Here is a 57,671-nt window from a genome sequence, read left to right as displayed (position 1 = left end):
GACCTGGGTGCGGGCGCGGTGGGCGCGGTGGTGCGTGCGGAGGACGATGCGGGCCGCGTGCTGTGGGGGGGGTGGACGGCGGATGTCGGCCCGGGCGACCTGGAGCCCGTGCTCGGCCCGGCGGGGTCGTACATCGCGCGGGTGGCGTCGGGGGTGGCGCCGGCGGATGTCTCCGGCGTGCGGATCGGCGGCCCGTCGGGCGCGTGGACGCTGTCGGTCGAGCGGACGGTGGACGGCTGGCGCGAGTCGAGCGGCGCGGCGCTGGGCGGGGCCGACGCGGCGCAGGTGCGGGCGCTGGTGACGCTGCTGTGCGAGACGCAGGCCGGGGCAGCGACGCTGGACGCGGTGGACGCGGCGGCGTTCGCGCGGGGCGCGGTGGTGGTCGGCGGCGTGGAGGCCGAGGAGTTCGAGTTCGCGCGAGGCCGGCTGGCGCTGGAGTCGGGCGTGTCGGAGGTGCTGGTGGTGCGGGCCGGCGCGGTGAGCCGCGTGTACCCGTGGGGCGTGCACGCGGGGCTTGGCGGCTGGCTGGGGAATCGGGGGAAGTAGGGCGCTGTACGATCGGCGCGTGCGTGAACGACCGACACAAGAACCCCGGGCGCGGGTGCGCGAGTTGCGGGCGCTGCTGGCGCGGGCGAACCGCGCGTACTACGTCGACGCGGCGCCGATCATGTCGGACGCGGAGTTCGACCGGCTGCTGGCTGAACTCGGCGAGATCGAGCGGGCGCACCCGGAGCTGGATGATCCCGACAGCCCGACGCACCGCGTGGGGGGCGAGCCGATCGCGGGGTTCCGCCAGGTCGAGCACGCCGTGCCAATGCTGTCGATCGACAACACGTACGACGAGGCGGGCGTGCGCGAATGGGCGGCGCGGGTGGCGCGGCTGCTGGACGAGGCGGGGGCGGGCGAGCCCCGGTTCTTGTGCGATCCCAAGATCGACGGGGTGGCGATCTCGCTGCGGTACGAGCGCGGGCGACTGGCGTACGCCGTGACGCGCGGGGACGGGCGCGCGGGCGACGACGTGACGAGCGCGGCCCGGGTGATCCGGGCGATCCCGCTGGTGCTTGAAGACCCCACACGGAGTGTGGGGGTACCCGGGCGTGATGAAGACCCCACACGGAGTGTGGGGGTACCCGGGCGTGATGAAGACCCCACACGGAGTGTGGGGGTACCCGGGAGTGTGGGGGTACCCGTACTCGAAGTACCCGGCGTGCTGGAGGTGCGGGGCGAGGTGTACATGCCGCTGCGGGAGTTCGCGCGGATCAACCGCGAGCTGGAGGCGGCGGGGGAGGACACGCTCGCGAACGCGCGCAACGCGACGGCGGGGACGCTCAAGAACCTGGACCCCAACCTCATCGCGTCGCGACGGCTGGGATTCGTGGCGCACGGGCGCGGCGAGGTGTCGGAGGGCTTTGCGGCGTCGCACACGGCGTTCGTCGCGGGTATCCGCGCGCTGGGCGTGCCGGTGAGCGCGATGACGACGCAGCACGCGGACGTGGAGGGCGTGCTGCGGGCGATCCGCGCGTTCGACCAGGCGCGGCGCGGGCTGGACGTGCAGACCGACGGCATGGTCGTGCGCGTGGATTCGTTCGCGCAGCAGGCGGCCCTGGGGACGACGAGCAAGAGCCCGCGCTGGGTGACGGCGTTCAAGTACCCGCCCGACCGGACGATGACGCGGCTGGTGGACGTGCTGCACCAGGTGGGGAAGACGGGGAAGATCACGCCGCGGGCGGTGATGGAGCCGGTGGCGCTCGCGGGGTCGACGGTGCGTCACGCGACGCTGCACAACTACGGGCAGGTGCGGCAGAAGGACATCCGCCTCGGCGACACGGTGGAGATCGAGAAGGCGGGCGAGGTGATCCCGTACGTGGTGGGGGTGGTGTTTGATCGCAGGCCGCCGGACGCGAGGGAGATCGAGGCGCCGCGCGTGTGCCCGGAGTGCGGGGGGCCGGTGGAGGTGGAGCCGCCGGGCGCGGGGTTGGGCGCGATGGACGAGACGGGGCGGCGGTGCGTGAACCCGGAGTGCCCGGCGCAGGTGTACGAGAAACTGGTGTGGTTCTGCGGGCGCAAGCAGATGGACATCGACGGGCTGGGCGAGAAGACGATCGCGCAGGTGCGCGAGGCGAAGGCGGCCCCGCTGGAGCGGTTCGCGGACATCTTTCACCTGAAGGACCATCGCGACGCGCTGCTGGCGCTGGAGCGGATGGGCGAGAAGAAGGTCGACAACCTGCTGGCGGGCGTGGAGGCGGCGAAGGGGCGCGGGCTGGCGCGCGTGCTGGCGGGCATGGGCATCCGGCATGTCGGCGACGCGACGGCGAAGGCGCTCGCAAAGAACTTCCGCGATCTGGACGACCTGCTCGCGGCGCCGGTGTGGCGGCTGATGCCCATGGCCGTCAACCGCATGAGCCCGAAGAAGCGCAAGGAGCAGTTCGGGCTCGAGGGCGAGGTGGAGCCGGCGTACGAGACGGGGCTGGGCGAGGACACCGGGCCGGTGGTGTACGAGTACCTGCACAGCAAGGCGGCGCGGCGGACGTTCGAGGAGTTGGCGCGGGCGGGGGTCGATCTCACGTCGAAGGGGTATCGGGATCCCACACGGCGTGTGGGGGTGTCGGGAGATCTCCCCACACGGAGTGTGGGGGTACCCGGGAGTGATGAAGACCCCACACGGCGTGTGGGGGTACACAACCGGTTCGCGGGCAAGACGATCGTGCTGACGGGGACGCTCGGGTCGTACGAGCGAGAGGCGTTGAAGGAAGTGCTGGAAGGGCTGGGGGCGAAGGTGAGCGGGAGCGTGTCGGGCAAGACGAGCCTGGTGATCGCGGGGGAGAGCGCGGGGAGCAAACTGGAAAAGGCGCGGGAGTTGGGGGTCGAGGTGTGGGACGAGGAGCGCCTGCTGGCGGCGCTGCGCGAGGCGGGCGTGACGCCGCCGGAGCGCCGGGAGTAGCGGGTGCGGAACATCGAGTTCAAGGCGGAGTTGCGGGACGGGGCGTTGGCGCGGACGATCCTGCGCGCGATCCAGGCGGCGTACATCCTGACATTCGGGCAGACGGACACGTACTACCGGGTGACGAGCGGGCGGCTGAAGCGCCGGGAGACGGACGACGAGCCGGCGGAGTGGATCTCGTACGACCGGGCGAACGTGGCGGGGCCTCGGGCCAGCGAGTTCACGATTCTGACCGACGAGCAGGCGCTGGAGCGGTACGGGCGCGAGGCGCTGCCGGTGTGGGTGGTGGTGCGCAAGCGGCGCGAGGTGTGGATGCTCGGCGGCGTGCGGGTGCACCTGGACGAGGTCGACGGGCTGGGCTCGTTCCTCGAGCTGGAGGCGCTCGTGACGCGCGACCACACCGAGGCGCGGGCGCGGGCGGCGGTGGAGGAACTGCGCCGACAGCTCGGGCCAGCGCTGGGAGAGTTGATCGACCGGTCGTACAGCGACATGGCGGCGGACGAGCGCGAGCGGGCGGCGCGGTAGGTGGGGGCGGGACGGCGTGCGGGCGGGCCGGTATCCTGAGCGGATGCAAGAAGCCCGGATGACGTTGCGTGGCGCGGCATTGGCCGCGGGTGCGCTGGTGCTGAGCGCGGTGCTGGCGGGGCAGGGGCAGAAGCCCGCGTCGCAGCCGGCCCCGACGCCAACCCCGACGCCAACCCCCACGCCGACCCCTACACCCCCGCCGCAGCCCCCTGCGCCGACGCCGGCGGAGCCGGAGAAGAAGCCGGCGGACGGTGCGGAGAAGAAGGAGCCGAAGCTGAACGCGGGGCTGCTGGCGGGCATGCCGCTGCGGTCGATCGGGCCGGCGCTGTTCTCGGGGCGGATCGCCGACTTCGCGATGCACCCGGCCAGGCCGCACGAGTTCTACGTGGCGGTGGCGTCGGGCAACGTGTGGAAGACGACCAACGGGGGCGTGACGTTGACGCCGGTGTTCGACTCGTACGGGTCGTACTCGATCGGCGTGGTCACGATGGACCCGAGCAACCCGAGCGTGGTGTGGGTGGGCACGGGGGAGAACAACTCGCAGCGCTCGGTGGGGTGGGGCGACGGCGTGTACGTCTCTCGCGACGCGGGTAAGTCGTTCACGAACGTCGGGCTGAAGGAATCGGAGCACATCGGCGAGATCGTCGTCGACCCGCGCGACTCGAACGTGGTGTACGTCGCGGCGCAGGGCCCGCTCTGGCGGAGCGGGGGCGACCGCGGGCTCTACAAGACGACCGACGGCGGGCAGACGTGGGCGCGCGTGCTGCACATCTCCGACGACACGGGCGTCAACGAGGTGCACCTGGACCCCCGCAACCCCGACGTGCTGTACGCGAGCGCCTACCAGCGCCGGCGCCACGTGTGGACGCTCATCAACGGCGGGCCCGAGTCGGCGATCTACAAGAGCACCGACGCGGGCGCGACCTGGCGGAAGATCGAGAAGGGCCTCCCGAGCGTCGACAAGGGACGCATCGGGATGGCGGTGAGCCCCGCGAACCCGGACATCGTGTACGCGATCGTCGAGGCGGCCCAGGGCGAGGGGGGCGTGTTCCGGTCGACCGATCGGGGCGAGAGTTGGGAGAAGCGCAGCTCGTACATGACGAGCAGCCCCCAGTACTACAACGAGCTCGTGCCCGACCCGCACAACGCGGACCGGTTCTACACGATGGACACGTTCATGCACGTGACCGACGACGGCGGGGCGACGCTCACGCGCGTGCCGATCGCCGACACGCACGTCGACTTCCATGCGCTGTGGATCGACCCCAAGAACACCGACCACCTGATCGCCGGGAACGACGGGGGCATCTACGAGACCTTCGACCGTGCCAACTGGCGACACGTCCCGAACCTGCCCGTGATGCAGTTCTACCGCGTGGCGGTCGACAACGCGAAGCCCTTCTACAACGTGTACGGCGGGACGCAGGACAACAACACGCTCGGCGGCCCCAGCCGCACGATCGACCGCATCGGCATCCCCAGCGAGTCGTGGTTCGTCACGGTGGGGGGCGACGGGTTCGAGCCGGCGGTGGACCCCGACGATCCGAACATCGTGTACAGCCAGTGGCAGCACGCGGGGCTGATCCGGTTCGACCGGCGGACGGGGGAGATCGTTGACATCAAGCCGCGCGAGAAGGCGGGCGAAGCGCCCTTCGTGTGGAACTGGGATTCGGCGCTCACCATCAGCCCGCACAACGGGAAGCGCCTGTACTTCGGCTCGCGCGTGCTGCACCGCTCGGACGACCGGGGCGACACGTGGACAACGGTGAGCCCGGACCTGACCCGGGGCGTTGATCGCAACCGGCTCACGGTGATGGGCGTGGTGCAGAAGCCCGACGCCGTGGCGAAGCACATGTCGACCTCGATCTACGGGAACATCGTGTCGCTGAGCGAATCACCGATGGTGGAGGGGCTGCTGTACGTCGGCACCGACGACGGGCTGATCCAGGTGACCGAGGACGCGGGGAAGACCTGGCGGAAGATCGACAAGGTGCCCGGCGTGCCCGAGATGACGTACGTGAGCGACCTGGAGGCGTCGCGCCACGACCCGGACCGGGTGTACGCGACGTTCGACCACCACAAGAACGGGGATTTCACGCCTTACGTGCTGCGGAGCGACGACCGCGGGCGGACGTGGACGCCCATCGCGGGCGACCTGCCGGCGAAGGACACGGTGCTGTCGATCGTGGAGGACCACGTGCGGCCCGAGCTGCTGTTCGTGGGCACCGAGTTCGGCGTGTACACGTCGCTGGACGCGGGGCAGACGTGGCTCAAACTCGGGGGCGTGCCGACGATCGCGGTGCGCGACCTGGAGATCCAGCGGCGCGAGAGCGACCTGGTGATCGCGACGTTCGGGCGCGGGTTCTACGTGCTCGACGACTACTCGCCCCTGCGGAGTTTGAACGAGGACGCGCTGCAGCAGGACGCGCTGCTGCTGACGCCCCGCCCGGCGCTGAGCTACATCGAGACCTCGCGCCTGGGGGGCACGTTCGGACGCGGGTGGGTGGGGGCCGATCACTACGCGGCCAAGAACCCGCCCTTCGGCGCGGTGTTTACGTACTACCTCAAGGACAAGGTGATGTCGCGCAAGGAGCGCCGTGCCGAGGCCGAGAAGAAGGACGGGTGGACGTACCCGAGCGTGGACGACTTCCGCGCGGAGGACCGCGAGCCCGAGCCCAAGGTGCTGCTGGTGATCCGCGACGGATCGGGCGAGGTGATCCGGCGGCTGGAAGTGCCGCGGGAGGCGGGGCTGCACCGCGTGGCGTGGAACCTGCGGTACGCGTCGAGCTCGCCCGTCTCGCTGGGCACGCGCGGGCTGGACCCCTGGGACGTGGAGACGGACGGCACGCTCGTGCCGCCGGGCACGTACGGGGCCCAACTGGCGACGCTGGTGGACGGCGTGGAAACGCCGCTGGGCGAGCGTGTGGAGGTGACGGTGGTCGACGCGAACCTGTCGCCCCTTTCGGTGCGCGACGAGGCGCGCGACGACAAGTTCGACTTCGAGCGCAAGCTCGCGAACCTGCAGCGTGCGGTCGAGGGCGCGTCGTCGGTGGCGGGCGAGGTGCAGGGACGCCTGGAGCACCTGCTGAAGGGCGCGAAGATGACGCCCGGGCTCGACGGCGCGGTGCTCGCGCGCATCGAGGCGGTGCGACGGCGCGTGGCCGACGTGCAGGCGTCGCTGCGGGGCGATCCGACGCTGTCGCGCCGTGCCGAGCCCGAGCCGCCGTCGATCTCGTCGCGCGTGTCGGAGGCGGTCTCGTCGCTGCTGTTCACGACGCAGGCGCCGACGACGACGCAGCGCGAGCAGTACGCGCTCGCGTGCGACGAGTTCGAGCGGACGCTCGCGGACCTGCGCCGGCTGATCACCGAAGACCTGGCGGCGCTGGAGCGAGACATGGAGGCGGCGGGCGCGCCGTGGACGCCCGGGCGACTGCCGGAGTGGACGCGCTAGGCGGGGTCTCGCTGGCGGGGCAGCACGACGTCGAGCGAGATGAGCACGAGCATGAGGGCGGTGAGCGCGTTGAACACGCCGCCCCCGACGATGATGAGCCAGAAGGCGCCGGCGATCTCGCGCGCGCCGATCTGGCCGACGAAGTCCAGCAGCAGGCCCAGACCGGCCAGCGCGGTCAGGCCCCCGACGAGCCCGCGCGGCCAGCGGGTGAGGCAGAGCAGCGCGCCCACGCCGATGGCGATGATGCCCAGGCTCAGGGCGTGCGCGTGGATGGAGATCGCCAGGACCTTGGGGTCGACGGGCTTCACGTCGCGCGAGGTGGCCAGGGCCCGCACGTCGTCCCAGTAGTCGAGGGGGATGGTCTTCGCGATGGGGTGCTGCTCGGCGACGGAGCGGGCGTGGCACGAGAGGCAGTCGGCGCGGATGATCTCGGCGGGGGCCATGTCGCCCAGGTCGAGGTTGTCGTACTCGGTGCTGAGGCGCGGGTTGCCGCCGGCGGGGCGCTGGCCGTTGGCGTCCTTCTTGCCGAGCAGCCAGTCGAGCAGGGCGTCACGCCGCGCCGCGGGCTGGGTCTCGGGGTGGTTGCGTTCCAGTGCCTCGACGAGCGGCGCGCGGGTGCGCAGCCCGTGGTACGCGCCCTGGATGTCGTCGGGCGAGAGGCCCGGGCGTTCGTCGCGCTTCTCGTAGTGCCACTTGATATGGAGCGCCGAGGCGCCCAGGCCGATGGCCAGCACGAGGCAGGCGAAGACGACGCCCAGACGCGCGCCGGTGGGGAGACGACGGAGAACCGAGACGGGCATCTGGCTAGACCTCCCTCAGCAGCGCGGGGTCGATGTCGACGCGCGTGCCTTCCTTGACGGCGCGGGCGGCGTGGATGGCGACGATCGTGGCGCGGGCGCCCTCGCTGGCCGAGCAGCGCACCTCGGCCTTGTCGATGATCGACGCGAGGAAGTCGTTGAGGGCGTAGTAGTGGGGCGGGTAGGGAAGGCCGACGCCCTCCTTGAGTTTGCCCTGCTCGGCGAGCTTGGTGGCGCCGGCGATGAGCGTGATGCCCTCGTCGTTGTGGAACTGCTGACGGTTCGCGTAGACCTCCCAGCCCTGCGTGGGCGCGTCGGCCTCCTTGAACATCCAGGCATGCGACCACGCGAGCTTGATGGCGGCGTTGACGCCCGTGAAGGTCTCGTGCCGCCCGCCGAAGGAGTTCGCGCACGTCGCGTCGTAGTGGGCCTCGCGATCATCGTCCCACCGGAAGGTGCAGCGGATGGCGTCGTGGACCTCGCGCCCGTCCTGGTGCAGGCGGATCGACCCGTGCCCGCTGACGCTCGCGGGGTACGAGCCCCGGTACCAGTGCAGCACGTCGAACTGCTGCACGCCCCACTCGCCCGCGAGCCCAAGCGAGACCGAGGGATCGAGCCACCAGTCGCCCGGGCGCCCCCAGGGCGTCTTGTAGTGGTTCTGCGCGTACATCGACACCAGGTCTCGCACCGCGTCGGACCGGAAGAACGTCCGCGCGAGCTGGTACACCGGGTTCGAACGCCCCTCGCACCCGACGGCGAAGACCTTGCCCGAGCCCCGGGCGGCCTTGGCGATCGCCACGCAGTCCTCCACCGTGTGGGCGATCGGCGCCTCGCAGTACACGTGCTTGCCGGCGGCGATGCACGCCAACGCGATGTCCTTGTGCAGGTGCGTGGGCGTCGCGATGATCACCGCCTCGACCTCGGGGGCGTCGCGCAGCATCGCCGCGTGATCGGCGAAGACCCTGGCCCCCCGCGCGCGGCTGGCCTGGCTCTCGGCGTTGCGCTCCACCGTGTCGCACAGCGCCACGACCTTCGCGCCCGCGCCCAGGCGCTCCACCAGTTCGAGCAGCAGCCGGCGCCCCTGGCGCCCGCACCCGACGATGCCCACCCCGAGCGGCGCGCCGTGGGCGCGGACGGCGGCGGGGAGCGAGCCGGGCGTCAGGGCGACGAGTGCCGCCCCGGCGGCGGTGGCGAGGAACGTTCGGCGGTCGAACTGGCTCATGTGGAACCTCCGAGAGGCGGGGGAGTGGTGTGCGAATCGGCGGGCGCGTCCACGTCTATGCACCCGCGCGGGTCGTCGATGGTCCAGGCGCCGCGCGCGAGCACGGCGCTCGTCGTGGTGCTCGTCGTGGGGCCCGTCGCGGGCCCGTCGGACGCCGCGTCGAGGGTAGTCGGCCGCCGGGCGAGGACCAGCAGCGCCGTCGACCACGCGTCGGCGAGCGCGCCGCTTCGGGCGACGACGAGGGCGGCCCCGGCGGATTCGACGGGTACGCCCGATCGCGGGTCGATGACGTGTCCGACATCGCGACTCCCCACGTGCGCGACCCGCCCGCCCGGCTCGCTGACACCCAGGCACGCATCGCGCAGGCGCACGCCCAGGGTCGGCCCGGGCGCCCGCGGGCGCACGCGGACGTGCCAGGCCTGCAGCCCCGGGGGCGCCCCGATGGCGCCGACGGAACTGGTGCCGGCGTGGATGAGGGCCGCGGGAACGCCGGCGTCGCGGAGGATCGCCAGCGCGACGTCGATGGCGTGCCCCTTGGCGATCGCGCCCAGGTCGAGCTGCATGCCGGGTCGGGCGAGTCGTACGGAGCAGGACGCGGCGTCGAGATCGACGTGCGCAAAGCCGACGCGAGCGCGGGCCGCGTCGAGGGCGGCGTGGTCGGGGGGACAGTTCGGGGATTCGCCCCGCAGGCCCCAGAGGCGCATGAGCGGGCCGATGGTGGGATCGAACGCGCCGGCGCTCTCGGCCCAGACCCGGTGCGCCAGGGCGAGCAGGTCGAAGAGATCACCCGCGACGGCGATGGGCGCCGTGTGCGCCTCGCGGTTGATGCGCGAGAGGGTGCTGACGGGGTCGAACGCGGAGAGGCGGTCGTGGAGGGAGGCGATCTCGTCGAGCGCGCGGTCGCCGGCGGCGCGCAGCGTGGGCGCGTCGGTCCCGGCGAGGACGAGCTCGAAGCGGCAACCCATGGCGTACGCCGCGAGGCGCACGAGGTCGGGCGTGCTCAGGCGCGGGTGGCCTTCATGGTCTTGGGATCGAACGACCAGGACCCGCCCTCCCACATCGCGCGGGTGGCGAGGTCCACGCAGACCATGACCTTGGTGCCCTGCTCGATGTCGCTGAACGGCTGCTGGCGGGTGCGCATGCACGAGAGCCAGTTGACGCGGTGCTGGTCCTGCTCGTCGCCGACGTCGGGGCAGTTGATCGTGCGTTCCTCGACCTCGGCCTGCCAGGCGCGCTCGGGGCGGACGACGCAGTGCCGGCTGTTGAGGAAGATGTTGCCCTTCTGGCAGCGGATCATCTTCTCGAGCCCGGCCTCGTTGTTCGTGTTGCCCGCGACAATCATGGTGTGCCCGTTCTCGAACTGCACGGTCAGGTTCACCTGGTCGTGGTTCTCCATCTCCTTGTCGACATGGTGGGCGCCCATGGCGCTGACCCGAACCGGCCAGCCGCAGTTGTTCATCGCGGCGAAGAGCGGGGTCATCTCGTGCACGAGGAGGTCGCCCACGATGCCCGTCGAGCACTCGCGGTAGCGCCGCCAGCGGATGTAGACCTTGGGGTCCCAGGCGCGCTTGCCGATCGGGCGGCACCACTGCTCCCAGTCGAGGTTCACGCCCGGCTGCCACTTGTCGTCGATCCCGTAGTAGTTCCACTCGCCCTTGGGCGTGTTGCGGCAGTAGGAGCACTGGCTCCACAGGGCCGGCCCGAGCTCGCCGCTCTCGATGAGCTTCTTGGCCTCGAGGTACTTGGGCTGGGCGGCGTACTGCGTGCCGACCTGCATGATGAGCTCGGGGTTGGCCCGCACGACCTTGCGCAGGCGCAGCGCGTCGGCGAGGTTGAGCGTCATCGGCTTCTCGAGGTAGACGTCCTTGCCGGCGAGGAGCGCGTCGATGGCGTGGTCGGCGTGCCAGTGCTCGGGGCTGGCGATGAGCACGCCGTGGATGTCCTGGCGTGCCAAGAGCTGGCGGTAGTCGCGATAGGTCTCGACGCTGACGTCGGGGTATTCCTTCTGGCAGTGCGCCTGGGCTTTCTGCACGAAGAGGTCGTTGACGTCGGCGAGGGCGACGACGTGGACCTTCTCGCGGTTCTTCTTCATGATGTTGCAGAAGGCGTGCACGTGCCCGGTGCCCATGCCGCCGGTGCCGATGACGCCGATGCGGATCGTCTCGCCCTCGCTCAGCGGGACGCGGGGCTTGGCGGTGGGGGCGGGGGAGGTGGCGCCCGCGCTGGCGACGGGCTTGCCCTTGGTGGCGCACGCCGCGAGGGCGCCCGCGCCGGCGATGAGCGCCGCGGTGGAGAGGAACGAGCGCCGGGACTGCCCGTGCTCGGCGTGCGGGGCGGGTTCGTGCGTCATGGAGTGCGCTCCTGGAGGTCGTGCGAGGCGGAACGATCGGGGAAGGAACGCGCGAAGGACGCGCGCCCCGCGCAGGCTACCGGGTCGGGCCGGGCGGTTCAAGCCCTGTCTGCGGGGCCGCGCTCGCGGCACGCTCGCGGAACAGCGCGATGAAGACGAGCATGATGACGCCGGCGAAGACGCACGGCCACAGCCAGATGTCCTTCCAGGCCAGGACGGTCGCGCCGTCGGGCCCGTCGGTCGTGAAGTGCCCGACGAGGCGTCCGAACGCCTGCGCCCCGATGAACATGCCCAGGCCCTGCGTCACGAGCACGAGGAACCCCTGAGCCTGGCTGCGGATCCGGGGGTTGGCGGCCTTGTCCACGTAGATCATGCCGGTCACGAAGAAGAAGTCGTAGCAGATGCCGTGCAGCAGGATGCCGCCCAGGATCATCCACTCCACCCGCCCGTCCCACGCCCCGGCGAAGAGCCCGTAGCGCACGACCCAGGCGAGCATGCCGATCGCGAGCATCCACTTCACGCCCAGGCGCGCGAAGCACAGCGGCATCACCAGCATGAACAGGATCTCGGACATCTGCCCGAACGACATCGTGAACACCGCCGAGTCGTTCACGACCGCCCCGGCCGCCTCAACATAGTTCCGCGCGAAGGCGTAGTACCCCGCCAGCGGGATGCACAGCAGGAACGAGCACACCATGAAGACCGCGTAGTTGGGCTTGGCCAGGAGCGCGATCGAGTCGAGCCCAAGGATCTCGCGGACGCTGGGCTTGCTGCCCCGCGCGGGCGGGGGCGTGTGGGGCAGCGTGAACGAGTACAGCCCCAGCGCGATCGCCGCGACGCCGGCCAGGTAGAACTGCTCGGCGGCCTGGTCCTTTCCGGGCAGGAAGCTCACGGCGATGTTGCCGGCGATCCAGCCGATCGTGCCCCAGACACGCACGAGCGGGAACTGCTTCTCGCGGTTGGGCAGGTTGTGGAACGAGAGGCTGCTCGTCAGCCCCAGGGTGGGCATGAAGCACAGCATGTGTCCCAGCAGCACGAGCGTGTAGGGGTGGAAGAAGGCCGAGCCGTCGGTCTCGGGGTTGTACGCCTCGGCGACCGCCGGGGCGGCGAAGAGGATGCCCCCGCCCAGCAGCATCATCACGGCGAGCACGCGCTCGGTGGGGAAGTAGCGATCGGCGATGAGCCCGAGGAAGAACGGCGAGAGGATCGCGGCGATCGGGCCCACGGAGTACGCCGCCGGGATCAGCCCGCCCATGTCGGTGCGGTTCATGAACCCGGTCATCGAGACGTACCAGGCGCCCCAGACGAAGAACTGCAGGAACATCATGACGCTGAGGCGGGCGACGACGCCGACGCCGCCGGCGGCGTTCGGATTGCCCGTGTTCGAGTGATCCATCGAGGAGTCCCCCGTGCTGTCGAGCGCGGACGGGCGAATGCCGTCCGACGCGCGGCGTGGAAGCGGGCCAGTCTACAGACTTGCCCGCCCGAGGGGAAAGCGCGTCGCGCGGGCCTCGGGGCATCGCGCTGGCGCCGGGGACGTCGCCGGGCCCGCGCGCGGGGCGGGGGTACCATCCGCCCGTGATCACCCGCCGGCACGCGTTCTCGCTCATCGAACTGCTGGTCGTGATCGCGGTGATCGCCGTGCTCATCGGCATCCTGCTGCCCGCCCTCGGGCAGGCGCGCATGACCGCCCGGGCCACCGTGTGCGGGGCGCGGCTCCAGCAGATCGGCGTGGGGCTGACGGCCTACCTGAACGACTTCCCCGAGCGCCTGCCGCAGATGAAGGGGCCGCTGCCCGAAGGGGGAGAAAGCGTCATCGGCGCGCTCTTCGCGGGCAAGAAGGGGCAGTTGCCGTTCTACGCCATCGACGAGATCGGGGCGGCGCGGCGCCCGCTGAACGGGTATCTGTCCGAGCAGGCGTACGAGGACGAAAAGACGCCAGGCTCGGTGGACCTCGCGTGGGCACGGTCGCCGAGCGACAAGGGAGCGTCGAGCACGGGCGTGCCGATCCCCGGGTTCGAGCGGACGGACTCGATGTACGACCTGATCGGATGCTCGTACACGCTGAACGACCACACACTGGCGGGCGAGGAGCAGGCGACGCTGGTGCCGCTCGGGGGCGGGCGCATGCCGCCGGTGACCAACACGTCCAAGACGTGGGTGATCGGGACGCACTCGATTTACAACTATCAACAAGGGGGCGACCGCGGGATGCGCTGGTTCCATCCGAACCGGGTCGAAGCGGGGCTGCTGTTCGTCGACATGCACGTGCGGACGCGCGTGCCCGTGCCACCGGGCGTCGAGAACACGACGGCGGAGTACACGTTCCTGCCTTAGCTTGAGCCCAGTTTTCGGGCGCGGTCGGGGTCGCCGCTGAATGGCAGGGCCCCGCGAAGGCGGGGAACGCGCAAGTACACTGTCGAGAATCGGAAAGCGGTTCGGCTCTTCCGCAGATTCGGCAACGGTCGCTCGACTTCGCCTTGGAATCTCCGCTCCTGGGGAACGCAGCGTGCGCAGTGTCGCCCTGCGCGACGCTCACCCACCCCCCAGCGGGTTGTTGAAGTGGGCGCTCTGGATCGGCACCACGGCCTCCAGGATCTGCGTGAGCACCTCGGCCGGTGAGCCCATCGCGTCGACCTCGCTGATGAGGTCGGGGTCGTAGAACTCGAGCATCGGGCGCGTTTCGGCCTCGTACACCTCGAAACGCCGGCGGATGACATCGTCCTGGGCGTCGTCAACCCGGTTCTGCTTGAGGGCCCGCTTCTTCATGCGCTCGAAGAGCGCCTCGCGGTCTTTCGCGACGAGGTTGATGATGCGCAGGACGTTGATGTACTTGTAGAGCAGTTTCGCCTGGTTGACGGTGCGGGGCAGGCCGTCGAGCACGAGCAGGTCCTGGCTGGGCTTGAAGGTGCCGAGGATGACGTGGGCGTAGAGGTTCTGGCTCCAGATGCGGATGGTGACGTCGTCGGGGACGAGCTCGCCCCGCGAGGAGTATTGGTAGAACAGCTTGCCGATGTCGCTGGACATGTCGAGCGAGCGGAAGATCGCGCCGGTGGAGCAGTGAAAGAAGCCGGGGATCTTCGCGAGGATCTCGCCCTGGGTGCCCTTGCCCGAGCCGGGCGGGCCGAACAGCAGGATGGTCTGGTACGGTCCGGACACGGCGTTCCCCCGATCGGCGACGGTGGCGGGCGAAGGGCGTGAGTGTACCCAGACGCCGGTCAAAACGCAGCGCCGAACCGACGCGCGCGGATGGTCGCCGGGTTCTCGGGCGGGCGGGCGGCGGTGGCGGGCGGGTTAGGTGCGTCCGCGGGCCGCGGCACGGGCGCCGCGACGGGTGCCGGTGCTCGGTGCGCGCGTGCGGGCGGGCGGGGGCCCCTCGACGCGGACAGTCGAGGGCGGGGCGGGGTGCACGCCGTTGGGGGGCGCCGGGTCGGCGATCTTCTCACCGGTGATGGGGTTGTTGAAGTGTGCTTCCTGGATGGGCACGACCCACTCGAGGATGTGCTCGAGCACGCGGGCCGGAGATCCGGTGGCGTCGACCTCGCGGACGAGATCGGCGCGGTAGTACTCGAGGACGGGGAACGTTTCCTTCTCGTAGATCTGCCAACGCTTGCGGATGACGTCTTCCTTGGCGTCGTCGAAGCGGTTTTCCTTGAGGGCGCGCCGGTGGAGGCGCTGGACCATTTCCTCCTTGTTGGGGCAGACGAGGTGGATGACCTGGAGCACGTTGATGTGCTTCTCGAGGAGGCGCGCCTGGTTGACGTTGCGGGGGATGCCGTCGAGCACGAGCAGGTCGACGTTGGGCTTGTAGTCGCTGAGCACGGTGCGGGCGTGCATGTTCTGGTGCCACATCTTGACGGTGACGTCGTCGGGCACGAGAAGGCCCTTGGAGGAGTGCTGGACGAAGGTGCGGCCAAGGTCGCTGTTGATGTCGAGCGTGCGGAAGACCTCGCCGCAGGAGAGGTGGTAGAAGCCGGGGATCTGGCCGAGGATCTTGCCCTGCGTGCCCTTGCCCGCGCCGGGCGCCCCGAAGAGAAGAATGGACTGAAAGCGCGCCATGGGTGGACTCCGCGCGGCGATCGGTAGGCGAAAGGGGGCGAGCGATCGCGGCGAGGACTTTACGCCGCCTTCCGGTGCTGCTGCGTCGGCTCGGCGGGTTTGGCGGCGGGGGGCGCGGCCTTGGGGAGGGTTCGCCCGGCGCTGTCCGCGAGTTTGCGGAGGCGGTCGAACTGCTCCTGGCGGAGGCGGTTCACCTGCACGCGCAGGTCGTGCAGGTAGATGTCGTTGCGGGCAGCCGCGGCGACGCTGTGCAGGATGCCCACGACCGCCGCAAAGGCGATGATCGCGAGCACCACCCAGGCCGGACCCGAGAACTCCTCCATGCGGAAGTCATCGATCGGTGAACCCTGCGGCTTGAGTCCCGGTAGAATCGCCCGTGCATCGCGCGGAACCACGGATCATCGGGGCGGGCTGGGCAGGCTGGATCGCCTGCCTGTCGTGGCTTCTCGGACTCGCGGTCGCGGCGGCGCCGGCCCGTGGGCAGGACGGCGTGCCCACCGGCGCGGACCCGGGCGGCACCAACGCGCCCGCGCCGAGCGTCTTCGGAGACATCTCGATCGACCTCGCCGAGTTCGGCGTGGGGAACCTCTCGCGCCGGGGCGACTGGGCGGGCGTGCGCCTGCGGATCCGGGACAACGGATCCACGCAGCGCCAGGTGCTCATCCGCGTGGCCCTGACCGACCCCGACGGCGATTCGCCTTCGTACGAGATCGAGCGGACGCTGAACCCGGGCGTCGAGCAGTTGGAATGGGTGTACGTGCGGCTGCCGTTCCGCGAGGGCGTGTCGGAGGCGTTCGTCGTGACGGTGCACGAGGCCGAGGAGGACCTCGCCACGAAGGGATTCCGCGCCGGCACGCTGCTGGCGCGAACGGTGCTGCAGCCGGGCGTGAGCGGCAAGCCTGTGCTCGACCCGCGCGTGGGCGTCATGGGGCTGGTGGGTTCGAACCCGCTGGGCCTGGGCGTGTACAACGCGGAGGCGGACCAGGGTTCGGCGTACCACCCCCGCGGGCACGAGCGGATCGAACTGGCGCTGGTCGATTCCCCGTCGCGCCTGCCCGATCGCTGGATGGGGTTCGCCAGCCTGGACGCGCTCGTGTGGGGCAAGGGCGACCCGGCTGAGGTCCGGGGCGAACGCGCCCGCGCGGTGCGCGACTGGGTGACGCGGGGCGGGCACCTGGTGATCGTGCTCCCGCAGGTCGGCCAGACATGGACCAACGCGCAGAGCAACGACCTGCACGACATCATGCCGCTGGTGGCGGTGCAGCGCAACGAGAACGTCGATCTCGCGCCGTACCGCCCGCTGGTCAACGTGCGGCTGAACACGGGCGTGAACTGGCCCCGGTCGGGCGTGGTGCACACGTTCCGCCGGCTCGAGGACGCGCGCCTGAACGACGCGATGGAGATTCTCAACGGGCCCGACGGGCGGTGCGTGGCGGTGCGCCGGCTGGTGGGCGCGGGGGCCGTCACGCTGGTCGGGCTTGATCTCAACCAGACGTCGCTGTCGCAGGGCGGGCTGATCGACGCGGAGGTGTTCTGGCATCGGATTCTGGGCAAGCGCGGACGCCTGAAGGAAGAACTGCGCGATACCACGACGAGCGGCCCGGCGCCGCTGGCGCTGTCTCGCCAGCCCTGGGCGTACGACCAGGACATCGAGCGGCTCATCGCGCTGCGCGGGCGGGCGGCGGTGGGCGTGCTGGCGGGGTTCGTGGTGTTCGTGACGTACTGGCTCGTCGCGGGCCCGCTGGGCTTCGCCGCGCTGCGGGCCCGCGGGCACCAGCGTCACGCGTGGCTCGCGTTCCTCGGGGTCGGGCTGGCGTTCACGGGCCTGGCGTGGGGCGGGGCGACGCTGCTGCGGCCGGGGCGCGTGGAAGGGCGCCACGTGACGCTGCTGGACCACGTCTACGGGCAGCCGGTGCAGCGCGCGCGGATGTGGGCCAGCGTGCTCGTGCCCTGGTACGGGCAGGCGACCTTCGCCGTGCCCGGCGGGGTCGATGACGGGCGCAGCCTGACGGCGATTGCGCCGTGGGACGGGCCCGGCGACGAGACGTCATGGTCGGGGTTCACGGATCTTCGGTCGTACGTCATCCGCACGCGCAAGATGGACGAGGTGACGGTCCCGTCGCGTTCGACCTCGAAGCAGGTGCAGGTCGATTGGGCGGGCGGGCCGCGCTGGGAGATGCCGATCCCGGTGAGCGCCGACGGCGGGCCGGGGGTGCTCACGCTCGTGCCGGGCAGCGGGCCCGGGAGCGATCGCCCGGTGCTCGACGGGACGCTGGTGCACAAGTTGCCGGGCCCGTTGACGGACGTCACGCTGATCGTGGTGCGCGGGCAGGTGACGCTCCCGCGTCCCGTGTCGGGCAGCGGCGCGGTGCAGTCGGCCGTGCTGGCCTCGGCGTACGCGTACTCGGTGCGCGACTGGCCCGCGAACACGCCGCTGGACGTCGGGCTGCTCACCACGCCCCGCCAACGCCGCGAGGACGGCGGGAGCGAGGGGGCGCTGCTCGAGTCGTACCTCCGCGGGCTGCGGCCCTCCTTCTACGGGCAGCAGAGCTTCACCATGGTGCAGGAACGAGCGACGGACGTGGCGCGGGCGCCCGAACGCCTGACGGCGCTGGCGCTCTTCCCGCTGCTCCCGCCCCCGGAACTCGACAGCAACATGGCCCAGGACTACATCGCCGAGCGGCGCGCCACGCACGGCTGGGACCTGGCCCGCTGGTTCACGCAGCCCTGTGTCATCGTCATCGGGCACCTGGGTGGGGACGGAGACGGCCTCGCGCCGCCGGTGCCCCTGACCGTCAACGGGGAAGAAGCCCCGGTGCTGGGGCGGACGGTCGTCCGCTGGGTGTATCCTCTGCCTCCCTCGCCTCCGGGGTTTGCGGGGTCGGTGGAGGACGCGCCGGACGCAGGGCCGACGGCCCCACCCGTGGAATCGCCCGCCGACCCGCGCTGAGGCGTGCGGCCGGGCCGGAGACCTTGATCGTGCCGATGATCGAGACGATCAACCTGACGAAGCGATACGCGGAGCTTGTCGCGCTCAACAACCTCAACCTGACGATCAACGAGGGCGATTGCTTCGGGTTCATCGGCCCCAACGGGGCCGGCAAGACGACGACGATCAAGATCCTCGCGACGCTCCTCAAGCCCAGCAGCGGGCAGGCGAGCATCGCCGGGCTCACCATCGGCTATCAGAACCGCCAGATCCGCCCGCTCATCGGCTACGTGCCCGACTTCATGGGCGCGTACGAGGACATGGTCGTCACCGAGTACCTCGAGTTCTTCGCGGCGGCGTACGGCATCCACGGGCAGCAGCGGCGCAAGGTCGTCGCGGACGTCCTCGAACTGACCGACCTCACGTACAAGGCCACGGCCGAGGTGAACTCGCTCTCGCGCGGCATGCAGCAGCGCCTGAGCGTCGCGCGTGTGCTCCTGCACGACCCCAAGGTGCTGCTCATGGACGAGCCGGCCAGCGGGCTGGACCCCCGCGCCCGCATCGAGATGCGCGAGCTGCTCAAGGAACTGCGCCGGATGGGCAAGACCATCCTCATCTCGAGCCACATCCTGCCGGAGCTGGCCGAGCTGTGCAACGTCGTGGGCATCATCGAGCGCGGGCAGTTGCTCTTCAACGGCACGGTCGACGAGATCCTCCGGCGCGCCAAGCTCGGGCACGTGCTGCACGTGGGCGTCACCGAGCGCGTCGAGCAGGCGGCCCAGTTGCTCGCCAAGATCCAGGGCGTCAAGAAGGTCACCGTCGCGCCCGACGATCCGACCACCGTCAACGGGCGGGGCGGACGCGTCCTGCACCTGCAGTTCGACGACTCGCCCGGGCACGCCTTCAGCGACATCCCCAGCGTGCTGGTCAACAACGGCTTCCGCGTCACCAAGTTCGCCGAGGAGCCGGTCAACCTCGAGACGGCGTTCATGCGCCTGACCAAGGGGCTGGTGCAGTAAGGCGATGAGAATCCTGCCGGCAGATCGCCGCACGACGCTGAGCTCACGAGGAGCGCGTGAGACGTCGCACGTGGTGATCGCAACACCGATGACCGTCGTTCCCGCGCGGGTGGCTCTTCGGTTCGGACCGCGCGAGGCGTGAAGGTGCGAAGCGCCGCACGGCCAGGGTGTCGGGAAGTGCTCGGGGGAGTCCGGGCCCGATAATCGCCTCGACGGCGCGCGACTGCCGGCCTCGCGGGACGCGCGCACCCTGGGCGCGCGTCGGCGTGTTCTCGGGCCCGGCATTGTTCGCCGAGCGCGAAGAAGCGGTCGAGCGGGACCGGCGGACATTGCCATGCCGACGCCCTTCGGTAGACTCCTCCCTTCGTGCGAGGTCGCAGGCCGAGGGAGTGAGCAATGAACATGTGGTCTACCGCGTCCGTCGTCTTCGTCGTCGGTCTGGCCGGGCATGCCTCGGCTTCGATCACCCCCATCAACTGGTGGACGTTCGACGAGGTCGGGTCGTCCGTGGCGCTGGACAGCGCCGGCACCGCCCCGGGCGCCCTCGCTGGCGCGAGCGCGATGATCGCTGGCGGCGTCGCGGGTGGCGCTCTGGACGTGCGTTCCGGAGGCTGGGCAAACATGGGAGACGTGCTGCCGCTGACGGGCACGAACTTCAGCATGTCGGTCTGGATTCAGACGACCGTGGCAGACGGCACGTCGACGGCCATCGTCACTCGCCACAACACCGGCACGTTCAACGGGCACATGATGCGTCTCAACCAGGACGGCGCCGGCTACGGCCTGCCGGGGCGGGCGAGCTATTATCAGTCGAACTCGCCCGCGCAGACCGCGGTCGGAACCTCGACCGTGACCGACGGCGCCTGGCATCACCTGCTCGCCACGTACGACATCAGCGGCAACCTCTCTCTCTACGTGGACGGCCTTCTCGAGGCCAGCATCGGCTCCACGCCGATCCTCGGCAACGATGCGCCGTTTGTCGTCGGCGGCGCGTTCTTCACACCGAGCGGTGCGATCGTCAACACCTTCAACGGCCTTGTCGACGATCTCCAGGTCTATGACCGCGTGCTCGCGGCAGACGAGATCGTGTTCCTTGCGCAGAACCCGGGCAGCGCCGTCCCGGCCCCGGGCATCACCGGGACCGTGCTCGTCGCGGGGCTTCTGGCGTCGCGCCGTCGGCGCTCCTGAGCCGCGCCGACGCAGCACGCGTCCGTTCGCGTCGCCCGCCCGCGGAATGACAGCTTTGACCCTCCGGGCCCGCCTTGGCCAAAAGGCCTTGGCGGTGTGGTCGCTGCGCCGGCGCGAGGGAAGCAGACGGGTCCCCCGGGTGCCCCAGGGCTGCTCCTGCGCAGAACTCCGATCCTGCGGATAAAGTCATCGCAACCTGGAGATCCGTTTCATGAACACGCAGTCGGGTGTGTCGGTGACCGTGCCGGTGGGTGTCCTTTCGATGGTTGTGTTCTCGATCTTCGCCGGGTGCGCCGCGCAGCGAGCCAGCGGCCCGGTGACGATCGCCCCCGGCGCGGTCGGCGAGCCCCCGCCCCCGACGCGGGTCGAGCCCGTGACGGACACGGTGCACGGCGTGCAGCTCACCGACAACTTCCGCTGGCTCGAGGGGAACAACTCCAACCCCGCCGCCATGGGCACGATGACCGACGAGGTCGCGGCGTGGACCGACGCGCAGAACGCCTACACGCGGGCCTTCCTCGACGGGCTGCCCGGGCGCGAGGCGATCGAGGCGGAACTTCGCCCGCTGATGGAAGTGGGGTCGGTCTCGGCCCCCGGCATGCGCGGCAACCGCTACTTCTACGCCAAGCGCGAGGGGAATCAGAACCAGCCGGTGTTCTACTGGCGCGAGGGGTACAAGGGCGAGCCGCGCGTGCTCGTGGATCCCGCGCAGCTCGACGCGACCGGCCTCACCACCGTGACGTACGTCATCCCGAGCCACGACGGGCGTCTGGCGGCCGTGGGGACCTACCGCTCGGGCGATGAGAACACGACGGTCTCGCTGATGGACGTGGACACCGGGCGGATGCTCGGGGACGTCATCCCGGGCAAGGTGTCGGGCGTCGATTGGCTGCCGGACGGCTCGGGGTTTGTCTACCGCAACCTCAAGGACATCGCGAATCCGTACTCCGGGCAGATCATGTTCCACCAGGTCGGCTCGCCGGTGTCGAGCGATCGCCTGATCTTCCGGCAGTACCTGCCGGAAGAGGACCAGAAGCTGGCGACGACGTACGGGCCGTACTCGTCGCTGAGCGACGACGGTCGCTGGCTGTCGATCAGCTACGCCACGGACACGCGGAACAACGACCTGTGGGTGGTGGATTTCCCGCGCTGGATGCGGACGGGCGAGCTGTTCGCCGAGTTCCTGAGCGTGGGTGATCAGGCGCAGAGCAACGGCGTGGCGGTGGGCGACACGTACTACATGTTCACGACGATCGACGCGCCCAACGGGCGGATCGTGAAGGTCGACCTGAACAACTCCGATCGCGCGAACTGGCGCACGCTGGTGCCGACGCGCGACGACGCGGTGATCCAGGGCTTCGACGTCGCGGGCAACGTGCTGGCGGTGACGTACCTCAAGAACGCGTCGAGCACGATCGAGCTGTTCGATCTCGACGGCGGGTCGAAGGGCAGCCTGCGTCTGCCGGGCATCGGCTCGGCGGGGCTCTCGACCCACCTCGACCGCACCGAGGCGTTCCTGTCGTTCACGAGCTTCAACTACCCGAGCACGGTCTTCCGCGTCGACCTGGCCAGCCCGAACGCCGCCCCGGAGCTGTGGGAGCGCCCCGCCGTGCCGGTGGACCCGGAGTCGGTGCGCGTGGAGCAGGTGTGGTACCCGTCGAAGGACGGGACCAAGGTCAGCATGTTCATCATCTCGAAGAAGGGGACGAAGCGCAACGCCGACAACCCGACGATCCTGTACGGCTACGGCGGGTTCAACGTGTCGATCACGCCGTCGTTCTCGGCCAGCCTGTTCCAGTGGCTGAACGCGGGCGGGGTGTACGCCGTCGCCAACCTGCGGGGCGGGGGCGAGTACGGCGAGAAGTGGCACCACGCCGGGCGCCTGGAGAACAAGCAGAACGTGTTCGACGACTTCGCGTCCGCCGCGGAGTACCTGATCCGCGAGAACTACACGCGCCCCGAGCGCCTGGCGATCCGCGGGGGCTCCAACGGCGGGCTGCTGACCGGCACGCTCGTCACGCAGCGTCCCGAGCTGTTCGCCGCGGCCCTGGTGTACGTGCCCCTGCTCGACATGATCCGGTTCCAGGACTTCCTGATGGCGAAGTACTGGGTGCCCGAGTACGGGAGCGCGGCGGACCCGACGCAGTTCGAGTACATCCTGAAGTACTCGCCCTACCAGAACATCCGCCCGGGGATCAAGTACCCGGCGGTGCTGGTGACGGCGGGCGAGAACGACGCGCGCGTGCACCCGATGCACGCGCGCAAGTACGCCGCCGCGCTGCGGGCGGCGACCGCCAGCGACCCGATCGAGCGTCCCGTGCTGCTGTGGGTCGACCGCGAGGCCGGGCACGGGCAGGGCAAGCCGCTGAACCTGCGGATCCGCGAGGTCGCGGACGAGCGCATCTTCCTGATGCGTCAGTTGGGGATGCTCACGGGGAACGGACGCTGAGCGCCTAGCCCAGCAGCGAGAGGGCGCTCTGCGGCGCCTGGTTCGCCAGCGAGAGGACGTTGATCGTCGAACTCACGAGGATCTGCGATCGCGTGAGCGTGGCGGTCTCGGTGGCGAAATCGGCGTCGCGGATGACGGACTGCGCGGCGGCGGTGTTCTCGGACACCGAGTTCAGGCTGCGCACCGTCGCGCCCAGCACGTTGCGCTGGAAGTTGCCCAGGCGCCCGCGGAGGTCGGAGACCTGGCGGATCGACGTCGAGATGACCTTCTGCGCCGCGACCAGGTCGCCGTCGACGCCGTTGCGCGGGGCGCCGGAGGCCAGCGAGTTCAGGTAGCCGACCGACGAGTTGCCCAGCGAGTTGACGCCGACATCGGGGATCGAGATCGACACGCGCCCGCCGATGTCGACGCGGCTGGCGATCTGGAACTGCGCGCCCCCGCCCGCGATGGTGAACGATGGGCCGCTCCCCCCGACCGAGCCCAGCGCCTGCGCCGTCGAGGCGTTGAGCTCGACGTCGAGGTCGAGCGTGTCGGACCGGACGGAGACGCTCTTGCCACGGGCCGTCGCCTGGATCCCGTTGACGGTGGCGCGGATGTCCTGGCCGGCGTCGCGGACGGCGTTGGTGGCGTTGGTGAAGGTGCTGGCGATGGTGGTGTTGTTCGAGTTGAACGCCGACGCGAGGCGGTTGTAGATGCCGCGCGCGGGCGTGCCCGAGTCGCCGTTGCTGGTGCTGTTGATGCCCCCGGCGTTCACGACGCGGACCGAGACGAACTCGTTCGACCCGTACTCCTTGGACCGCAGCAGCACCCCCGTGCCCGAGACGACGGCCTCGACGCCCGTGACGTCGGTGAACGTGTTGATCGTGTCGCGGATGCGTGCCAGGCTGGTGCCCGAACTGAACGAGAGTTCGCGCGAGCCCAGGCTGCCGGCGACGTCGAGCACGAGCGCGCTGCCCGCGCTCAGGTCCAGCCCCGATCCGCCGGCGGATAGGAAGAGGCCCCCCTGCTGCGCGGACGCCGTCACCAGCATGTTCACGTCGAGGCTCGCCCCGTCGTAGCGGGCCCCGCCCACGCGCACGTCGGCGATCCCGCCGGCGATCGAGGTGAGCTGGAAGTCGAAGTTGCCGTTCAGGAGCTTGATGCCCTGGAAGTTCGTGCTCGACGCGAGGCGGTCGATCGTCTGGAGGATCGAATCGATCTGGAGCTGCCCGGCGTTGCGTTCCTCGTCGGACAGCCCGGCCCGCGAGGCCAGCGACGCCACGACCCCCTGCACCTCGATCAGCAGCGACGAAATCTCCTGCAGCCCGCCCTCGGCGATGTTCACCATCTGGTCAGCGCGGTCGATGTTCCGGATCGCCTCGTTGATCCCGCGCTGCTCGACGCGCAGGCTCTCGGACGCGATCAGCCCGGCGGGATCGTCCACGCCGCGGTTGATCCGCAGCCCGGTGCTCAGCCGCTCGAGCGACGTGTTCAGCGCCCGGTTGTTCGTCCCGAGCACACGCTGCGCCAGCAGCGACTGCACGTTCGTGTTGATGCGTCCCATATCGGCCTCACGACTTCGGGGAGGATTCGGTCACCCGGCCCGACTATCGGGGCTCCACGTCTGACGGTTGACACGGCGGTGCGGCGCAGACCAGTCATTCCGGCCAGGCCGATCGTCCTGCGCCGGGTGCGCCGCGTGTGCGGGCAGGGGCGAGAACTACACTCTCCCCGGTTCAGGAGGTCCGCGCGCATGCCTCTGTACGAGTACGTCCACACCGAGCCCGGCAAGCCGCCCGTCGTCATCGAGCTGCTCCGCAGCGTCGCCCAGGCCGACGATCCGGTCCCCGATCCCGAGGGGCGCGGACGCGTGTTCACGCGTCGGCTGTCCGTGTTCGCCGCGGCCGGGGGCTCGCACGTCCACACCTCGTCGTGCGCGTGCGGGAAGGCGCCCGGCTCGTGCGGGCGCGGGTGAGCGAACGAGTCGCTGCTCAGCCCTTTGACGCGATCACCGCGCGGCGAGACATGTCGGAGACCCAGGTCCCGCCGGGCGCCTCGATCGTGACGGCGAACGCCGCCGCCCCTTGCACGGCGATGCCCGGCGTGATCGGCACGACCTGCGGCCCGCCCGCGCCGTCGAAGACCCCGCCGCTGATGCGTTGTCCCATGCCGCGGGAATCGACGATCCAGAGCTGGTACTGCGCGCCCGGAAGCGGGGGTAGGCGGTCGAAGATCATGTAGCCGCGCTGGAGCGACTCGCTCCAAACGACCCGCCCCGTGGCGGCGGGGCATTCGGAAGTCACCTCGCCGTCGGACCAGGGGCTCCAGGGCAGCGTGATGGCGTCGGACGCGCTCGCGAGCTGCGCCACGATGTCGGGCGAGGGTGCCGCGGGGGTCATCGCGGGCCGCGTAAGCCACGCCACGGATGCGATGACGATCGCCGCCGCCGCGACCCACGGGAACAACTTGAGCGTGCGGGCGGTGTCGGGCGCCCGCGCGGGCGTGGGGAACGGGATGGGACCCGGGCGCACCGCGGCGCAGTACGCGTCGCCCTTGGCGATCAGGCGTGCCAGCACGTCCGGCGGCATGCCGACCATGTCGTCGCGCCGCAGGTACGCCAGTTCGAGCGACGCCGCGGCGAGGTCGAGGTCGTCGGGCGGGGGGCGCAGCCCGAGCCGGCGGCAGTGCCCATCCAGCTCGGCCTGTTCGGCTGGCGAGAGGCCCGCCCCGGCGCGCTCGGCGAGGAGGTCTTGCACGCGCTCATCGGATGGAATCCGCGAGGCGTTCATGCGCTCGCCCCCCCGGGCGGCGGCTCCACGCCCAACATCTCGCGAAGGCGCATCAGCCCGCGCCGGGCGTGCGTCTTCACCGTGCCCAGCGGGAGCCCGGTCGTGCGCGAGATCAACTCGTGCGAGAGCCCTTCGTACACAGATAGACGAAGCACGCGTTGCTGCTCCGGGCTCAGGCTCTCGAGCGCCCGGGCGGCGGTGGCGGCCTCTTCCCCCAGTTCGGGCAGCGGCGCGGGGCGTGCTTCGATCGACGGTTCATCGCCGATCGCCTGCGTCGCCGGACGCCTTCCGGCGCGCCGGCGCCGGTCGATGAGGCGGCGACGCGCGATCGTGGCGATGAACGCCGTCTCCGACGCGATGGTCGGGTCGTACCGAGAACCACTCCGCCAGATCTCGGCGAAGATCTCCTGGACGGCCTCTTCGATGTCAGACTCGGGGATGCCCGCGCGACGCGCGAGCGTCCACACGAGCCCGCCGTACCGCGAGATGCACTCGCGGACGGCCTGGTTATCGCCCTCGCACACTCGATGGAGAAGAAGGTCCGGCACGGGTGATGCCCGGCGCGGCGCGGCGCGGTTCATGCGCGGCGCCGTGGGGCGGACCGGATGATACTCCCCGATTCCCCACCTCGTCGCACGCGTGTCGCGCATTGTCGCTTCCGCAGTGCCCACCCGCCCTCCACACCCGGCGTCCGCCGGGGCTCGACCCCCGCAAAGACACCCGGTGCGCGGCAGCGCACCGGGTGCGGATGAACGCTGTTTACTTCGGCAGGAGCACCGTGTCGATGACGTGGATCACCCCGTTCGAGGCGTCGATGTCCGTCGCGGTGACGGTCGCGCCGCTCACAGTGACCTTGCCGCCCGCCGACTTGCTGACCAGCTCGGGGCCCGCCAGCGTCGAGCCGGTCCAGCCCTTGGCGACCTCGGGCGAGAAGACGCGGCCCTGCACAACGTGGTACGTCAGGATCTTCTTGAGCGTCTCGGCGCTCTCCGGCTTGGCCAGCTCAGCGAGCTTGGCCGGGCCGAGCTTGGCGAAGGCCTCGTCCGTGGGGGCGAAGACCGTGAAGGGCCCGGCGCCGTTCAGGGCGCCCACCAGCCCGGTCTTCTCCAGCAGCGACGCGAGCGTCTTGAAGTTGCCGTTCTTGACCGCCGTCTGCACGACCGTGTCGGTCGAGGGCATGATCACCGTGTCGATCACGTGGATGACGCCGTTGGTCGCGCCCACGTCGGCGGCGGTGACCGTCGCCCCGTCGACGGTGACCTTCCCGTCCTTGGCCACCAGGTCCACGCGCTGCCCGTTCACCGTGCCGGCGGCGCCGGTCTTGACGTCCTTGGCCATGACCTTGCCCGGCACCACGTGGTACGTGAGGATCGAGGTCAGCAGCGCTTTGTTCTCCGGCTTCAGCAGCGACTCACGCGTCGCGGCGGGGATCTTCGCGAACGCCTCGTCGGTCGGGGCGAACACGGTGAACGGGCCCGGGCCCTTCAGCGTGTCGACCAGGCCCGCCGCCTTCACGAGGGCCACGAGCGTGTTGAACTTCCCGGCGCCGACCGCCGTGTCCACGATGTCCCCCGCCTGCTCGTGCGAGGCCATCACGATGTTCGCCCCGGGGGCCTCCGCCGTCGAACCCCCGCACTGCGCGAACGCCAGCGAGGGAAGGGCGACGAGAGAAAACGCGATTCCGCACACGTTCACACGGTTCATGCTGCACCTTTCCGGATAGGCGGGGCATCCGGGCGCGGACGCCTCCCGCCGTGGTCTTCGGGGTTTCGTCGCGGCGACGCGCCGCGGCCCCCGACGCCGAGCATTTCGAGCACCCCTCCCGCCCGGATTCAATCGGCGACGTCACCGCCAAATACAACACCCCGGGCGTCAGAGCCCCGGGGTGCTGAATGAACCGTGTCGTATCCGCCGGCGATTGGTCGTTCCGACGGTGATTACCGCAGGATCACGACCTCGACGCGCCGGCTGGCGGCCTTGGTCGCCTTCGGGCTCGCCGAGCCCATGCCCACCGACGAGATCCGCGAACTCGACACGCCCTTGCGGATCAGGTAATCCCGCACCGCGTCGGCCCGCGCCTGGCTCAGCGCCTCGTTCGAACCCCACTTGCTCTTGCGGATCGGGTCGGTGTCCGTGTACCCCTCGACGCGAACATCCGCATCCCCGTACTGACGCTGGATGTCCGCCGCGATCCGGTCCAGCTGGCTCCGCGCCGACGACTTGATCGTCACCTGCCCGGAATCAAACAGCACGTCGCCGCTGATCGTCGCGCGTCCGCTGCGGTCGAACGACCCGCCCCCGTCGCTCGTGCGCGACGAGCGCCCCGACGCGGGGCGTTCCCACCCCGTGTCGACCGGCGGCGGCGCCGCCGTCGCGGCGGCCAGGCGACCCTCCAGGTCCGCGATCCGCGTGTTGCGCTCGCCGAGCTGCGCTTCCAGGGCCGCGTTCTTCTCCCGGAGTTCCGCGGCCTCCTGCTGCGCAAGCTCGATCTGCTTGCCCGACTTGTTGCACCCACCGAGCAGCACGGCGCCACCCAGCAGCAGCAGCGACGTCACGATCCCTCCGCGCCGAATCATGTTCGATCCTTCCATTTTCTGGTGGCCCCGCCGCGCCTCCGGCTCCCGCGCCGGCCGCCGCGTGCGACTTCGTCCGGGCGAACCCCGCCGCCTCGGACGCGCGAAGGGTATCGACGATCCGTGCGCGCCCGGCGTAAAAACGGCGCGCAATTGACAACGTTCCGCCCGCTCACTCGCCACGCCTCCCCGCTACGGGATCGTCAGCGCCGGCCTTGCCGGCGACAGCAGCGCCACCGCCTGGCTGACCCACGGCTTCGCGAACCAGATCAGCACGGTCGCGATGGCCAGGTACGGCCCGAACGGCATGTGCCGCTGGAACACGCCGGAGAACACCCGCCCCAGGATCGCCCACGCCAGCCCGACGAACGCCGCCCCGAACAGCCCCAGCACCGAGTCGATCCACCCGACGCACGCGCCGACCGCCGCCATCAGGTGCACGTCGCCCAGCCCCATCGCCTCTTTCCCGAACGCCAGGCTGCCGAACAGGCGCATCGCCCACACCGCCCCGCCCCCGACGAGGTACCCCAGGCACACCCCGGCGAGCACCGTCACCCACAGCGGCGCCTGCACGCTCGGACGCTCCACGAACTCCACCGGGTCGAACGCCCAGGGGCCCGCCAGCCGGTACGCCAGCAGCGACCCGGCCAACGCCAGCGCGACGATCGGTCCCAGGAAGACCAACTCGCGGATCATCTCACGGCGCGCGTGCGGGTAGCGGGTCCACATCTCCGGGCTGTCGGCCGGCACGGGCTCGCCGCCGGTCGGCGCCCCATCCGGGCCCGGCGCCGGCACGCCGGCGTCCGGTGTCGCCCCGGCGCCCTCCGCCGCCGCCGCCTTGCCCTCGGCCTCGGCGGCTTTCACCCAGTCGTCGTAGTCCGCGAACGACCGCTTGATCACGCCCGTAGCGAGCAGCACGTTCGACACCACGACCCCGATCGCCCCGCCGAACGCCGCCCCGATCAGCCGCCAGCTCTCGGCGGACGGCGTGGGGATCGTCCATGTCCAGCCGGGCGAGGTTCGCGGGAGCGTGCCCCGCCCGCCGTACTCGATCCACAGCGCGTGCCCGCCATGGGCCAGCAATCCCAGCACCACGGGAAACACCATGAGCGACATGGGGATGTGAAAGGTCCGGGCGTCGATCAGCGTCACCGCGATCAGGCACGAGAACAGCCCGACGACGACGACGAAACTCGGCCACGTCGCGACGAACCCCGAATCGCCCCATGTCGGCCCCAGCACCCCGACCGGCACGCCCAGGAACCGCCCCTGCTCGGCGTACAACGCCAGGAACACGAGCATCCACAGGCACGCCGTGAACGTCTCGACGATCGGGTACTCGGGCGAGATGGGCGAGCGGCAGAAGCGGCACTTCCCGCGCAGCATCAGCCAGCCGAAGATCGGGATGTTCTCGCGCCACGTCAGCTTGGTCTCGCAGTTGGGGCAGCGGGACGTCGGAGCGACCACGTCGAGCCCCAGCGGCAGGCGGTACACCAGCACGTTGACGAGCGACCCCACGCAGGCCCCGAACGCGCCCACCCACAACGCCGTCACGATCGGCGCCACCCACAAGATCCACTCCGAAGCCCCCAGCGTCGCGTGGGTCATGCCCCGCCCTCGGCGCCCGGCGCGGGCGGGCTGTCGAGGCCGGCCGCCTCGCGCGACACCTGCTCGACCCGCTGCTCGGCCCGCGCCAGGATCTCGCGGCATCGCTGCCCCAGCGCCACGCCCTCCTCGTACAGGCGGATGGACTCTTCCAGCCCGGCCTCGCCGGATTCGATACGGCGCACGATGTCCTCCAGGCGAGCGATCGCCTGTTCGTACGTGGGCGCGGGGGCGCCGCTGCCCTCGGGCTCTGACGCCGCGCCCGGACCGGATTTCTTCGGGGGTGCCACGACGCGCCCAGCGTAGCGCCCGCCTACGGCGCGGGATCGGACAGGGGGGCGCTCTCGAACAGCCCGGGGCCGTCTGTCGGAGACGCCTTTCGCCCGCGACGCGAACGCCGGGGCGCGGCGGGCGCCGGCGCCATCGGCGGCGGGGCCGACGCGTCCAGCACCACCGACCGCACCACGCCCTGCGCCACCCGGGTGAGCAGCGGGGCGCCCATCTGCACGTCCGACGGCGCCCGCACCACGCGCCCGTCGCCGGTCATGGTCACGGAGTACCCGCGCTCCAGCACGCGGAGCGGGCCGACGCCCTCCAGGTGCCGGCTCGTGCGGTCGAGCGTGTCGGCGGCGCGCTCGAGCCGGCGGTCGATCGCGTCCTCGAGCAGGCCCAGCGTGCGCTCGCAGTTCGCCCGGGCGAGCGCCTCGCGGGCGGCCCCGCCGAGCGCACGCAGGGCGGCGTCGACGCGGGCGAGCGCCCGGGCCTGGGTCGCCGCGGGGGAACGGCGGGCGAGGCGGGCGCCCAGATCATCGAGGCGCGCCGCCCGGCGCAGCAGCCCCGCGCGGGCTCCGGTGCCGAGCGACTGCGCCGCGTGGCGCACGCGCGTCCGCTCGTTGGAGAGCACGCGCCCCGCGAGCAGCGTCAGGCGCGAAGAGATCGCCCGCACCTCGCGCCCGAGCGCCCCCGCGTCGGGCGTCAGGCGCATCGCCGCCTGCGTGGGCGTGGCGGCGCGCTCGTCGGCGACGAGTTCGGCGAGCGTCGTGTCGGTCTCGTGCCCGATCGCCGCGACAACCGGGATCGGGCACTTCACGATCGCGTCCGCGACCACGCGCTCGTTGAACGCCCAGAGGTCATCCGGCGAGCCCCCGCCCCGCGTCACCAGCAGGGCATCGAGCCCGAGTCGCACCGCCTCGCGTCCGAGGTAATCGATCGCGCGGGCCGCCTCTGGCGCCGCCCGCTCGCCCTGCACCCGGATGTCGAGCACCAGCACCTCGACGCCCGCGCACCGCCGGCGCATGGTGACGAGCACGTCCTGCAAGGCGGCCCCGGTCGCGCTGGTCACGATGCCCACCCGCCGCGGCATGATCGGCAGCGCGCGCTTGCGGGATGGGTCGAGCCAGCCCAGCGCGCGGGCCTCGTCCACGAGCGCCCGGAAGGCCACCTCGCGGGCGCCCGCGCCGACGGGCTCCAACTTCTCGACCAGCAGCGTGACCTTGCCCGCGGGGGCGTAGAAGTCCACCCGGCCTGTCGCGACCACTTGCGTTCCGGTCGCGGGCGTGAAGCCCGCCCGGCGAGACGCCGACGCGAACATCACGCAGTTGATGAGCCCCTCGGCGTCCTTGAGCGCGAAGTACCAGTGCGTGCGATCCGAGAACCCGCTGACCTCGCCCGCGACGCGCACCGAGGCCGGGAAACCGGCGTCGAGCGCGCCCTTCACGCGCGCGCACAACTGCGAGACGGTGAGCGGCGGAGACACGCCCGCCGGCGCCGGCGCGGGCTGCGGCGCGGGCGTTGCGGGCCCCTGCATCTTCGCGGGATCGAACGGCAGTCGGGACACCGCCCGATGCTAGGGCGAGGCTACCGCGCGTCGGCCACGCCGCCCGTGCGCACCACGGTCGTCGCGACGCGCATCGCGCCCAGACGGTGCAGGGCCTTGCGCACCTGCTCGGCGTTCACTTCCATCCGCGAGCGGAAGCGGACCGCGTCTTCCGGCACGGGGATGATGAAGTGCGGGCGGATCTCGCGCGGCTGCGTCACGTGACCCTCGGCGTGCGACAGGTCGTTCACGAACGTCCGCACGCCCCCGGTGTAGCCCTGCTCCTTCAGCCACTGCTGACGGGCGGCCTCGTGCATCGGGAACGACTCGTCGTTCCAGCGCTGCCACGGGCTGATGCCGATCGTCAGTTCGCCGACCCGGGCGTACACCGTCTGGCCGTCGTCGTGCGCGCCGTACGCGGCGGCCCCGGGCGTCTCGCACGTGTCGTGCCCGGCGTGATCGCTCTCCCACACGCGCCCGTTGATCTCCGGCACGATCGGGCACCCGGCGATGTTCCGCGTGCCCTGGTAGCGGTTCAGGTACCCGGGCTGCACGGGCTGCATGGCGTGGACGGCGGCGGCGATGGCGAGCACTTCGAGCATGGCGTTCCCCCGGAGGTGGAGGGGCCCCGACACGCAGCGGCGGCCCCGTACCACCATGACACGCCCTCCACGCGGTGCAAGCCGCACACACGGAATAACCCGCCCCGCGCCGCGCAACTCGCGCGCGGGCGCGGAGTATGGGACGTGCACGCGGACGCGCGGGCGCGGGGGGCGCCAAGCGGGCGGCGCACGGGCTAGCATGAGGGACGCACGAATACCGAACATTTTCCGGATACCACCGCGCATGACCACCGCCAAGATTGAGTTGCCTCCCATCCAGTTGCCCGAGTTCGGCGAGTTGCCGCCGCGCGAGGGCGATCGCGTGATCCAGTTCCGCGAAGCGCTGCGCGAGGCGCTGAGCGAGGAGATGCGGCGTGACCCGCGCATGTTCCTGATGGGCGAAGAGGTCGCGCAGTACAACGGCGCGTACAAGGTGAGCCAGGGGATGCTCGACGAGTTCGGGCCCCTGCGGATCATCGATGCGCCCATCAGCGAGAACGGCTTCGCGGGGCTGGCGGTGGGGGCCGCCATGTACGGGCTCAAGCCCGTGATCGAGTTCATGTCGTGGTCGTTCTCGCTCGTCGCGGCGGACCAGATCCTGAACAACGTGCCGAAGATGCTGTACATGAGCGGCGGGCAGTGGGGCTGCCCGGTCGTCTTCCGCGGGAACGACGGCGCGGGCGGGCAGTTGGGCTCCACGCACTCCTGGTGCGTCGAGGGGCTCTACAGCAACGTGCCGGGCGTCAAGATCGTCATCCCCAGCAACCCCTACGACGCCAAGGGCCTGCTCAAGACCGCCCTGCGCGAGATGGACCCGGTCTTCTTCCTCGAGAGCGAGCGCATGCTCGGCGACAAGGCCCACGTCCCCGCCGAGGAGTACTACATCCCCTTCGGCCAGGCGCGCCTGGCGCGCGAGGGCGAGCACTGCACCCTGGTCTCGTTCGGGCGCCCGGTGCACTTCTGCATGGAGGCCGCCGAGGAACTCGCGAAGGACGGCATCGAAGCCGACGTTCTCGACATGCGCACCATCCGGCCGCTCGACATCGACTCGATCATCGCCAGCGTCAAGAAGACCGGGCGCATCGTCGTCGTTGATCAGTCGTGGCCCTTCGCCAGCGTCGCCAGCGAGGTCGTGACCCAGGTCTGCGAACGCTGCTTCGACTGGCTCGACCACCCGCCCGTCCGCGTCAACACCGAGGACGTGCCCACGCCCTACGCCAAGAACCTCGAATACGCCTACCTGCCGAACAAGGACAAGATCATGGCGGCGGTGCGCCGCGTGGTCGGGTGATCGGCCCGGGGGCTTGACGAGGCGTGTATCCTCTGTGCCGGCAGAGACTTTCGCAGCCAGGGAGACCTTCCGCCATGCGCCGAGCGTTCCTGTTCGCCACCGTTGTGTGCTCCGCGAGCGCCGCGGCGCAAGGCCCCCACGCGATCGAAGCGCCCAGTTGGGGCGCCGAACGGCGCACCATCCTCGTGACCGGCTACTGGCCCCCGACCAACGAGATGCTGCGCCCCTTCAGCCCGAACCCCGCGCAGAACCCCGGCTCGTGGATCGGCTCGAACTGGGAAGGACGCGGGTACGACATCAAGGCGTACTTCCCCGAGTTCCCGGGCGGCACGGGCACCAACCCGCGCGGCACCGGTGACTTCGAGGTCGACTACCAGGACACCGCCGCGGACCTCGCCCGCCTGATCGACGAGCTCAGGCCCGTCGCGGTGGTGTCCTTCAGCCGCGCCAACACGACGATCGGCTGGGAGATGGAGCCGGCGTACCAGCGGTTCCGTCTGCCGGGCGAGGCGCAAGTGCCCGGGCGCACGATCCCCACCTACACGCAGGACTACTTCGGCAACCGGTACCCCACCGAGGCGCTGGCGGGCATCCCCATCGGCGACGTGCGGGTGTCGACCCTGCCGATGACCGCGATCCGCGACGCCGTCGCCGCGGCCCTTCCCGCGAGCCAGATCAACCCGTTCATCCCGGCGTACAACCCGGCGACCCCCGACACGTTCGACTACGGCGGGGCGTTCCTGTCCGGCTACCTGCCGTACCTGGCCGCCCGGCACCGCGACGCGCACAACGACCCGAGCGATCCGTTCCGGATGGTGATGTCCGGGCACGTGCACGTCGGCAGCCAGCTCAACGTCGGGGTGGGCACGCAGGCGACGATGATCACGCTCCGCGAGGTGACGCGCTCGCTGGATCAGTTCATCGGTGTCGTGCCCGCGCCCGGCCCGGCGGCGATGCTGGGCCTCGCGCTCCTGCACGCGGCGCGCCGCCGGCGCTGATCCCCACGCATCCGCCGGCCCCGCGGCGTGCGGCCCTGTGCCGTCGTCGTCGCGATGCGCCCGCGTATCATCGACCGCACCCGACGGAGCCCGCGAATGCCGATCACCGTGACCATGCCTCGCCTGTCCGACACCATGCAGCAGGGCACCATCGTCAAGTGGAACGTGAAGGAAGGGCAGCAGGTCAAGTCCGGTGATGTCATCGCCGACATCGAGACCGACAAGGCGACCATGGAGCTCCAGACGTTCGACGACGGCACCGTCGCGTCGCTCGCCGTCGCCGCAGGGCAGCAGGTGCCCGTCGGCACGCTCATCATGGTGCTCGCGTCGAAGGGCGAGGACGTGAACACGGTGAAGGCCGGAGCCGGCAAGGGCGCCGCCGCGGCCCCCGCACAGAACGACGCGCCCGCGCAGGCCCCGAGCGACGCACCGTCCCACGGCGCTCCCGCCGCGCCTTCCAACGGCCAGCACGCGCCGCACGACACGCCGCGCGAGCGGATCTTCGCCTCGCCCCTCGCGCGCAAGGTCGCGGCGGAGAGCGGGGTCGACCTTGCCCGCGTGCGTGGCAGCGGCCCGGGAGGCCGCATCGTCCGCAAGGACGTCGAGGACGCCATCGGGCAGGGCGCGAGCGCCCCCGCCCGTGCCGACGACCGCGCGGCGCCGCCGCCGGCCACCGGCGCGAAGAGCGCACCGGCGACCGCGCCCCAGGGCCCGCCGACGGCGCCCGGCGCGGGGCTCTCGGGCGAACTGGTCCCGCTGTCGAACATGCGCCGGGTGATCGCCGAGCGCCTCGTGGAGAGCAAGACCACCATCCCGCACTACCAGGTGACGGTCGAGGTGGACATGGACGCGCTGCTCACGCTTCGCGCACAGCTCAACGAGCAGCTCGAGAGCCAGGGCGTGAAGCTGAGCGTGAACGATTTCCTGGTGCGTGCGTGTGCGCTGGCGATGCACCAGCACCCGTTCGTGAACAGCCGCTGGGTGATGCAGAACGGGCAGGCGGCCATCCAGAAGTTGGCCGACGTCAACGTCGGCATCGCGATCGCCCTGCCGATGGAGCGCGGGGGCGGGCTGGTCGTGGGCACGGTGCGGAAGGCCGATTCCATCGGGCTTCGCCAGATCTCGGGCGAGAGCAAGCGCCTGAGCGAGAAGGCCCGCACCAAGGGCCTGGCGCCCGACGAGATGAGCGACACCACGTTCACGATCTCGAACCTCGGCATGTTCGGCGTCTCGCACTTCACCGCGATCATCAACCCGCCCAACGTCGCGATCCTCGCGGTGGGCGCGGCGATGGAACGCCCGGTGGTGCGCAAGGGTCAGGTCGTCGTCGGGCACGTCATGAGCATGACGATGAGCAGCGACCACCGCGTGGTCGACGGGGCGATGGCCGCCCAGTACCTCGCGACGGTCAGGGAACTGCTCGAGAAGCCCGCGACGCTGCTGGTGTAGAGAGCGACGTTTCCGATCACTCGTCGCGCGGCACGTCCACACGGTCCAGCCGGATCGTGACCGAGCACTTCACCCGCTCACGCTTCGGCGTGTACCACAGAACCGTGCTTTGCCCGAGTTCTTCATCGAAGGTGAGATAGGCGCTCGTTTGATCGCTGGAGATGCCCCGGACGCGAACTTTCTGACCTTTGTTCGAGCGCGCCCACATGTTGCAGCTGTCGCCGAGAACATCCCAGACCGTCGACGACGGCCTGACCTCAATCGCGGCGCGCCCGCCGTCCATCGTGACCCGCGAGACCGGTGTCATTCCGGGCGGGGTGTTCTGGAACAGCGGGGTCCAATCAGCCCTGACAAACGAAAACTCTTCCGACGACTCCGCTTAGGCGATGCAACTTACGGACGTGTCGAACGACACCCACCGCACATCCTTCGGCAGTCCTTCGATGATCAGGCTGATGTCGGTGGCGTCCCGTGAGAACTCCGCCACACACTCGATCTTCCGGCCGTTGTCCGTCCGTGCGGTCACAACGACCGGGTCTCCTACGAGCAACACCGCTGCCGGCCGCAAGACGCTCAGGCCGACGACGAGCCGTCGCTCGCGGGGCCCCGGATCAACCGCGCTCCGGCGAGCGACGCGCAGTTCAGCAAACCGGAACGACGCGTCGAGGTCGGTCGCCATTCCCTCGGCGGGATCGACAATCATTGACCACGGCGGGCACGCGGGGGCCGCGGCCGGATTCTTCTCCAGCGCCGAGGACGCACTCATCGCCAATATGAGCACGGAAAACCCGAGCATCATCGCTTTCTTCGCCGTCCTCCGGAGGTGCTGCAGATGATATCACTAGATCTATAGGTTCCACCAGTCAGTTCGCGGACTACCGCTCGTTCTGCACGATCACGCCCTCGTGGGCACGGGCACGCAGCACGAACAGGGCGGTCTCGAGCTGCAGGTCCAGCCCCTTGGCGAGCAGGTCGTTGGGGTCCGGGGCGGGCTCGGCCCGCTGGGCGGCGCCCTTCTCATCGAGCGGCACGATGTCGGCGTTCCGGCGCAGCAGAATGGCGTCGCTCGTCTGCTTGGGCAGCATCTCCACCGAGAGGTTCGGCTCGATGCCCCAGGCTTCCGCGCCCGGGCGGCGGTGGATGATCCGCCGGTCGGGCAGCATGTAGTACGCCGTCGTGAGCTTCAGGATGGCCGACGAGGTGAGGGGCCAGACGTTCTGGACGCTGCCCTTGCCGTAGCTGCGGGCGCCGAGCACGATCGCGTCGGCCTTTCCCTGCGAGGCGTACGTGGAGATGGCGCCCGAGACGATCTCGCTGGCGCTCGCCGAGCCCTCGTTCACGAGCACGACCAGCGGGACGCCCGCCATCGTGGCGCGCGACGGGGACGTGTACTCGGGCGATTCGATGCGCCCGGAGGCGCCCTGCGTCATGACGATGTAGCCGTTCTCGATGTCGAGGAACCGCTGCGAGACGGTGACGGCCTGCTCGAGCAGCCCGCCGGGGTTGAAGCGCAGGTCGAGGATCACCCCGCGGACCCCGCCCCGCTTCAGGTCGCCGATCGCGCGGTCGAGCTCGGCGGTGGTGGAGTCGGAGAACTGCGAGAGGCGGATGTACCCGATGCGGGCGTCGCGGTCGATGAACCAGTCCCAGGCGTCTTCCTGCACGCCGTCGCGCGTCCAGCCCTTCACCGTCGGCACGCTGATGATGCTGCGGCGCAGGGTGAACTCGAGCGTGGACTTGGGCTTCTCGCCGGTCTCGTCGGGCTCCTCGGCGGTGCGCTCGATGGTGAGCTTGACGTTGGTGTTGACGGGCCCGGTGATGACGTCGACCGCCTGGTCGAGCGAGAGCCCGAAGATCACACGGTCGTCGACCTTGGTGATGATGTCGCCCGGGTGCACGCCCGCGCGCTGGGCGGGGGTGCCCTCCAGGGGCGTCACCACGCGGATGTTCTGGATCTCGTCGTACTCGATCTGGATGCCCACGCCGACGAAGCGTCCCTCCGTGCTCTTCTTGAAGCGCCGGACCTCGTCGGGCCAGATGATCTGCGAGAACTCGTCGAGGCGCGCCATCGCGCCGTTGCCGAACTCGTGCAGCAGCGCCCGCCGATCGACGCGCACGCTCGCGTCGTTCTCGTCGATCAGGCGGTCGACCACCAGGTCGATCTCGTTCGCGCCCGCGCCCGCCTTCAGCGACAGCCGCTTCGCCTCGGCGTCGAGGTACGCCAGCATCCGCGCCCGGGCCGGCGCGTCGTTGATGCCCGGGAAGACCTCCGACAGGTCGTCGGTGGTGATCATCGTCCGCACGGCCTCGAGCCCCGCGGCGAGCAGTTCCGTCACCGGGCGGCGTTCGATGTGACGCTGCGTGTACGCCAGCGCCCGCTCCACCGTCACCGTGTCCACCTGGTCGAGCTTCACCTTCCAGTCGTCGCCGAACGGGTTGTAGGGCGGGATGGGCTTGCCGCCGTCGGCCTTGCTGCGCGCCTCGCGCAGGTCGTACATGCGCTTGGGCAGGTACAGGCGGAGCATCTCCTGACGCTGGGCGACGCGCCGCACGTCGGCCTTGTAGGTGCCGGAAGTTTCGTTCAGCAGGTCGAGCAGCACGAACAGCTCGCCCGCGACGAGCACGTCCCCGCGCGACTCGGCCGCTCGCCCCGCCGAGGCCGCTCGCGTGACGAGCGTCTGCACGCGCGGCTCGGCGAGCACGCTCGCCTTGGCGTCATCGGGCGTGAGCGTGTGCCACTCGATCGCGGCGCGCAGGGCCTTGGCGAGGGACAGGTCCTCGCCCCCTTCGTCCAGGGCCTTGGCGAACTCCTCGCGGACTTCGCCCAGGCGCACCGCGCGGGTGGACTCGCGGTCGGCGTAGTGCTCGACCAGCGTGGACGCGTGGCGCGGGAGGCCTTCCTGGGGCATCTCGGCGAGGCGCTCGAGGAGGTCGGAGAAGCCTGCTTCGTCGCCGACCGACGCCAGCCGCCAGATCTCGCGGGACTCAACCGGCGGGGCCGCCCGGAAGGACTGGTTGGCCTGCGCCAGGCACGTCGAACCGAAGGAGGGGAGGAGCGAACCGACCGCAAGCACGCCCACAGCGACCAAACGACCGGCGACTCGCGTCATACGTTCTCTCCAGGCGTCGGCGCGGCCGACGTTCGCGGGGCGGTCATCGGCCGACACGCCCGCATCATGCAGATGCGCGCCGGAGAGACTTCCGTCCAGCATGATATAGGACCGTTCCAGGCGTGCGGTTCGGTCAAAGCCGTTCCCGCGGCGCGGGAGGCCCTGTTTCTACCGTTCCGAGCGCCCCGAGACGCGGGCCACGTGCCTGGCGACCACGCCCGCGGTGGCGAGGGCGAGCACGAACACCGCGCCCATGACCAGCGCCTCGCCCTGCCCGACCCGCAGAAGCCCGTGCTCCTCGGCCAGCAGGGCGGCCAGGCCGAACGCCGGGCCGATGGTGTACCCCACGCCGATGAGCGCCTCGTGCGTGCCCCCGGCGTTCACCTCGGCCTGACCCACTTCCATGGCGTAGTAGATCGCCGCGGTGTAAATGACGCCCAGCGCGACCCCGAAGCCCAGGAGCCCGGCGAGGAGCACCGCCGCGTCTATGCCCGGCGCGAACCACGCCGAGCCGAGGGTGAGCGCGAACGACCCCACCAGCAGGCACCCGCCCGCGATCGGCAGGTACCACCGCCCGTGCCACCTCTCCCAGCGGCGCATGACCTCGAACGTGAGGACGCGCGGCAGCAGCCACGCGATGGGGATGAATGCCTGCCACGCCCCGGGGATCTCGACGCGTTCGGCCGCCCGGGGCAGGTAGGGCCCCAACGCCGCCATCACGACGTAGCTCATGGGCAGCAGCAGTCGGAAGGTGAACAGCAGGTGGGCGTACACCGGCGGGTGAGGCTCGTGGGCGCCGTCGAGGTGGGGCGCGGGCTCGGGGGCGAACCTGGGCAGCAGCACGAGAGCGCCGGCGTGCATGAGGCTGACCAGCGCGATCGCCAGAGCCGGGGCCGTCTCCACCATCGGGGCGACGACAATCGTCGACACCACGCCCGCGGCGGACCAGACGACATTCCAGAACCCCATCGCGCGGCGGAGATCGCCGGCGCTCTTCCCGCCCGAGATGTAGCTCTCGACCACCGGCCAGAGCATGCCGGAGAGCGAGCTGTACAGCAGCACGAGCGTCCAGATGGGCCAGGTGGAGGGCGGGTCGGCGTCGCCGCCGATGAACTTGGCGACTACGGGCAGCAGGCACGCCCCGCCCATGAGCACCATGAGCGAGCCGAGCATCGCGCGGGGCGTAAAGCCGCCGAGGGCGCCCGCCAGCGCCGGGCGCACGCGCGCCGCCCCGAGCGCGCCGAAGATGTACGTGATGCCCAGCACGACGCCCAGGAGCGAGTTGCCCTGGTCGGTGAAGCCGTAGCCGTTCTTCGTGAGGAAGTAGAGCCCGCTGCTGGTGACGACGTACGTGCCCAGGCTGTTGACGAACGTGAAGGTGTTGGCCGTCCACGCGGGGGTGGTCCGGGCGGTGGTGCGAACGTCGGCTGTCATGTGTCCACTCGGCGGGTGTCGCCGTCTCCGCGTGGCGGGCTCAGGGGCAAGAGCGTAGGATCGACGGAGGTAAGCTCAACCGCCGCAGGGCGACATCCGAGTGCTCGTAGCTCAACTGGATAGAGCGTCGGCCTCCGAAGCCGAAGGTTGCAGGTTCGACTCCCGCCGAGCACGTTTCAGGCTTTTCTGCCGGGCCGCTTGAGGGCGCCCGCCTTCCGAGCGGGCTGCTTCACGGGGCCCGGCGCCTGGCCGGCGGCATCCGTCGGGGTTTCCGACGCGTCGGTGACGGTGGGGGCCGCCTTGCCGCCCCGGGGCAGTTCGCACGCCCGCCCGAACTCGCGGCAGATGTCGTGCCCCGAGCAGCACGCCATCCGCGCCTTGCACGCCCGCCTCCCGTGCCAGATGATCTGATGCGAGAGGTCGCACCACGTCTCGCGCGGGAAGAGCGCCATCAGGTGGCGTTCGATCATCTGCGTCGTCGTGCCCGCTTTCACCAGCCCCAGCCGCACCGACAATCGCTCCACGTGCGTGTCGACCGGGATCCCGGCCTGCACCCCGTACGCGTTCCCCAGCACCACGTTCGCCGTCTTGCGCGCCACCCCGTGCAGCGTCAGCAGTTCGCCCATCGTCCGCGGCACCTCGCCACCAAAGCGCCCGACGACGTCCGTCATCGACCGGTGCACCGCCTGCGCCTTGTTGCGGAAGAACCCCAGCGACCGGATGTACGGCTCGATCTCCTCGGGCGTCGCGCGGGCGTAGTCCGCCGGCGTCGGGAAACGCTCGAACAGCGCGGGCGTCGCCCGGTTCACGCCCGCGTCGGTGCTCTGCGCCGAGAGAATCGTCGCCACGAGCAGTTCGTGCGGCGTCGTGTACCGGAGTTCGCAGTGCGCGTCCGGGTACGACCGTCGCAACATCTCGCCCAGGCGCGCCGCCCGCGCCCGCTGCGCGCGCGTCACCCGCGGCAGGTCGAACGGCAGGTCGTCGGCGGACGGCGGCTTCGGCGGCGTGCCCACGCGACCAGCGTACGGGCCCAGTTTGCGCGCGTTGGGGCCGAGCCCCGGACGCCCGTCCTCCGTCGAACGCGCGGGTTGAATGCGACCCCGCGGAACCCGCGGTGTACCGTTCCGCCGATGATCAACCGCACGCCGCGAGCGCTCTCCATCGCCGGCCTGCCCCGCACGCCCGGGCATCCGTGGTCGGGCGGTACGCGCGACGCGCTCGCGTGGGCCGCCTCGCTCGCCTACCGGTCGGTCCACCTCGACGCGGCGTCGCCCGACACGCGCGCCCGCGATCTCTCGCGATCCGCGCGGCGCGACCTGGCGGCGGTGCTGCGCCGGCTCTCGCTTCTTCCCGCCGGGCTTGACCTCTGGATCCCGCCCGAGCACTTCGCATCCGGCGCGCACGTGCAGCGTGCGTGCGAGGCCGTGACCGACGCCATCGATCTCGCGTCCGAGTTGGGCGCGCTGGCGGGCACGCCGCCGCCGGTGGTCTGCATCCAGGTGTCGCCGGGCGCGACGGCGGACGTGGCCCGTTCGCTGGGCATGGCGGCCGAGCGTCGGGGCGTACGCCTTGCCGACCACGCGTGGCCCGCGCGGCCCGACGCGTCGCTCGCCATCGGCATCGACCCCGCGTCGATGCTCGGCGCGGGCGCCGACCCGGTGCAAGGCGTGACGACGCTGGCCGGGACACCCGCCACCGCGCGCCTGAGCGATCTTTCGGCCGCCGGACGCGTGCCCGCGGGCGATGGGCGCCTGGACGTGCTGCTGTACGAGGGCGCGCTGTCGGCACGCTCGTTCGAGGGCCCGCTCGTCGTCGATGTGCGGCACCTGCGCGAGCCCGCGGCTGCGGCGCAGACGCTCAGCGCTCCGTAGGCTCGTCGGCGATCTCGGCGTTGGTGTAGACCTTCTGCACGTCGTCGAGGTCTTCGAGCTGCTCGACTAGGTCCATGACCTGCTTCGCATGCTCGCCCCGGACGGCGATCCACTGCTCGGGCAGCATGCCCAGCTCGCACTCGCCCAGCGTGAACCCGCCCTTCTCCAGCGCGTCGCGCACCGAGTGGTACGCGGGCACGTCGGTGAGCACCGTCCACTCGGCGTCCTCGTCGCCCGCGTCGTCGGGCGAGAGCACGTCGAGCGCCCCCGCCTGCAGCGAGGCCTCGACGATCGCATCCTCCGTCACGCCCGCGGCCTTGACGCCGATGCGCCCCCGCGCCGCGAACAGGTACGCCACGCACCCGCCCGTGCCGAGGTTGCCCCCGTTGTCGTTGAAGGCGTTGCGCACGTCGGTCGCGGTGCGGGTGCGGTTGTCCGTCAGGGCGTCGATGATGACCGCCACGCCCCCGGGGGCGTACCCCTCGTACCGCACGTTCTCGTAGGCCGACATGTCGCCGCCGCCCGCGCCCTTCTGCACCGCCCGGTCGATGACATCGCGCGGCATGTTGGCGTACCGCGCCTCGTCGATGGCGTAGCGCAGGGGCAGATTGAAGTTCGGGTCGCCCCCGCCGTGACGCGCGGCGACGATGATCGCGCGCGAGACCTTGCTCCACACCTTCGAGCGGCGCTTGTCCACCACCGCCTTGCGGTGCTTCACCTTGCTCCACTTGTTGTGCCCGGCCACCGCTACTCCTTCCCGCCCTGCACGCCCGGCGCGTGCGTCATCGGCGCGACGCCCGGCTCACGCCCGTTCTCCGCCGCCTCGATCTTCTCGCGCACGCGGTCGCGATCCGTCCGCAGGCGCGACATCACCGGGTTGTCGGCCGTCCCCGGGCGGCGCTGCGCGTCGGCCTGGGCCGCCAGCAGGTCGAGGATCTGGCGCGACTGCCGCCACCGGACGAGCGCGTCGGCCCGGCGCCCGACACGCCACAACGCGTCCGCGTAATGATCGAGAATGGTCGGGTTGTCGTCCCCGCCCTCTTCCTCGACCGCCCGGCGCAGCAGCGAGACCGCCCCGGGCGCATCGGGCCGATCCTCCAGGTGCCCCCGCAGGTACCGAACCCAGGCCAGCGAGTCCGTCACGTTGTGCTCGCCCGGCAGCAGTTCGTGCGCGCGCTCGATCAGCCGCTCGCACTCGGCGATGTCGCCCCCGGTCTCGAGCAGCACGTACCCGAGGTTGTTCATCGTCCAGGCGTGCGACGGGTCGAGTTCCAGCGCGCGCCGGTACGCCGCGATCGCCTCGGGCGTCCGCTCGAGCGAACTGAGATTCACGCCCAGGTAGTACGCCAGGGCCCCGCGGTACAGCGCCGGATCATCCGGACGATCGACCTCGACCTCGACCTGCTCGAGCACGTCGAACATCACGCCCGGGTCCGCCTCGTCGACGAACCGACGCACGTCCTCCGCCGTCCCCCGCACCACCGTCAGGCGGAACCACTCGAACAGCAGTTCGATGTTCACCGGCGTGAACAGGCCCGCGGCCCGCGGCAGAAAGCGCAGCACCGGGCCCGGCCGCTCGAGATCCGCCAACACCCTCGCCACCCGCGCCACCGCGCCCAACTTCAGTTCCGCGTCCGTCGAGCCGGCCTCGTCGATCGCGTCGATCAACCGCTGCGTGTCGTCGGGCGCGCCCGCGGCGATGAGCATCACGCGCGTGATCTGCAGTTGGGGCGACAGCGCTACGCCCCGCGCGAGCGCGAGCTCGAACATCCGGTCCGCGTCCGGTGCCCGCGTGCCCAGCACCTCCGCACGCAGCGACCCGAGCAGCGCCAGCACCCGTGAGGACTGCGCCTCCGTCGGGCGGAAGCCCTCGGGCATCGCGCGCTCCAGCGCGTCGGCCGCCTCGCGCGCCCGCCCGCGCCGCAGGTGCAGTTCCGCGAGTTCGAGCCCGGCGTCGAACGTGCGCGGGCCCCGCGCGAGGCGCTGCATGGCGAGTTCGTCGGCACGCTCCGGGTCTTGCAGCACCCCCCGCACGATCTGCTCGCGCGTGCGGAGCACTTCGCCCATCGGCCACGCCTCCGCGAACGACGCGAGGCTGGCCTCGGCGCCCGCCCCGTCCCCGAGCGCCGAGTCGACCCGTGCCGCCGCGATCACCAGCGACGGCGCACGCGGGCGAGACGCCAGACGCGCCCGCAGCCACTCGCGCCCGGACGTCGCGAGCTCCGGCCCGGACTTGACGCTCTCCTCCCACACCGACACCAGCAGCCCGAGCGCGACGGGGTCCTCGCCGTCGGGCGGCATGAGACCCCGCAGCGCCGCATCCGCCTGCGGCCAGAGCGCCCGCGAGGCGAGTTCGCGGGCCGCGATCAGCCGCGCCACGCGGCTGTCGGGCAGCGCATCGCGCAGCGCGCGGGCAGCCTCCGCCAGCGCCCGCTCGTCGGGGCGTGTTCCCTCGCGGCTATGAAACGCCAGCAACGCCTCGTACCCGCGCTCGTCGTACCGGTCGGCGGCGACCGCACGCCGCACCAGCGCCTCGGCGCCGGCGACGTCGCCCGATCTCGCGTGCAGTTCGGCCCCCAGGAGCAAAAGCCCCACCGGGTGATCCGCCGCCTCGCGCAGCACAGGGTGCAGCGCGCGAAGCGCTTCGTCCCATCGCCCCGCGCCGGCCAGCGAGGTGGCGTACGCGATGGCGGCGTCGTCGCGCCCCGTCGCCGCGAGGCTCGCGAGCGAGGCGAGTGCGGCATCCCGCGCCGCATCGTCGCCCGCGTCGATCGCCGCGCCAGCCCGAGCCGCCTCCCACGCGGCATCGAGCGCCTCGTCCGGGCGCCCCGACGCGAGCAGACGCAGCGCCTCCTGCGGGCGCGAGAGCTTCGTGTTCGACACCGCCGCGAGCAGCACGCCCGCGGGGTCGCGGCTCTTCCCCAGCGCCGCCACGATCTCGTCGAGGTTGCGCCCGTGCTGCATCAGCCCGTCGGCGATGGTCGCGGCCCCCAGCGGGCGCGCCCGCGCCGCCTGCGCGAGCGCCCGTGCGCCGTCGGCCGCGTCGGCGTAGAGATCGAGCAGCGCACGCACCGAACTCACGTCCTCGGTGCCGCTCGCGAGGTGTGCTTCCAGCACCCGCCGGGCTTCTTGCTCGGGAAGCGCCGCCGCAACCGCCCGCGCGACCTGGCCTGCGGTGGTGGGGGTGCCCCGCCCGCCCAGCAGTCGCAGCGCGTCGGGCGCGGACTCTCCCAGCGCCGGGCCCGCGCTCGTTTCGCGCGCGATGAACGCCAGCAGCGGGGTGGCGTGCGTGTTCACCCGTCCGTCGTCGTCCACGAGCCCGCCCAGCACCAGCAGCGCCGCCTGCGCCGACTTGCCGGCGCGCAGCAGCGCATCGACGCGCCGCGCGAGCACGCCCGACTGGTCGACGCCCGGCGCGTCCGCGGCCGCGTCGAGCGCGCGCGTCGCGCGATCTTCTTCGCCCAGCGCGAGCGAGAGGTCCACCACACGCATCCAGAGTTCGCCGCGCCGGCGGAAGATCGCGCCAAGTTCGGCGATGTCCCGCGTCGGCCCGGTGGGCGGGCGGAGGTTCTGCAGACCCTCTTCCAGCACATCGCGCGACGCGCGGAGGAACCCCAGCCGCCCGAGCGCTTCGCCCAGGTCGATCGTGACGACCGGCCCGCGTGACATGCTTCGGGCCGCCGCGAAGCACGCCGCCCCCGCCTCGTCTCGCCCGGCGCGGATCTCCTCGCGTCCCACCAGCCAGAGCGTGCGGGGCTCGCGCAGGCCCAGGTCCACCGCGCGACGGAACGCCTGCATCGCGGAGGCGCGCCGGCCGAGGGCGAGCAGCGCCTCACCCTGCTCGCGCCAGACGGCGCTCGCGCGAGGATCTTCGCGCGCCGCGGCTTCCAGGTCGCGGAGCGCCTCCGCCGCGCGGCCCTCGAGCATCTTCGCGCGCGCCGCGATGTACAGCGACACTGCGCGCGGGTCGGGCGGTTCCGCGTCGGGCGACGGCTCAACCACAGGCAACGGGGTGAGCGAGGCCAGCGCCGCGTCGACATCAAGCCGCGCGCGAGGGTCGTCCGGCGCGGGCGTCGGTCGCGCCTCGCCCGAGAGCCCGGGGAGAGCCGGCGCGCCGATCGCCCTGGCATCGGGCTTGGCAGCCTGGCGGGATGCGAGGTCGCGCAACGGGCGGTACGGGGCCGCGGGCGCTTGCGATGCGTCACCGGCGCCGTCCACGCCGCGTGCGCCGCGCGCGGCGCATCCGCCCGGCGCGAGCGTGAGGAGCAGCCCGACGCCGGCGCCCGTGATGCACGTGCCGCGCACCGCGGCGCACGCCACCCCGCTCAGCCATCGCCTGGTGCGGCCCGTGCTCATGCGCGTCAGCCCCCCGAGCGAGTCTTCCCGCCCGCGCGGCGAGCCGCCGGCTCGCCCCTGCCCTTGGTCTTCGATGGTGCCCGCCTCTTCGGACGCTTCGCGGGGGCGGCCGTCGCGGTGCTCGACGTTGGCGCGGGCCGTCGGTCGCGCCGCGGCGCGGCGCCTTCTTCGTCGGACCACGCCTGCAGCACCCGGTGGGTCTCCAGCGAGTCCTCGGCCCGGACCTGCCGCTCCAGCCAGCTCGACGCGGCCTCGACGCCGGTTGCCTCGTCGAGGACGCCCTCGCGTGCCAGCAGCGCCCGCAGTCGTTCGTCGCACGGCACGCCGTGCCCGCCGAACTCCAGCAGCGAGACTCGGGCCGCGGCGTAGACGGGCATGCCCTCGAAGCCCTCCAGCACGGCGCGGGCCTCGCGCTTCCCGAGCTGGGCGAGCGGGGCCAGTGTCATGGCGCAGTGCCGGCGGTAGACGTCCTGCAGCACCAGGCGCAGCCGGGCCGCACGCTCGGCGACGAGCGGGTACTTCTCTCCCAGCACCGACGCGATCTCGTCGGCCATGCTCACGCGCAGCTCGTTGACGTCGACGAAGCCCTCGCGCAGGCGGCGGAGGCCCTGGCGTGCCTGCGCGCTCGACGCTTCCCAGAGCAGGAGCGACTGAATGACGCGCTGCACCCCGCCCTCGGCGCCGGGGATGACCTCCGTCTCGTCCGCGGGCGCGGGCTCGGGAGCGGCGGCGCGCAGTTTCTTGACGAGCGACGCGAGCCGGCGCGAACTCTGCTCGGGGGGTGTCACGACGTCGCCTCCTCCCCGGACGACCCGCGCTCGCGGGCCTCCAGGTCCGCGCGAGCCCGGTCCAGATCTCGCAGCAGGGCCGCCTGCTTGCGCACCGTGTGGTCCGCGCGGAAGCGTAGAACCGGCATCTGGCGCGTGTGGACCAGATCACCGACCTCCCGGCGGATGTGCGCCGCGGCGCTCTGCAGCCCGTGCAGCGTGAGGGGCTCTTTCTCCAGGGGCAGCACCGTGACGCCGATGTCGGCCTCGCGCAGGTCGGGCGACAGCCGGACCTCGGTGACGGTGATGAGCCCCGACACCCGCGGGTCCTGCAGGCCCCGGGCGAGCACCTCGCGCACCGCGCGGTCGATCGCCGCCGTCAGTTGCTCCGTGTGCCGGTTCGTCACGGGTGGTCCCCCGCGCTCTCTCCGCGGCGGAGCATCTCGGAGGCGAGCTGCGGATCCTGAGGCCAAACGGCGGGCTCGTCGGCGCCGCCTTCGCTCGCCGCCTCACCCTGCGGGTCGCGCAGCACCTCGCGCGCGCAGTCGCCCAGCTCGGCGTCGTGCAGGGCGCGGAGCTTGGCGGTGATGCGGTCGAGCACCTGCCCGACGTAGCGGCCGTCGGTGCCGACCATCGCGAGCGCGAGGCGCGAGGCGCTCATGGAATCCTGGAGCCCGACCTCGGCCACCGACACCTGGTGCTCGCGGTGCAGGCGGTCCTTGAGGGAGCTGACCACGCGGCGCTTGTCCTTGATGGACGTCGCCCCGGGGATGAGCAGCTCGAACTGGAGGATGCCGATGACCATGGCCCCGGGGGTGCGCCTAGAGCGACCGCTTCACCTCGACCTTGCGGTAGCACTCGAGCACGTCGCCCTCCTTGATGTCGTCGTAGCCGTCGATCTTCATGCCGCACTCCATGCCGGCACGGACCTCCTTGGCATCGTCCTTGACGCGCTTGAGCTGCGAGAGCTTGCGGTCGTGCTCGATGACGATCCCGCTGCGCGTGACGCGGATGAGCGCGTCGCGCTGCACCGTGCCGTCGGTGACGTAGCACCCCGCGACGTTGCCGACCTTCGTGACCTTGAAGACGGCGCGGACCTCGGCGTGCCCGAGGACCTCCTCGCGCAGTTCCGGGGCGAGCATGCCCTCGGCCGCCTTCTTGAGGTCGTCGGTGATGTCGTAGATGACCTGGTACGTGCGGATCTCCACGCCCTTCTGCTCGGCCATGGCCCGCGCCTTGCCCGAGGGGATGACGTTGAAGCCGATGATGATCGCGCGGGAGGCGTCGCCCAGCGTGACGTCGCTCTCCATGATCCCGCCAACCGCCGCGTGCAGCACCCGCACGCGGACCTCCTCGCTCTTGATCTTCTCGCACTCGCTCTTGAGCACGTCCACCGTGCCCTGCTGGTCCGTCTTCAGGATGATGCGGATCTCCTTCGACGACGTTTCCTGCGTCTGGATCTGCGAGAAGAGCGAGTCCAGCGTCAGCTTCGGCTGCGCGAGCTGCGTCTCACGCTCGCGCTGGCGCCGCTGCTCGGCCGCGTCCTCCGCCTCGCGCAGCGAGCGCGTGACGAAGAACTTGTCGCCCGCGTCGCACACCAGGTCCAGCCCCGACACCTGCACGGGCTTGGGGGGCTCGGCCTCCTTGATGCGCTTGCCCTTGTCGTCGGTGATGTCGCGCACGCGTCCGAACGCCCGGCCCATCACGATGAAGTCGCCGACCTTCAGGCGGCCCTGCTGGATCATGATGTTCGCGACCGCCCCGCGCCCTTCCTCCATCTTGGCCTCGACCACCGTGCCCTGGGCCGCCCCGTCGAAGTCGGCCTTCAGTTCCAGCAGCTGCGCCTGGTAGTCCAGCGTTTCGAGCAGCTGCGTGATGCCCTGCCCCGTCACCGCCGAGACGCGCACCACTTCCGTGTCGCCGCCCCATTCCACCGGGTTCACGCCCGCCTTCGCGAGTTCGCCCAGCGTCTTCTGGATCTGCGATTCCGTCGCGTCCGGGCGGTCGACCTTGTTCAGCGCCACCACCATCGGTACCTTCGCCGCCCGCGCGTGGTTGATGCTCTCCACCGTCTGCGGCATCACGCCCTCGGGCGCCGACACCACCAGCACCACAACGTCCGTCATCTTCGCGCCGCGCGCACGCATCGACGTGAACGCCTCGTGACCCGGGGTATCGAGGAACACCACCTGGCGATTCTGCCCTTCGACCTCGACCTCCGCCACGAACGCGCTGGTCTTCTGCGTGATGCCCCCGGCCTCGCCCGCCGCCACGTTCGTGTTGCGGATCTTGTCGAGCAGGCTCGTCTTGCCGTGGTCCACGTGCCCCAGGATCGTCACCACGGGCCCGCGCGCCCGCAGGTCCCGAACTTCGCGCTGCAGGAACTGGTCCGAGACCGTCTCCTCCGCCGTCCGGGCCTCGACTACCTCGAGGTCGACGTCGAAATCCATCATGATCTCGACGGCCTTCTCCACCTCGATCGGGTCGTTGATCTTCTTCATCAGCCCTTGCAGGAAGAGCTTCTTCACGATCTCCGACGCCTTGACGCCCGTCGTCTCCGACAGGTCCTTGATCGTGAACGGCGCGCTGATGCGGACCCGCCCCTCGGCCGGCCCGACGTTCGCCGTGCCCTGCCCGGGCTTCTTGAGGTCCTGCTTGCGCTTCTTCAGGAACCCGCCCGCGCGCGCCAGCCGTGCCTCGCGCTCGATCAGGTCCTGCTCGCTGAACACGCCCTGCGGTGGGCCCGTCCAGTCTCCCGTGCGCCCGCGCCGACGCTCCGGAACGCCGCCGCCGGTCGGACGCTTCCCGGGTTCGCCGCGCCGCGGGGTGCGGTTGCGATCGTCCTCCACCGCCGGACCGCCCGCCCCGCCGCCCTGGCGCGGACCCATCGGGCGCATCGGCCCCGACGGCGCAACCGGACGGCGCGCGCGCGGCGCCTCGACCTGCTCGGCCTGTTCGATTCGCACGACTTTCGGCCCGCTCAACTTCACCGCCGTCGGCTGCTGCAGCCGCGGGCCCGCGGGCGTTACCACCGTCGGCCTGCGGGGCACGTTCATCGGCGCCGCGGCCGGGCCGGGGCCCTGCCCGGGTCCGGACGCCGCCGGACGCACCGGCAGCGGCGGGCGAACGGGCATCGGCGCAGGGCCTCCGCCGGGCCGCGAGCCCTCGCCCCCGGAGGGGGGCTGCGCGGGTCGCTGCTCGCTCGGGGGCGGAACAACCCGCGCGGGCGGGGGCGCGGGGACAGGGCGCGGGGGCGACACCGTCGCGCGCATCGGACCAGCGCCGGGCGGCGTGGCCGCGGGCGCGGGCGGCTTGGGTGCCTGCACCTGGGTTGCTGCGTCCGCGTTCGTGCTCGGCGGGGGCGCGACAACGGGCGCGGCGGGGGGCGCCGACACGGGCGCCGCGGGCGCTGCCGCGACCGGTGCAGGGGTCTGCACCGACACCGACCCATGATCCTCGACGACAGGTCCCGCGCTCGCCGGCTGGACCTCAACACCCGAATCGCCAGCGTGCACCGGCGCCGGTGCGTGCCTGGGCGCGCTCGCGGGCTCGGTCACGTGCGGGGCGTCTGCCACGGCCAGGCCCGCGGCCGGCGCCGCGGCGGGGGCGGCGCCCGACGCCTCGACCGCGGGCGCGTACTCGTCCTCGGTCGTGTCCGTGTCGCGGTGCTCGGGCGTGGCGCCCGGCTCGACGCGCACGGGCGCACGCCGACGCGACGGGGCGCGCTTGCGCACGGCGTCGATGTCGACCTTCTCGGATGTCTCGACCGCTGTCGCGGTGCCCGCGCCGGTCGAGAACCACTCGCGGATGGTCTGCTCGAGACCCGCGGAGATCGTGGACATGTGGTTCTTGACAGTCGCTTCGGGGATGCCCTCCGCGTGGCACTTCGCCACGATCGCCTTGGAGTCGACACCCAGGTCCTTCGCGATCTCAAACACTCGTCGAGCCAAAGTCCGCCGCTCCTGTTCCGTCGCCCTGCGACTCGTCCGCCAGCTCGGGCCCCGCGCCCGCGATCCCGCCCGCCCGCGTCACACCCGTGCCATTACCCCTGCCCCAGAATGTCCGCCGCCCGCGCCTCGCCGTTCGCGTCCGGCGTCGCCGCACCCGACGGCGCCTCCGGGCCTCCGCCCAGAATCGCCGCCGCCGCCTGCTCGCCCGCGGTCGTGGCCTCCCCGCCCTCGAGCGCCTTGCGGGCGGCCTCGGCGTCTTCCTTCGCGCGGCGTTCCTTCTCTTCCTTGTCCTTCTGCTGCTGGGCCGCCACTTCCTTCGCCTTCACCGCGCACGCCTCGACGATCGCCGCCGCCACGGTCTCCTCGACCTGGAGCTGCTCGCGCACCACCTCCGCGCCCACCTCTTCCACGTCGAACACGCTCACCATGCCAAGCGCCGCCAGCTTGTCGGCCTGCTGCTCCGTCACGCCCTCGACCGTCTGGATCGTCGCGGCCATGGTCTCGATCCCGCGCGCGAACTCCTCGGGCGTCAGGATGTCCACGTCCCACCCCGTCAGGCGTGCCGCCAGACGCACGTTCTGCCCGCGCTTGCCGATCGCCAGGCTCAACTGGTCCTCGCGCACCACCACGGTGGCGCGCCCCAGCTCGAAGCACAGGCTCACCTCCGACACCTCGGCGGGCTTGAGCGAGTTCTGGATCAGGATCTGGCTGCTCTCGTTCCAGCGCACGATGTCGATCTTCTCGCCGTTCAGCTCGTCCACGATGTTCTTGATGCGGCTGCCGCGCACGCCCACGCACGCGCCCACCGCGTCCACCTTCGAATCGATCGACGCCACCGCGATCTTCGTGCGGTACCCGGCCTCGCGCGCCATCGCCTTGATATCGATGATCTTCTCCGCGACTTCCGGCACCTCGACCTCGAAGAGCTTCTTGATGAAGTCCGGGTGCCCGCGGCTCAGCACGATCTTCACCTGGCTCCCCGCGTCGCGCACGTCCAGGATCAGGCAGCGCACCCGGTCGCCGGCCGCGAACTGCTCGCCGGGGATCTGCTCGCTGCGGGGCATGAACCCCTCGGCCCGGTCGATCTGCACCACCAGCGCCCCGCCCTCGTACCGCTGCGCCACGCCCGTCACGATCTCGCCCACGCGCTTGCTGAAGTCGTCGAAGATGCTGCTCCGCTCGTCGTCGCGGAACTTCTGGATCATCACCTGCTTGAACGTCTGCGCCGCGATCCGCCCGAACGCCTCGGGCGGCATCGACATCGGCTCCCCGTGACGCGTCAGCACGAACTGCCCGCTCATCGGGTCCAGCGCGCACGCGAACTCCTCGGGGTCCAGCGTGTTGAAGTACTTCCGGGCGGCGGAGACCATCGCCTGCTCGAGATCTCGGATCAGCAGCGACCGATCGATGTTCCGATCTCGCGCGATCGAGTCCAGAATCCGGAGCATTTCCGCCGTGTTCATCGCCGCCACTCCTGCTCTTCATTTACCGAGATGTGTGATCCCGCCCTGTCAGACCCGTACTTCAACCCCACCCGACCCCACCGACCACCCGTTGGCCCGGCCCCAAAAGCACCGCGGCCACGGACCGACGCCCGTGGCCGACACCCGCCCCAGTTCTCCCGGGAACCCCGAGCACCCCGGGGCGGGCACACCCTGCCCCCGGGAATCCCGCGCCCTACGCGCGGGTGCTCCCCCGCGCGCCGGACGCAGCCCCGGCGGGACTCGGACGATCGACCCTGCGCGGCGCAGGGCTCGATTGGACCGGGTCACCGTGCATGGCTGTCGTTCACGCGCATCGAATGTCACTCCAAGGCCGCCGCCCCGGACACTCCCGGCAACGACGGACCCTGCACCAATCCGGCCAATGATAGGGTGCGGGTCGCGCCGCTTCAATCCGGGCGCGTTTCTCCGGGCTTGTCGCTTCCGCGGGGCTCCGTCACCAGCGTGCTGATCGCCCGGAGAAGCACGCTGCCCGAGAACGGCTTGTTGAGGATGATGGTGTACGCGTCCGGCGGGCCGTCGGGCTCGCGCCCCCCGGTTATGAGCACCGCCGGCACCCGGTCCCCCTCGCTCCGCAAGACCCGCAGGCACTCCGTCCCCGTCTTGTTCGGCATGTCCACGTCCACGATGTACGCCGAGATCGACCCCGCGTGCTGACGCGCCAGGCGCAGCATCTCGACCCCGTCGCGCGCTTCCAGCACGTTGTACCCGCTCCGACGAACCTGCATCGCCAGCAGCTCGCGCACGTGCACGTTGTCGTCGGCCAGCACCACCGTCGCCCCGATCTTCACCACGACGTCGGGCGTTGCCTCCGCACGCGACGCGGGGGGCGGCGCGTCGACCCGGGCCAGCGTCACCGTGAACGCCGTGCCCTCCCCGGGGACCGATGCCACGTCGATCGTCCCCCCGTGCGCCGTCACGATGCCGTGCACGATGGACAGGCCTAGCCCGGTGCCCTCGCCGCGCGGCTTGGTCGTGAAGAACGGGTCGAAGATCTTGGGCAGCAGTTCTTCGGCGATGCCCGTGCCGGTGTCGGCCACCGTCAGCGTCACGTGCCCGTTGCTCACCCCCGTGGTGATCCGCAGCCGCCCGCCGGCGGGCATCGCGTCGCGCGCGTTGATCGCCAGGTTCAGCAGCACCTGCTGCAACTGCGTGGCGTCGGCGCGCACGTACACGCCCCTGGTCGGCGTCAGGTCCTCCGAGATCTCGATCCGCGCCGGCATCAGCCCCTTCGCCAGCTCCAGCGCATGGGTGAGCGCGGCCGTCAGCTCGACGGGCTCGCGCACCGTCGCCGCGGGACGCGAGAACGTGAGCAGCGCCTTGGTCATGCGGGCGGTCTGCTCCGCCGCCACCGCGATCTTGTCGAGCGAGACCGCCGCCGCGTGGTTGGGGGCGAGCTGCGCGCGGACCAGGCTGAGATACCCGTAGATCGCGGTCAGCGTGTTGTTGATGTCGTGCGCCACCCCGCTGGCGAGCTGCCCGATCGCCTCCATCTTCTGGCTCTGGCGCGCCTGGCGCTCCAGACGCATCGTCTCCGTCACGTCCTTGATCGCCACCGAGTGCCCCAGCAATGTCCCGTCGGGCGTGCGGACCGGCCGGATCCCCATCAGCCAGTCGAGTTCCTGCCCCGGGCGCCCGATCCGCACCGGCGTCCGCTCGCCCGCCGGCCCGTCTTCCTCGCCCGTCCCGCGCAAGACGCCCTCCAGTTCCGGCAGGGCATCGACCAGGCGCGGGCGTTCGCCGTCCGCCGTCCTGATCCCCGTCAGCACCCGGAACTCCGCGTTCGAGCGCGTCAGGCGGCCGTCGCGGTCCAACTGGCAGAGCCCGATCGCCGCGGCCTGGTACACCGCCTCCAACTCCGCGAGCTGCGCGATCATCTGCCGGTTGGCATCGTCCAGGCGGGCCGTGCGTTCGCGCACGCGCTCTTCCAGCCCCGTGTTGGCGAGCGAGAGCGCCGCCTCCGCGCGCCGGCGCTCGCCGACCTCCCGCTCGAGCGCCTCGTTCGCCTCGCGAAGCGCGTTGGGGGAGGGCAGGTGCTCGGCCCGCCGCAGGAGCGGCCAGAGCGCGAACGCCGTGAACATCGACACGACGCCCGTGCCCGCCTTCACGACCCCGTCGAGGCGGTACATGGGGTACCAGAACGCCAGGATGTTGAACACGTGCGTGGTGCCGCAGAAGAAGATGAACCCCGCGAACAGGAGGAACATCCACCGAAACACCAGGTCGGTGCGCCGCTTCGTGAACCACCAGAGCGCCAGCGGGATCGAGTAATACGCCAGCGCGATGGTCGCGTCCGACGCCACGTGCAGCCAGATGATCTCGGCCCGCTGTCCGATGCAGTCCGCCCGCGCCACGAAGTCCGTCGAGAACAGGTTGCCGAGGAAGCTCCCCTCTGCCCGCGGCTCCGTCAGGCACATCGAACACTCGCTCATGGCGGCCTCCGCGCAGAGATCCCGCCGACCGCGAAATGTCGGCGAGACAATCAAGCGCCGCGGATGCTACCTGAGTGCACGACACTCCGCCGCGACGTCTCCCGCCTTCTCATGCGAGTCACGTATTTCTGCGTGGGTGGGGGGGGGCGGATTTAAATTCTCTCATCCGGGCCCGTCGCCCTGATGATCCTGAGCGCACGACGCCCCTTGTGCTGCCCGATCTGCGATGCGAACTTCCGCTCGCCTTCGACCTCGAGCGCCACCGGCGCCGTCGCCGAACGCTCGGTTGTCACGATCTGCCCGGGCGCCAGCTGCACGAGATCGTGCAGCGTCATCGTCGTCTCTGCCAGCACCGCCGTGAGTTCCAGCGGGGCGCGCGACAGCAGCCCGGAGATCTGCGCGACGTGCCCCTTCACCGCCTGCGACTTCGTGTGCGCGAACCAGTTCTGGCTCGACAACTGCTCCATCACCGGCTCGATCACGTTGTACGGGATGCACAGGTTCATCGTGCCCGCGCGGTTGCTCATCTTGAGTTCGAACGCGATCACCACCACCACCTCGTTCGGCGGCACGATCTGCACCAGTTGCGGGTTGCTCTCCGACGCCGACACCCGGAACTCGAACGCGCGCAGGTTCGCCCACGCCTCGGCGAGCGCCGTCAGCGCCCGCTTCGTCACGTTCCCGATCAGCCGCGTCTCGATCAGCGTCAACGGACGCTGCGGGATGAACAGCTCCTGCGTGTTCCCGCCCAGCAGCCGGTCGATGATCGGAAAGATGATGAGCGGGCTGATCTCCAGGCACATCTGGCCTTCCAGCCCGTCCGCCTCCACCAGGTTGAACGACGTCGGGTTCGGCAGCCCCCCCGTGAACTCCGAATACGTCATCTGTTCGCACGAGGCGACCTTCACCTCGACGATGGTGCGCAGGTACCCCGACATCGCGGCGCCGAAGTTCCGGGAGAACGCCTCGTGCAGCGTCTGCAGCGAGCGCATCTGGTCCTTGCTCACCCGCTCGGGCCGCTTGAAGTCGTACTCGCGCACTTCGGGCGACGGGCCCTCGCGACGGGAGCGCGAGAACAGCAGCCCCGCGCTGTCCGGCGCCTGCTCGGGCTCGGATGCCGCCGCCAGGAGCGCGTCGATCTCGGATTGGTTCAGCGTGTCGCTCATCGGGGGTGTCGTTTCTATCGGACGTCCACGTCCGCCCGCTTGACCCGTCCATGCTCCGAACCGGACGCGCGAACCCGGCCCGTCACACGCTCGTAGCTCCCGCATCCAAGGCTGGCCGAGTAACCTCTCCCATGCGAGGCCCCATGCGATCCTGGTTTGTGCGACTCGTGTACGCCCTGCTCCTCCTGGCGGCCCCCGCCCTCGCGGGCGCGCAGACCGACTCCAAGGTCGCCATTTCCGTCGTTCCCGAACGCACCACCGTGCGCCCGGGCGACCAGATCGCCATCGCCGTGCGCTTCGAGTTCGAGCCCGGCTGGCACTCGCACACCAACGATCCGCAGATCCCGCCCGCCTGGGGTTCCTTCCCCGCGGTGCCCACCACGATCGAGCCCGACGGCGCGCAGCACCTGACCGTGCATCCCGTGCAATGGCCGGACGGGCACGAGATCCTGCTCGACCTCGCCGGCACCGGGCCCGAGCCCTACGCCGTCTTCGAGGGGGTCGCGGTCGCGTACGTGCCCGTGACGGTCTCGCCGACGGCGGCGGGCAAGGCCAGCGTCACCCTGCGCGTGGGCTACCAGGTGTGCGACGACCGCACGTGCCAGTTCCCTGATACGCAGACCTTCGCCGTGGTGCTCACCGTCGTCGAGCCGGGCACGGTCACCGCGAACGACCCGGCGAACGCGGAGCTTTTCCGCGGGTTTGATCTCAACGCCTTCGCCGCCACGGCGCCGGCCAAGGCGTCGTCGTCCGCGTTCCAGACAAACGTCTTCGGGCTCGACATCCGGTTCGACGCGGGCGGGGCGGGCCTGTTCGCCCTGCTCGGCATCGCGCTGCTGGGCGGGTTCGTCCTGAACCTGACGCCCTGCGTGCTGCCGGTGATTCCGCTGAAGATCATGGGGCTGAGCCAGTCCGCCGGGCACCCGCGCCGGATGCTCTTCCTGGGCGTGGTGATGTCGATCGGCGTGATCACGTTCTGGCTGGCGATCGCCGCGGCGATGGTCTTCATCTCGGGCTTCAAGGCGGTCAACCAGCTCTTCCAGTTGCCGGT

Annotated in this window: 46 protein-coding genes and 1 tRNA gene (2 of these 47 only partly in view); 16 read left to right on the top strand and 31 right to left on the bottom strand. The window is 71.1% G+C overall.

Annotated features, from left to right (window positions below; all coding sequences use genetic code 11):
- The 4 genes in view from SFY69_11550 to SFY69_11535 are tightly spaced (at most 43 nt apart) and all read left to right on the top strand, a layout consistent with a single transcriptional unit that may run on beyond the window.
- On the top strand, positions 1-546 hold the final stretch of the coding sequence (locus SFY69_11550; protein MDX2132674.1) for a hypothetical protein. It extends 834 nt beyond the left edge of the window; only the last 546 of its 1,380 coding nucleotides appear in the window; its start codon lies off the left edge, out of view; the stop codon is at positions 544-546.
- A gap of 19 nt (positions 547-565) precedes the next feature.
- A complete protein-coding gene (ligA, locus tag SFY69_11545) occupies positions 566-2,941 on the top strand; it encodes an NAD-dependent DNA ligase LigA (GenBank protein MDX2132673.1) in 2,376 nt (791 codons plus the stop codon).
- A 3-nt stretch (positions 2,942-2,944) separates the two neighbouring features.
- On the top strand, positions 2,945-3,466 hold the full coding sequence (locus SFY69_11540) for a class IV adenylate cyclase (protein MDX2132672.1): 522 nt from the start codon (positions 2,945-2,947) through the stop codon (positions 3,464-3,466).
- Between the two features lie 43 nt (positions 3,467-3,509).
- On the top strand, positions 3,510-6,917 hold the full coding sequence (locus tag SFY69_11535; protein MDX2132671.1) for a glycosyl hydrolase: 3,408 nt from the start codon (positions 3,510-3,512) through the stop codon (positions 6,915-6,917).
- On the opposite strand, the gene SFY69_11530 is transcribed toward SFY69_11535, so the two are convergent.
- The 5 genes from SFY69_11530 to SFY69_11510 all read right to left on the bottom strand — a co-directional run bounded on the left by SFY69_11530 (position 6,914) and on the right by SFY69_11510 (position 12,682).
- Complete coding sequence (locus SFY69_11530; protein ID MDX2132670.1) at positions 6,914-7,717, bottom strand: hypothetical protein; 804 nt, start codon at positions 7,715-7,717, stop codon at positions 6,914-6,916. The genes SFY69_11535 and SFY69_11530 overlap by 4 nt on opposite strands.
- A 4-nt stretch (positions 7,718-7,721) precedes the next feature.
- A complete protein-coding gene (locus SFY69_11525; protein MDX2132669.1) occupies positions 7,722-8,936 on the bottom strand; it encodes a Gfo/Idh/MocA family oxidoreductase in 1,215 nt (404 codons plus the stop codon).
- Complete coding sequence (locus SFY69_11520) at positions 8,933-9,901, bottom strand: FAD:protein FMN transferase (protein ID MDX2132668.1); 969 nt, start codon at positions 9,899-9,901, stop codon at positions 8,933-8,935. The genes SFY69_11525 and SFY69_11520 overlap by 4 nt, the downstream gene beginning before the upstream one ends.
- 35 nt (positions 9,902-9,936) lie before the next feature.
- Positions 9,937-11,286 carry a Gfo/Idh/MocA family oxidoreductase gene (locus tag SFY69_11515; protein MDX2132667.1) on the bottom strand — a complete coding sequence of 450 codons (1,350 nt, stop codon included), beginning with the start codon at positions 11,284-11,286 and terminating at the stop codon, positions 9,937-9,939.
- 76 nt (positions 11,287-11,362) lie between these two features.
- Entirely contained in the window at positions 11,363-12,682 is a 1,320-nt protein-coding gene (locus SFY69_11510; GenBank protein MDX2132666.1) for a nucleoside permease, read from the bottom strand.
- A 182-nt stretch (positions 12,683-12,864) separates the two neighbouring features.
- Here SFY69_11510 and SFY69_11505 point away from each other — a divergent pair, with 182 nt between their 5' ends.
- Complete coding sequence (locus tag SFY69_11505) at positions 12,865-13,623, top strand: type II secretion system protein (protein ID MDX2132665.1); 759 nt, start codon at positions 12,865-12,867, stop codon at positions 13,621-13,623.
- 198 nt (positions 13,624-13,821) lie between these two features.
- Here SFY69_11505 and SFY69_11500 read toward each other — a convergent pair whose 3' ends face one another.
- From SFY69_11500 to SFY69_11490, 3 genes are all read right to left on the bottom strand, one after another.
- Positions 13,822-14,445 (bottom strand): nucleoside monophosphate kinase, encoded by a 624-nt coding sequence (locus tag SFY69_11500; GenBank protein ID MDX2132664.1) that lies wholly within the window; start codon positions 14,443-14,445, stop codon positions 13,822-13,824.
- 135 nt (positions 14,446-14,580) lie between these two features.
- The gene (locus tag SFY69_11495) at positions 14,581-15,345 is read right to left on the bottom strand and encodes a nucleoside monophosphate kinase (protein MDX2132663.1); all 765 of its coding nucleotides are present in this window, start codon (positions 15,343-15,345) and stop codon (positions 14,581-14,583) included.
- 59 nt (positions 15,346-15,404) lie between these two features.
- Positions 15,405-15,668 (bottom strand): hypothetical protein, encoded by a 264-nt coding sequence (locus SFY69_11490; GenBank protein MDX2132662.1) that lies wholly within the window; start codon positions 15,666-15,668, stop codon positions 15,405-15,407.
- A 53-nt stretch (positions 15,669-15,721) separates the two neighbouring features.
- Here SFY69_11490 and SFY69_11485 point away from each other — a divergent pair, with 53 nt between their 5' ends.
- The 4 genes from SFY69_11485 to SFY69_11470 all read left to right on the top strand — a co-directional run bounded on the left by SFY69_11485 (position 15,722) and on the right by SFY69_11470 (position 22,930).
- Positions 15,722-18,295 carry a hypothetical protein gene (locus tag SFY69_11485; GenBank protein ID MDX2132661.1) on the top strand — a complete coding sequence of 858 codons (2,574 nt, stop codon included), beginning with the start codon at positions 15,722-15,724 and terminating at the stop codon, positions 18,293-18,295.
- Positions 18,296-18,330: 35 nt separating this feature from the next.
- Positions 18,331-19,293 (top strand): ABC transporter ATP-binding protein, encoded by a 963-nt coding sequence (locus tag SFY69_11480; GenBank protein MDX2132660.1) that lies wholly within the window; start codon positions 18,331-18,333, stop codon positions 19,291-19,293.
- A gap of 396 nt (positions 19,294-19,689) precedes the next feature.
- Positions 19,690-20,481: a LamG domain-containing protein gene (locus SFY69_11475; GenBank protein MDX2132659.1), complete on the top strand. Its 792-nt coding sequence runs from the start codon at positions 19,690-19,692 to the stop codon at positions 20,479-20,481.
- 211 nt (positions 20,482-20,692) lie between these two features.
- On the top strand, positions 20,693-22,930 hold the full coding sequence (locus SFY69_11470; GenBank protein MDX2132658.1) for a prolyl oligopeptidase family serine peptidase: 2,238 nt from the start codon (positions 20,693-20,695) through the stop codon (positions 22,928-22,930).
- A gap of 4 nt (positions 22,931-22,934) precedes the next feature.
- On the opposite strand, the gene SFY69_11465 is transcribed toward SFY69_11470, so the two are convergent.
- The gene (locus SFY69_11465) at positions 22,935-24,473 is read right to left on the bottom strand and encodes a flagellin (protein ID MDX2132657.1); all 1,539 of its coding nucleotides are present in this window, start codon (positions 24,471-24,473) and stop codon (positions 22,935-22,937) included.
- Positions 24,474-24,662: 189 nt separating this feature from the next.
- On the opposite strand from SFY69_11465, the gene SFY69_11460 reads away from it, so the two are divergent.
- Entirely contained in the window at positions 24,663-24,884 is a 222-nt protein-coding gene (locus SFY69_11460; GenBank protein ID MDX2132656.1) for a hypothetical protein, read from the top strand.
- Positions 24,885-24,900: 16 nt separating this feature from the next.
- On the opposite strand, the gene SFY69_11455 is transcribed toward SFY69_11460, so the two are convergent.
- The 8 genes from SFY69_11455 to SFY69_11420 form a co-directional block, all read right to left on the bottom strand.
- Complete coding sequence (locus SFY69_11455) at positions 24,901-25,665, bottom strand: anti-sigma factor (GenBank protein MDX2132655.1); 765 nt, start codon at positions 25,663-25,665, stop codon at positions 24,901-24,903.
- A gap of 29 nt (positions 25,666-25,694) precedes the next feature.
- Positions 25,695-26,279, bottom strand: coding sequence for a sigma-70 family RNA polymerase sigma factor (locus SFY69_11450; protein MDX2132654.1), 585 nt, complete (start codon positions 26,277-26,279; stop codon positions 25,695-25,697).
- Positions 26,280-26,457: 178 nt separating this feature from the next.
- Positions 26,458-27,402: a fasciclin domain-containing protein gene (locus SFY69_11445; protein MDX2132653.1), complete on the bottom strand. Its 945-nt coding sequence runs from the start codon at positions 27,400-27,402 to the stop codon at positions 26,458-26,460.
- Between the two features lie 233 nt (positions 27,403-27,635).
- On the bottom strand, positions 27,636-28,274 hold the full coding sequence (locus SFY69_11440; protein MDX2132652.1) for an OmpA family protein: 639 nt from the start codon (positions 28,272-28,274) through the stop codon (positions 27,636-27,638).
- Between the two features lie 189 nt (positions 28,275-28,463).
- Positions 28,464-29,879, bottom strand: a complete 1,416-nt coding sequence (locus tag SFY69_11435) for a prepilin peptidase (protein ID MDX2132651.1) — start codon at positions 29,877-29,879, stop codon at positions 28,464-28,466.
- Complete coding sequence (gene xseB / locus SFY69_11430) at positions 29,876-30,166, bottom strand: exodeoxyribonuclease VII small subunit (protein MDX2132650.1); 291 nt, start codon at positions 30,164-30,166, stop codon at positions 29,876-29,878. The genes SFY69_11435 and xseB overlap by 4 nt, the downstream gene beginning before the upstream one ends.
- Before the next feature lie 23 nt (positions 30,167-30,189).
- The gene (gene xseA / locus SFY69_11425; GenBank protein ID MDX2132649.1) at positions 30,190-31,713 is read right to left on the bottom strand and encodes an exodeoxyribonuclease VII large subunit; all 1,524 of its coding nucleotides are present in this window, start codon (positions 31,711-31,713) and stop codon (positions 30,190-30,192) included.
- A gap of 20 nt (positions 31,714-31,733) precedes the next feature.
- The gene (locus SFY69_11420; GenBank protein MDX2132648.1) at positions 31,734-32,294 is read right to left on the bottom strand and encodes a hypothetical protein; all 561 of its coding nucleotides are present in this window, start codon (positions 32,292-32,294) and stop codon (positions 31,734-31,736) included.
- 244 nt (positions 32,295-32,538) lie between these two features.
- Here SFY69_11420 and SFY69_11415 point away from each other — a divergent pair, with 244 nt between their 5' ends.
- From SFY69_11415 to SFY69_11405, 3 genes are all read left to right on the top strand, one after another.
- Entirely contained in the window at positions 32,539-33,585 is a 1,047-nt protein-coding gene (locus SFY69_11415) for a pyruvate dehydrogenase complex E1 component subunit beta (GenBank protein MDX2132647.1), read from the top strand.
- Between the two features lie 74 nt (positions 33,586-33,659).
- Positions 33,660-34,583, top strand: coding sequence for a hypothetical protein (locus tag SFY69_11410; GenBank protein ID MDX2132646.1), 924 nt, complete (start codon positions 33,660-33,662; stop codon positions 34,581-34,583).
- Between the two features lie 96 nt (positions 34,584-34,679).
- Positions 34,680-36,032, top strand: a complete 1,353-nt coding sequence (locus tag SFY69_11405; protein ID MDX2132645.1) for a pyruvate dehydrogenase complex dihydrolipoamide acetyltransferase — start codon at positions 34,680-34,682, stop codon at positions 36,030-36,032.
- 16 nt (positions 36,033-36,048) lie between these two features.
- Here SFY69_11405 and SFY69_11400 read toward each other — a convergent pair whose 3' ends face one another.
- From SFY69_11400 to SFY69_11385, 4 genes are all read right to left on the bottom strand, one after another.
- Positions 36,049-36,339 carry a hypothetical protein gene (locus SFY69_11400; GenBank protein ID MDX2132644.1) on the bottom strand — a complete coding sequence of 97 codons (291 nt, stop codon included), beginning with the start codon at positions 36,337-36,339 and terminating at the stop codon, positions 36,049-36,051.
- Between the two features lie 72 nt (positions 36,340-36,411).
- The gene (locus SFY69_11395) at positions 36,412-36,831 is read right to left on the bottom strand and encodes a hypothetical protein (GenBank protein ID MDX2132643.1); all 420 of its coding nucleotides are present in this window, start codon (positions 36,829-36,831) and stop codon (positions 36,412-36,414) included.
- Between the two features lie 76 nt (positions 36,832-36,907).
- A complete protein-coding gene (locus SFY69_11390; protein MDX2132642.1) occupies positions 36,908-39,142 on the bottom strand; it encodes a S41 family peptidase in 2,235 nt (744 codons plus the stop codon).
- Positions 39,143-39,310: 168 nt separating this feature from the next.
- Positions 39,311-40,576: a hypothetical protein gene (locus SFY69_11385; GenBank protein ID MDX2132641.1), complete on the bottom strand. Its 1,266-nt coding sequence runs from the start codon at positions 40,574-40,576 to the stop codon at positions 39,311-39,313.
- A 100-nt stretch (positions 40,577-40,676) separates the two neighbouring features.
- Between SFY69_11385 and SFY69_11380 the strand changes: the two genes are divergently transcribed.
- Positions 40,677-40,750 (top strand) — tRNA-Arg (locus SFY69_11380).
- A 2-nt stretch (positions 40,751-40,752) separates the two neighbouring features.
- Here SFY69_11380 and nth read toward each other — a convergent pair.
- Positions 40,753-41,589, bottom strand: coding sequence for an endonuclease III (gene nth / locus SFY69_11375; GenBank protein MDX2132640.1), 837 nt, complete (start codon positions 41,587-41,589; stop codon positions 40,753-40,755).
- 117 nt (positions 41,590-41,706) lie between these two features.
- Here nth and SFY69_11370 point away from each other — a divergent pair, with 117 nt between their 5' ends.
- The gene (locus tag SFY69_11370; GenBank protein MDX2132639.1) at positions 41,707-42,447 is read left to right on the top strand and encodes a hypothetical protein; all 741 of its coding nucleotides are present in this window, start codon (positions 41,707-41,709) and stop codon (positions 42,445-42,447) included.
- Here SFY69_11370 and SFY69_11365 read toward each other — a convergent pair.
- From SFY69_11365 to fliM, 9 genes are all read right to left on the bottom strand, one after another.
- Positions 42,434-43,192, bottom strand: a complete 759-nt coding sequence (locus SFY69_11365) for a YebC/PmpR family DNA-binding transcriptional regulator (protein ID MDX2132638.1) — start codon at positions 43,190-43,192, stop codon at positions 42,434-42,436. The genes SFY69_11370 and SFY69_11365 overlap by 14 nt on opposite strands.
- A gap of 2 nt (positions 43,193-43,194) precedes the next feature.
- Positions 43,195-46,803 (bottom strand): tetratricopeptide repeat protein, encoded by a 3,609-nt coding sequence (locus SFY69_11360; protein MDX2132637.1) that lies wholly within the window; start codon positions 46,801-46,803, stop codon positions 43,195-43,197.
- A 5-nt stretch (positions 46,804-46,808) separates the two neighbouring features.
- Positions 46,809-47,591: a hypothetical protein gene (locus tag SFY69_11355; GenBank protein ID MDX2132636.1), complete on the bottom strand. Its 783-nt coding sequence runs from the start codon at positions 47,589-47,591 to the stop codon at positions 46,809-46,811.
- Entirely contained in the window at positions 47,588-47,977 is a 390-nt protein-coding gene (rbfA, locus tag SFY69_11350) for a 30S ribosome-binding factor RbfA (GenBank protein ID MDX2132635.1), read from the bottom strand. Before rbfA ends, SFY69_11355 begins: the two co-directional genes overlap by 4 nt.
- Positions 47,974-48,375: a DUF503 domain-containing protein gene (locus SFY69_11345; GenBank protein MDX2132634.1), complete on the bottom strand. Its 402-nt coding sequence runs from the start codon at positions 48,373-48,375 to the stop codon at positions 47,974-47,976. Before SFY69_11345 ends, rbfA begins: the two co-directional genes overlap by 4 nt.
- A 16-nt stretch (positions 48,376-48,391) precedes the next feature.
- Complete coding sequence (gene infB / locus SFY69_11340; protein ID MDX2132633.1) at positions 48,392-51,520, bottom strand: translation initiation factor IF-2; 3,129 nt, start codon at positions 51,518-51,520, stop codon at positions 48,392-48,394.
- 92 nt (positions 51,521-51,612) lie between these two features.
- On the bottom strand, positions 51,613-52,983 hold the full coding sequence (nusA, locus tag SFY69_11335; GenBank protein MDX2132632.1) for a transcription termination factor NusA: 1,371 nt from the start codon (positions 52,981-52,983) through the stop codon (positions 51,613-51,615).
- A 428-nt stretch (positions 52,984-53,411) separates the two neighbouring features.
- Positions 53,412-55,454, bottom strand: coding sequence for an ATP-binding protein (locus tag SFY69_11330; protein ID MDX2132631.1), 2,043 nt, complete (start codon positions 55,452-55,454; stop codon positions 53,412-53,414).
- Between the two features lie 152 nt (positions 55,455-55,606).
- Positions 55,607-56,620: a flagellar motor switch protein FliM gene (fliM, locus tag SFY69_11325; protein MDX2132630.1), complete on the bottom strand. Its 1,014-nt coding sequence runs from the start codon at positions 56,618-56,620 to the stop codon at positions 55,607-55,609.
- Between the two features lie 143 nt (positions 56,621-56,763).
- Here fliM and SFY69_11320 point away from each other — a divergent pair, with 143 nt between their 5' ends.
- Positions 56,764-57,671, top strand: the beginning of a protein-coding gene (locus tag SFY69_11320) for a cytochrome c biogenesis protein CcdA (protein MDX2132629.1). It continues 991 nt past the right edge of the window; the window shows 908 of its 1,899 coding nt (coding positions 1-908); its start codon is at positions 56,764-56,766; the stop codon falls past the right edge of the window.

This window comes from Planctomycetota bacterium (assembly GCA_033763975.1).
Lineage (GTDB): Bacteria > Planctomycetota > Phycisphaerae > Phycisphaerales > UBA1924 > RI-211.
This window is presented reverse-complemented; position numbering and strand designations above follow the sequence as displayed.

Bases quoted from the DNA above. Each gene is read 5' to 3' on its own strand.
- SFY69_11535 (MDX2132671.1), top strand. From the start codon at position 3,510: ATGCAAGAAGCCCGGATGACGTTGCGTGGCGCGGCATTGGCCGCGGGT.
- SFY69_11530 (MDX2132670.1), bottom strand. From the start codon at position 7,717: ATGCCCGTCTCGGTTCTCCGTCGTCTCCCCACCGGCGCGCGTCTGGGC.
- SFY69_11525 (MDX2132669.1), bottom strand. From the start codon at position 8,936: ATGAGCCAGTTCGACCGCCGAACGTTCCTCGCCACCGCCGCCGGGGCG.
- SFY69_11520 (MDX2132668.1), bottom strand. From the start codon at position 9,901: ATGGGTTGCCGCTTCGAGCTCGTCCTCGCCGGGACCGACGCGCCCACG.
- SFY69_11515 (MDX2132667.1), bottom strand. From the start codon at position 11,286: ATGACGCACGAACCCGCCCCGCACGCCGAGCACGGGCAGTCCCGGCGC.
- SFY69_11510 (MDX2132666.1), bottom strand. From the start codon at position 12,682: ATGGATCACTCGAACACGGGCAATCCGAACGCCGCCGGCGGCGTCGGC.
- SFY69_11495 (MDX2132663.1), bottom strand. From the start codon at position 15,345: ATGGCGCGCTTTCAGTCCATTCTTCTCTTCGGGGCGCCCGGCGCGGGC.
- SFY69_11490 (MDX2132662.1), bottom strand. From the start codon at position 15,668: ATGGAGGAGTTCTCGGGTCCGGCCTGGGTGGTGCTCGCGATCATCGCC.
- SFY69_11480 (MDX2132660.1), top strand. From the start codon at position 18,331: ATGATCGAGACGATCAACCTGACGAAGCGATACGCGGAGCTTGTCGCG.
- SFY69_11475 (MDX2132659.1), top strand. From the start codon at position 19,690: ATGAACATGTGGTCTACCGCGTCCGTCGTCTTCGTCGTCGGTCTGGCC.
- SFY69_11470 (MDX2132658.1), top strand. From the start codon at position 20,693: ATGAACACGCAGTCGGGTGTGTCGGTGACCGTGCCGGTGGGTGTCCTT.
- SFY69_11465 (MDX2132657.1), bottom strand. From the start codon at position 24,473: ATGGGACGCATCAACACGAACGTGCAGTCGCTGCTGGCGCAGCGTGTG.
- SFY69_11460 (MDX2132656.1), top strand. From the start codon at position 24,663: ATGCCTCTGTACGAGTACGTCCACACCGAGCCCGGCAAGCCGCCCGTC.
- SFY69_11450 (MDX2132654.1), bottom strand. From the start codon at position 26,279: ATGAACCGCGCCGCGCCGCGCCGGGCATCACCCGTGCCGGACCTTCTT.
- SFY69_11445 (MDX2132653.1), bottom strand. From the start codon at position 27,402: ATGAACCGTGTGAACGTGTGCGGAATCGCGTTTTCTCTCGTCGCCCTT.
- SFY69_11440 (MDX2132652.1), bottom strand. From the start codon at position 28,274: ATGATTCGGCGCGGAGGGATCGTGACGTCGCTGCTGCTGCTGGGTGGC.
- SFY69_11435 (MDX2132651.1), bottom strand. From the start codon at position 29,879: ATGACCCACGCGACGCTGGGGGCTTCGGAGTGGATCTTGTGGGTGGCG.
- SFY69_11420 (MDX2132648.1), bottom strand. From the start codon at position 32,294: ATGCTCGAAGTGCTCGCCATCGCCGCCGCCGTCCACGCCATGCAGCCC.
- SFY69_11415 (MDX2132647.1), top strand. From the start codon at position 32,539: ATGACCACCGCCAAGATTGAGTTGCCTCCCATCCAGTTGCCCGAGTTC.
- SFY69_11410 (MDX2132646.1), top strand. From the start codon at position 33,660: ATGCGCCGAGCGTTCCTGTTCGCCACCGTTGTGTGCTCCGCGAGCGCC.
- SFY69_11405 (MDX2132645.1), top strand. From the start codon at position 34,680: ATGCCGATCACCGTGACCATGCCTCGCCTGTCCGACACCATGCAGCAG.
- SFY69_11400 (MDX2132644.1), bottom strand. From the start codon at position 36,339: ATGACACCGGTCTCGCGGGTCACGATGGACGGCGGGCGCGCCGCGATT.
- SFY69_11395 (MDX2132643.1), bottom strand. From the start codon at position 36,831: ATGATGCTCGGGTTTTCCGTGCTCATATTGGCGATGAGTGCGTCCTCG.
- SFY69_11390 (MDX2132642.1), bottom strand. From the start codon at position 39,142: ATGACGCGAGTCGCCGGTCGTTTGGTCGCTGTGGGCGTGCTTGCGGTC.
- SFY69_11385 (MDX2132641.1), bottom strand. From the start codon at position 40,576: ATGACAGCCGACGTTCGCACCACCGCCCGGACCACCCCCGCGTGGACG.
- SFY69_11370 (MDX2132639.1), top strand. From the start codon at position 41,707: ATGATCAACCGCACGCCGCGAGCGCTCTCCATCGCCGGCCTGCCCCGC.
- SFY69_11360 (MDX2132637.1), bottom strand. From the start codon at position 46,803: ATGAGCACGGGCCGCACCAGGCGATGGCTGAGCGGGGTGGCGTGCGCC.
- SFY69_11345 (MDX2132634.1), bottom strand. From the start codon at position 48,375: ATGGTCATCGGCATCCTCCAGTTCGAGCTGCTCATCCCCGGGGCGACG.
- nusA (MDX2132632.1), bottom strand. From the start codon at position 52,983: ATGAACACGGCGGAAATGCTCCGGATTCTGGACTCGATCGCGCGAGAT.
- SFY69_11330 (MDX2132631.1), bottom strand. From the start codon at position 55,454: ATGAGCGAGTGTTCGATGTGCCTGACGGAGCCGCGGGCAGAGGGGAGC.
- fliM (MDX2132630.1), bottom strand. From the start codon at position 56,620: ATGAGCGACACGCTGAACCAATCCGAGATCGACGCGCTCCTGGCGGCG.